Source organism: Pseudomonas sp. 43mfcvi1.1, from assembly GCF_900115935.1.
GTDB lineage: Bacteria > Pseudomonadota > Gammaproteobacteria > Pseudomonadales > Pseudomonadaceae > Aquipseudomonas > Aquipseudomonas bijieensis.
Map to the genome: position 1 here is coordinate 230,686 of NZ_UETT01000005.1, position 56,679 is coordinate 287,364.

The 56,679-nt window shown below is 60.8% G+C and carries 52 protein-coding genes, 1 pseudogene and 1 riboswitch (1 of these 54 only partly in view); of the genes and pseudogenes, 31 read left to right on the forward strand and 22 right to left on the reverse strand.

Annotated elements, in window-relative coordinates; genetic code table 11:
• Positions 1-49 precede the first annotated feature (49 nt).
• Genes lptB through DTP52_RS11960 form a run of 5 tightly spaced genes read right to left on the reverse strand, consistent with a single transcriptional unit; the run spans position 50 to position 3,383 of the window.
• The gene (gene lptB, locus DTP52_RS11940; protein WP_018614004.1) at positions 50-775 is read right to left on the reverse strand and encodes an LPS export ABC transporter ATP-binding protein; all 726 of its coding nucleotides are present in this window, start codon (positions 773-775) and stop codon (positions 50-52) included.
• Entirely contained in the window at positions 775-1,320 is a 546-nt protein-coding gene (lptA, locus tag DTP52_RS11945; protein ID WP_109753552.1) for a lipopolysaccharide transport periplasmic protein LptA, read from the reverse strand. Before lptA ends, lptB begins: the two co-directional genes overlap by 1 nt.
• On the reverse strand, positions 1,307-1,876 hold the full coding sequence (gene lptC / locus DTP52_RS11950; RefSeq protein ID WP_109753553.1) for an LPS export ABC transporter periplasmic protein LptC: 570 nt from the start codon (positions 1,874-1,876) through the stop codon (positions 1,307-1,309). Before lptC ends, lptA begins: the two co-directional genes overlap by 14 nt.
• A gap of 7 nt (positions 1,877-1,883) precedes the next feature.
• A complete protein-coding gene (locus tag DTP52_RS11955) occupies positions 1,884-2,408 on the reverse strand; it encodes an HAD family hydrolase (protein ID WP_109753554.1) in 525 nt (174 codons plus the stop codon).
• A complete protein-coding gene (locus tag DTP52_RS11960; protein ID WP_109753555.1) occupies positions 2,409-3,383 on the reverse strand; it encodes a KpsF/GutQ family sugar-phosphate isomerase in 975 nt (324 codons plus the stop codon).
• A gap of 273 nt (positions 3,384-3,656) precedes the next feature.
• On the opposite strand from DTP52_RS11960, the gene DTP52_RS11965 reads away from it, so the two are divergent.
• The 10 genes from DTP52_RS11965 to hisC all read left to right on the forward strand — a co-directional run bounded on the left by DTP52_RS11965 (position 3,657) and on the right by hisC (position 11,631).
• On the forward strand, positions 3,657-4,466 hold the full coding sequence (locus DTP52_RS11965) for an ATP-binding cassette domain-containing protein (RefSeq protein ID WP_024618943.1): 810 nt from the start codon (positions 3,657-3,659) through the stop codon (positions 4,464-4,466).
• Positions 4,466-5,263, forward strand: a complete 798-nt coding sequence (gene mlaE / locus DTP52_RS11970; protein WP_079302654.1) for a lipid asymmetry maintenance ABC transporter permease subunit MlaE — start codon at positions 4,466-4,468, stop codon at positions 5,261-5,263. The genes DTP52_RS11965 and mlaE overlap by 1 nt, the downstream gene beginning before the upstream one ends.
• Positions 5,263-5,730, forward strand: a complete 468-nt coding sequence (gene mlaD, locus DTP52_RS11975) for an outer membrane lipid asymmetry maintenance protein MlaD (protein ID WP_003178020.1) — start codon at positions 5,263-5,265, stop codon at positions 5,728-5,730. Before mlaE ends, mlaD begins: the two co-directional genes overlap by 1 nt.
• Before the next feature lie 11 nt (positions 5,731-5,741).
• The gene (locus DTP52_RS11980) at positions 5,742-6,395 is read left to right on the forward strand and encodes a phospholipid-binding protein MlaC (RefSeq protein ID WP_109753556.1); all 654 of its coding nucleotides are present in this window, start codon (positions 5,742-5,744) and stop codon (positions 6,393-6,395) included.
• A gap of 8 nt (positions 6,396-6,403) precedes the next feature.
• The gene (locus tag DTP52_RS11985; RefSeq protein ID WP_109753720.1) at positions 6,404-6,709 is read left to right on the forward strand and encodes a lipid asymmetry maintenance protein MlaB; all 306 of its coding nucleotides are present in this window, start codon (positions 6,404-6,406) and stop codon (positions 6,707-6,709) included.
• A 115-nt stretch (positions 6,710-6,824) separates the two neighbouring features.
• Positions 6,825-7,064 carry a BolA family protein gene (locus tag DTP52_RS11990; protein WP_007953556.1) on the forward strand — a complete coding sequence of 80 codons (240 nt, stop codon included), beginning with the start codon at positions 6,825-6,827 and terminating at the stop codon, positions 7,062-7,064.
• 22 nt (positions 7,065-7,086) lie between these two features.
• A complete protein-coding gene (gene murA / locus DTP52_RS11995; protein ID WP_041020860.1) occupies positions 7,087-8,352 on the forward strand; it encodes a UDP-N-acetylglucosamine 1-carboxyvinyltransferase in 1,266 nt (421 codons plus the stop codon).
• A gap of 128 nt (positions 8,353-8,480) precedes the next feature.
• A complete protein-coding gene (hisG, locus tag DTP52_RS12000; protein ID WP_047228656.1) occupies positions 8,481-9,116 on the forward strand; it encodes an ATP phosphoribosyltransferase in 636 nt (211 codons plus the stop codon).
• Positions 9,117-9,239: 123 nt separating this feature from the next.
• The gene (gene hisD, locus DTP52_RS12005; RefSeq protein ID WP_109753557.1) at positions 9,240-10,577 is read left to right on the forward strand and encodes a histidinol dehydrogenase; all 1,338 of its coding nucleotides are present in this window, start codon (positions 9,240-9,242) and stop codon (positions 10,575-10,577) included.
• Between the two features lies 1 nt (position 10,578).
• Positions 10,579-11,631, forward strand: coding sequence for a histidinol-phosphate transaminase (gene hisC / locus DTP52_RS12010; RefSeq protein WP_109753558.1), 1,053 nt, complete (start codon positions 10,579-10,581; stop codon positions 11,629-11,631).
• Between the two features lie 601 nt (positions 11,632-12,232).
• Here hisC and DTP52_RS31610 read toward each other — a convergent pair.
• Both DTP52_RS31610 and DTP52_RS31615 read right to left on the reverse strand, forming a co-directional pair.
• Positions 12,233-13,075: a methyl-accepting chemotaxis protein gene (locus DTP52_RS31610; RefSeq protein ID WP_371925589.1), complete on the reverse strand. Its 843-nt coding sequence runs from the start codon at positions 13,073-13,075 to the stop codon at positions 12,233-12,235.
• A 15-nt stretch (positions 13,076-13,090) separates the two neighbouring features.
• A pseudogene (locus DTP52_RS31615) lies at positions 13,091-14,371 on the reverse strand (HAMP domain-containing protein); the annotation flags it as partial.
• Between the two features lie 218 nt (positions 14,372-14,589).
• Here DTP52_RS31615 and DTP52_RS12020 point away from each other — a divergent pair.
• On the forward strand, positions 14,590-15,405 hold the full coding sequence (locus tag DTP52_RS12020; RefSeq protein WP_109753560.1) for a M48 family metallopeptidase: 816 nt from the start codon (positions 14,590-14,592) through the stop codon (positions 15,403-15,405).
• A 126-nt stretch (positions 15,406-15,531) separates the two neighbouring features.
• Here DTP52_RS12020 and DTP52_RS12025 read toward each other — a convergent pair whose 3' ends face one another.
• The 3 genes from DTP52_RS12025 to DTP52_RS12035 all read right to left on the reverse strand — a co-directional run bounded on the left by DTP52_RS12025 (position 15,532) and on the right by DTP52_RS12035 (position 18,375).
• On the reverse strand, positions 15,532-16,116 hold the full coding sequence (locus DTP52_RS12025; RefSeq protein WP_109753561.1) for a TMEM165/GDT1 family protein: 585 nt from the start codon (positions 16,114-16,116) through the stop codon (positions 15,532-15,534).
• A gap of 89 nt (positions 16,117-16,205) precedes the next feature.
• A riboswitch (yybP-ykoY riboswitch) is annotated at positions 16,206-16,326 on the reverse strand.
• A 51-nt stretch (positions 16,327-16,377) separates the two neighbouring features.
• Complete coding sequence (locus DTP52_RS12030) at positions 16,378-17,376, reverse strand: class I SAM-dependent methyltransferase (RefSeq protein WP_109753562.1); 999 nt, start codon at positions 17,374-17,376, stop codon at positions 16,378-16,380.
• A gap of 33 nt (positions 17,377-17,409) precedes the next feature.
• Positions 17,410-18,375, reverse strand: coding sequence for a 2-hydroxyacid dehydrogenase (locus DTP52_RS12035; RefSeq protein ID WP_109753563.1), 966 nt, complete (start codon positions 18,373-18,375; stop codon positions 17,410-17,412).
• Between the two features lie 193 nt (positions 18,376-18,568).
• Here DTP52_RS12035 and DTP52_RS12040 point away from each other — a divergent pair, with 193 nt between their 5' ends.
• Positions 18,569-19,198 (forward strand): LysE family translocator, encoded by a 630-nt coding sequence (locus tag DTP52_RS12040; protein ID WP_060739142.1) that lies wholly within the window; start codon positions 18,569-18,571, stop codon positions 19,196-19,198.
• Between the two features lie 45 nt (positions 19,199-19,243).
• On the opposite strand, the gene DTP52_RS12045 is transcribed toward DTP52_RS12040, so the two are convergent.
• Positions 19,244-19,861: a CatB-related O-acetyltransferase gene (locus DTP52_RS12045; RefSeq protein ID WP_109753564.1), complete on the reverse strand. Its 618-nt coding sequence runs from the start codon at positions 19,859-19,861 to the stop codon at positions 19,244-19,246.
• Complete coding sequence (locus DTP52_RS12050) at positions 19,858-20,772, reverse strand: glycosyltransferase family 2 protein (protein ID WP_109753565.1); 915 nt, start codon at positions 20,770-20,772, stop codon at positions 19,858-19,860. Before DTP52_RS12050 ends, DTP52_RS12045 begins: the two co-directional genes overlap by 4 nt.
• 270 nt (positions 20,773-21,042) lie before the next feature.
• Between DTP52_RS12050 and DTP52_RS12055 the strand changes: the two genes are divergently transcribed.
• From DTP52_RS12055 to DTP52_RS12080, 5 genes are all read left to right on the forward strand, one after another.
• Positions 21,043-22,725: a fatty acid--CoA ligase gene (locus DTP52_RS12055; RefSeq protein WP_109753566.1), complete on the forward strand. Its 1,683-nt coding sequence runs from the start codon at positions 21,043-21,045 to the stop codon at positions 22,723-22,725.
• A gap of 331 nt (positions 22,726-23,056) precedes the next feature.
• Positions 23,057-24,913, forward strand: a complete 1,857-nt coding sequence (locus DTP52_RS12065) for a DUF1302 domain-containing protein (RefSeq protein ID WP_109753568.1) — start codon at positions 23,057-23,059, stop codon at positions 24,911-24,913.
• Between the two features lie 25 nt (positions 24,914-24,938).
• A complete protein-coding gene (locus tag DTP52_RS12070; RefSeq protein WP_109753569.1) occupies positions 24,939-26,303 on the forward strand; it encodes a DUF1329 domain-containing protein in 1,365 nt (454 codons plus the stop codon).
• Positions 26,304-26,628: 325 nt separating this feature from the next.
• Positions 26,629-29,364, forward strand: coding sequence for a LuxR C-terminal-related transcriptional regulator (locus DTP52_RS12075; RefSeq protein ID WP_109753570.1), 2,736 nt, complete (start codon positions 26,629-26,631; stop codon positions 29,362-29,364).
• Positions 29,365-29,525: 161 nt separating this feature from the next.
• On the forward strand, positions 29,526-30,026 hold the full coding sequence (locus DTP52_RS12080) for a methylated-DNA--[protein]-cysteine S-methyltransferase (protein WP_109753571.1): 501 nt from the start codon (positions 29,526-29,528) through the stop codon (positions 30,024-30,026).
• Between the two features lie 130 nt (positions 30,027-30,156).
• On the opposite strand, the gene DTP52_RS12085 is transcribed toward DTP52_RS12080, so the two are convergent.
• The gene (locus DTP52_RS12085; protein ID WP_109753572.1) at positions 30,157-32,061 is read right to left on the reverse strand and encodes an alkaline phosphatase D family protein; all 1,905 of its coding nucleotides are present in this window, start codon (positions 32,059-32,061) and stop codon (positions 30,157-30,159) included.
• Between the two features lie 251 nt (positions 32,062-32,312).
• On the reverse strand, positions 32,313-33,308 hold the full coding sequence (locus DTP52_RS12095; protein WP_109753573.1) for a TRAP transporter substrate-binding protein: 996 nt from the start codon (positions 33,306-33,308) through the stop codon (positions 32,313-32,315).
• A 458-nt stretch (positions 33,309-33,766) separates the two neighbouring features.
• Here DTP52_RS12095 and DTP52_RS12100 point away from each other — a divergent pair, with 458 nt between their 5' ends.
• The 7 genes from DTP52_RS12100 to DTP52_RS12130 all read left to right on the forward strand — a co-directional run bounded on the left by DTP52_RS12100 (position 33,767) and on the right by DTP52_RS12130 (position 41,078).
• Positions 33,767-34,921 (forward strand): mandelate racemase family protein, encoded by a 1,155-nt coding sequence (locus DTP52_RS12100; RefSeq protein WP_109753574.1) that lies wholly within the window; start codon positions 33,767-33,769, stop codon positions 34,919-34,921.
• A gap of 72 nt (positions 34,922-34,993) precedes the next feature.
• Positions 34,994-36,616 (forward strand): ABC transporter substrate-binding protein, encoded by a 1,623-nt coding sequence (locus tag DTP52_RS12105; RefSeq protein WP_109753575.1) that lies wholly within the window; start codon positions 34,994-34,996, stop codon positions 36,614-36,616.
• Between the two features lie 34 nt (positions 36,617-36,650).
• Complete coding sequence (locus DTP52_RS12110; RefSeq protein ID WP_109753576.1) at positions 36,651-37,688, forward strand: ABC transporter permease; 1,038 nt, start codon at positions 36,651-36,653, stop codon at positions 37,686-37,688.
• Complete coding sequence (locus tag DTP52_RS12115; protein WP_109753577.1) at positions 37,688-38,596, forward strand: ABC transporter permease; 909 nt, start codon at positions 37,688-37,690, stop codon at positions 38,594-38,596. The genes DTP52_RS12110 and DTP52_RS12115 overlap by 1 nt, the downstream gene beginning before the upstream one ends.
• An 11-nt stretch (positions 38,597-38,607) precedes the next feature.
• Entirely contained in the window at positions 38,608-39,447 is an 840-nt protein-coding gene (locus tag DTP52_RS12120) for an ABC transporter ATP-binding protein (RefSeq protein WP_109753578.1), read from the forward strand.
• A gap of 10 nt (positions 39,448-39,457) precedes the next feature.
• Positions 39,458-40,225, forward strand: a complete 768-nt coding sequence (locus DTP52_RS12125) for an ABC transporter ATP-binding protein (RefSeq protein WP_109753579.1) — start codon at positions 39,458-39,460, stop codon at positions 40,223-40,225.
• Between the two features lie 130 nt (positions 40,226-40,355).
• On the forward strand, positions 40,356-41,078 hold the full coding sequence (locus DTP52_RS12130; protein WP_109753580.1) for an oligogalacturonate-specific porin KdgM family protein: 723 nt from the start codon (positions 40,356-40,358) through the stop codon (positions 41,076-41,078).
• 128 nt (positions 41,079-41,206) lie between these two features.
• Here DTP52_RS12130 and DTP52_RS12135 read toward each other — a convergent pair whose 3' ends face one another.
• On the reverse strand, positions 41,207-41,950 hold the full coding sequence (locus tag DTP52_RS12135; RefSeq protein WP_109753581.1) for a FadR/GntR family transcriptional regulator: 744 nt from the start codon (positions 41,948-41,950) through the stop codon (positions 41,207-41,209).
• A gap of 97 nt (positions 41,951-42,047) precedes the next feature.
• Between DTP52_RS12135 and DTP52_RS12140 the strand changes: the two genes are divergently transcribed.
• Entirely contained in the window at positions 42,048-42,761 is a 714-nt protein-coding gene (locus DTP52_RS12140; RefSeq protein ID WP_109753582.1) for a FadR/GntR family transcriptional regulator, read from the forward strand.
• A gap of 172 nt (positions 42,762-42,933) precedes the next feature.
• On the opposite strand, the gene DTP52_RS12145 is transcribed toward DTP52_RS12140, so the two are convergent.
• Together DTP52_RS12145 and DTP52_RS12150 are read right to left on the reverse strand one after the other, a co-directional pair.
• Entirely contained in the window at positions 42,934-43,350 is a 417-nt protein-coding gene (locus tag DTP52_RS12145; RefSeq protein ID WP_109753583.1) for a VOC family protein, read from the reverse strand.
• Between the two features lie 152 nt (positions 43,351-43,502).
• Complete coding sequence (locus DTP52_RS12150) at positions 43,503-44,552, reverse strand: hypothetical protein (RefSeq protein ID WP_109753584.1); 1,050 nt, start codon at positions 44,550-44,552, stop codon at positions 43,503-43,505.
• Between the two features lie 141 nt (positions 44,553-44,693).
• Here DTP52_RS12150 and DTP52_RS12155 point away from each other — a divergent pair, with 141 nt between their 5' ends.
• Positions 44,694-45,398: a hypothetical protein gene (locus tag DTP52_RS12155; protein ID WP_109753585.1), complete on the forward strand. Its 705-nt coding sequence runs from the start codon at positions 44,694-44,696 to the stop codon at positions 45,396-45,398.
• An 88-nt stretch (positions 45,399-45,486) separates the two neighbouring features.
• Here DTP52_RS12155 and DTP52_RS12160 read toward each other — a convergent pair whose 3' ends face one another.
• The 3 genes from DTP52_RS12160 to DTP52_RS12170 all read right to left on the reverse strand — a co-directional run bounded on the left by DTP52_RS12160 (position 45,487) and on the right by DTP52_RS12170 (position 48,611).
• The gene (locus DTP52_RS12160) at positions 45,487-46,248 is read right to left on the reverse strand and encodes a hypothetical protein (RefSeq protein ID WP_109753586.1); all 762 of its coding nucleotides are present in this window, start codon (positions 46,246-46,248) and stop codon (positions 45,487-45,489) included.
• Positions 46,242-47,384, reverse strand: coding sequence for a hypothetical protein (locus DTP52_RS12165; protein WP_109753587.1), 1,143 nt, complete (start codon positions 47,382-47,384; stop codon positions 46,242-46,244). Before DTP52_RS12165 ends, DTP52_RS12160 begins: the two co-directional genes overlap by 7 nt.
• A 261-nt stretch (positions 47,385-47,645) precedes the next feature.
• On the reverse strand, positions 47,646-48,611 hold the full coding sequence (locus DTP52_RS12170; protein WP_109753588.1) for a hypothetical protein: 966 nt from the start codon (positions 48,609-48,611) through the stop codon (positions 47,646-47,648).
• 448 nt (positions 48,612-49,059) lie between these two features.
• On the opposite strand from DTP52_RS12170, the gene DTP52_RS12175 reads away from it, so the two are divergent.
• The gene (locus tag DTP52_RS12175) at positions 49,060-49,605 is read left to right on the forward strand and encodes a DUF4256 domain-containing protein (RefSeq protein WP_109753589.1); all 546 of its coding nucleotides are present in this window, start codon (positions 49,060-49,062) and stop codon (positions 49,603-49,605) included.
• 337 nt (positions 49,606-49,942) lie between these two features.
• A complete protein-coding gene (locus DTP52_RS12180; RefSeq protein WP_109753590.1) occupies positions 49,943-50,542 on the forward strand; it encodes a hypothetical protein in 600 nt (199 codons plus the stop codon).
• A 62-nt stretch (positions 50,543-50,604) separates the two neighbouring features.
• Here the strand turns inward: DTP52_RS12180 and DTP52_RS12185 are convergent, their stop codons facing one another.
• Both DTP52_RS12185 and DTP52_RS12190 read right to left on the reverse strand, forming a co-directional pair.
• Positions 50,605-52,113, reverse strand: a complete 1,509-nt coding sequence (locus tag DTP52_RS12185) for a hypothetical protein (protein WP_109753591.1) — start codon at positions 52,111-52,113, stop codon at positions 50,605-50,607.
• A gap of 123 nt (positions 52,114-52,236) precedes the next feature.
• The gene (locus DTP52_RS12190) at positions 52,237-52,641 is read right to left on the reverse strand and encodes a DUF488 domain-containing protein (RefSeq protein ID WP_109753592.1); all 405 of its coding nucleotides are present in this window, start codon (positions 52,639-52,641) and stop codon (positions 52,237-52,239) included.
• A 199-nt stretch (positions 52,642-52,840) separates the two neighbouring features.
• Between DTP52_RS12190 and DTP52_RS12195 the strand changes: the two genes are divergently transcribed.
• The 3 genes in view from DTP52_RS12195 to DTP52_RS12205 are tightly spaced (at most 1 nt apart) and all read left to right on the forward strand, a layout consistent with a single transcriptional unit that may run on beyond the window.
• Positions 52,841-53,674: a helix-turn-helix domain-containing protein gene (locus DTP52_RS12195; protein WP_178082480.1), complete on the forward strand. Its 834-nt coding sequence runs from the start codon at positions 52,841-52,843 to the stop codon at positions 53,672-53,674.
• The gene (locus tag DTP52_RS12200) at positions 53,674-56,061 is read left to right on the forward strand and encodes a 7TM-DISM domain-containing protein (RefSeq protein ID WP_109753593.1); all 2,388 of its coding nucleotides are present in this window, start codon (positions 53,674-53,676) and stop codon (positions 56,059-56,061) included. Before DTP52_RS12195 ends, DTP52_RS12200 begins: the two co-directional genes overlap by 1 nt.
• A 1-nt stretch (position 56,062) precedes the next feature.
• Positions 56,063-56,679, forward strand: partial view of a TonB-dependent receptor gene (locus DTP52_RS12205; protein WP_109753594.1) — the beginning only. The gene runs 1,732 nt beyond the window's last position; only the first 617 of its 2,349 coding nucleotides appear in the window; its start codon is at positions 56,063-56,065; its stop codon lies off the right edge, out of view.

The window sequence follows — 56,679 nt, forward strand, 5'->3', positions numbered from 1 at the left end:
GCCATAATAAAATTAAACGACGCTCGAGCGATTCGCCAGACACTTGTGCTTACAGGCGGAACTCGTGGCCCAGATACACTTCCTTGACCAGGTCATTGGCCAGGATGGCTGCGGAATCGCCTTCGGCGATCAGCTGGCCGTCATTGACAATGTAGGCGGTTTCGCAGATATCCAACGTCTCGCGCACGTTGTGGTCGGTGATCAGCACGCCGATTCCCTTGGCCTTGAGGTGATGGATGATCTGCTTGATGTCGCCCACCGAGATCGGGTCCACGCCGGCGAACGGTTCGTCGAGCAGTATGAACTTCGGCGCGGTGGCCAGGGCGCGGGCGATTTCCACGCGACGCCGTTCGCCACCGGACAGGCTCATGCCCAGGTTGTCGCGAATGTGGCTGATGTGGAACTCCTGCAACAGGCTTTCCAGCTCTTGGCGACGGCCGGCCTTGTCGAGTTCCTTGCGGGTCTCGAGGATCGCCATGATGTTGTCGGCAACCGACAGTTTGCGGAAGATCGACGCTTCTTGCGGCAAATAGCCGATACCGGCCTTCGCCCGGCCGTGCATCGGCTGGTGGCTGACATCCAGGTCGTCGATCAGCACGCGGCCCTGATCGGCCTGGACCAGGCCGACGATCATGTAGAAGCAGGTGGTCTTGCCTGCGCCGTTGGGGCCGAGCAGGCCGACGATCTGGCCGCTGTCGATGGACAGGCTGACATCACGCACGACTTGGCGGCTCTTGTAGCTCTTGGCCAGGTGCTGAGCTTTCAGAGTTGCCATTACTGGGCCTTCTGTTCGGTTTTCTTTTTCGGCTGGATCACCATATCGATCCGCGGACGCGACTCGGTCACCTTGCTGCCGGTGGCGCGACCGGCGCTGGCGAGTTTCTTGTTGGTGTCGTAGACGATCTTCTCGCCTTGGGTCACGTTGTTGTCCTTGTCGACCACCTTGGCGCGGTCGATCAGCACGACGCGATCCTGGGAGGCGTGGTACTGGATGGTTACCCCGTAGCCCTGCACAGGCTTGGTGTCGCCCGCGGTTTGCAGCTGTTCGAAATAGGCCAGGTTGCCCACCGAGGTCACTACGTCGATATCGCCGGACTGGGTGCGGGTGATGGTCACGGTATTGCCGGTAACCTTCATCGAGCCCTGGGTGATGATCACGTCGCCTTTATAGGTGGCGACGCCATTCTTGTCGTCGAGCTGGGCATCGTCGGCCTGGATACGGATAGGTTGGTTGCGGTCGTCGGGAAGAGCCCAGGCGCTCGCGCTTCCCAGTGCTGCGCCCAGACTGAGCAAAATAGGGAGGGTTTTAGCGAGCTTCATACTGTCCTCTTACGTTCGATAGCAGGTGTATCCTGCTTTCCTTCAAATACGCTTTCATTCCCGTGCCGGTCGATACACCCCCGGCGCCGTCGATTCTAACGGGTTGCTCGGTCTGCGCATATTCTTGCTGTGGGAACACGGTCATGCGTGTGCTGGTGATGATGGTCGTACGGTTTTTCTCGTCGGTTCGGGCGACGCGTACCGAGTCGATCAGTTCCACTTCGGTGCCGCCGGAGTTGACTTCGGCGTGTTCGCTCTGCACATGCCACGGAAACTCGGTGCCGCGGAACATGTTCAGGTCCGGCTTGGTCACCAGGGTAATATCAGTGGCCTTCACGTGGTCGACCTTGTCCGAGGTCATCTCGTACTGCACCTTGCCGTCGGGCAGGTACTGCAGGGTGTGCGTGTTGGTCGCGTACCAGTCGATCTTTTCCTCGACCTGGGCCGCAGGCTGGTCGAGGAACTGTTCGGGGCTGATGTTCCAATAGCCCACCGCCGCAAAAATCGCCGCGATACAGCCGAACACCACAATGGTGCGAATCTTCTTGCTCAGCATAAATGGCTCACAGGTACGCGGCGTTGGCCGCTTCGAGGCGGCCCTGGGCGCGCAGGATCAGTTCACAGAATTCGCGGGCCGCACCTTCGCCGCCGCGCGCCGTGGTGACGCCGTGGGCATGCTCGCGTACGAAGCTGGCCGCGTTGGCGACCGCCATGCCCAGGCCGACCCGGCGAATCACCGGCAGGTCTGGCAGGTCGTCACCGAGGTAGGCCACCTGTTCATAGCTTAGGTTGAGTTGCCCCAGAAGCTCGTCCAGCACCACCAGTTTGTCTTCGCGCCCCTGGTAAAGATGCGGGATACCGAGGTTCTTCGCGCGTCGCTCGACCACCGGGGTCTTGCGGCCGCTGATGATAGCGGTCTGCACGCCAGCGGCCATCAACATCTTGATGCCTTGGCCGTCGAGGGTGTTGAACGTCTTGAACTCGCTGCCGTCTTCGAGGAAGTACAGGCGTCCGTCGGTCAGTACGCCGTCCACATCGAAAACCGCCAGCTTGATGGCTTTGCCGCGTTGCAACAGGTCTGTGTTCATTTACATGACTCCGGCACGCAGCAGATCGTGCATGTTCAGGGCGCCCACCGGACGGTCTTCGTCGTCGACGACCACCAGGGCGCTGATCTTGTGGTCTTCCATGATTTTCAGGGCCTCGGCGGCGAGCATCTCGGCGCGGGCGGTCTTGCCGTGGGGCGTCATGACTTGCTCGATGGTCGCGCTGTGGATGTCGATGGTGCGGTCCAGGGTGCGGCGCAGGTCGCCGTCGGTAAAGATCCCGGCGAGCTTGCCGTCGGCCTCCAGGATAACGGTCATGCCCAGTCCCTTGCGGGTCATCTCCATGAGCGCGTCCTTGAGCAGCGTGCCGCGCAGCACCTGCGGCAACTCCTCGCCGGCGTGCATCACGTTTTCGACTTTCAGCAGCAGGCGACGGCCAAGGGCGCCACCGGGATGGGAGAAAGCGAAGTCTTCGGCGGTGAAGCCCCGGGCTTCCAGCAGCGCCACGGCCAGGGCATCGCCCATGACCAGGGCGGCGGTAGTGGAGGAGGTCGGTGCCAGGTTCAACGGGCAGGCTTCGTGTTCGACATGGACATTGAGATTCACTTCGGCGGCCTTGGCCAGCGGCGAGTCCGGGTTGCCGGTGATGCTGATCAACTGGATGCCCAGGCGCTTGATCAGCGGCAGCAGGGTGATGATCTCATTGGTGGAGCCGGAGTTGGACAGGGCCAGGATGATGTCGTCCCGGGTGATCATGCCCATGTCCCCGTGGCTGGCTTCGGCCGGATGGACAAAAAAAGCCGTGGTGCCGGTACTGGCGAGCGTGGCGGCGATCTTGTTGCCGATGTGCCCGGACTTGCCCATGCCGACCACGACCACGCGGCCCTTGCTGGCCAGAATCATCTCGCAGGCGCGTACGAAATCAGCGTCGATATGGGGCAGCAAGCCTTGCACGGCTTCGAGCTCGAGGCGGATGGTACGTTGTGCCGATTGAATCAGGTCGCTGGATTGGCTCATGTCAGAAATCGTATAGCCCGATGAAAAGGCGGCGATTATAGCGGCAATGAACAATTCCCTCACGTAAGTTCGTCATGCTTTGTTCGAGGAGCCGCAATGTTCGACATAAAATGTAGCTTTTTACCTTAAGCCAGGCTTAACGGACGGGGAGGTGGCCTTGGGCGCTTGGCTGTTGCAGTGATATAGTTCGCCGCCGGTTCGCACGCCCGGCGGTACCGGCGCTTGTCGGCTGCCAGGGCATTCGAATGTGAGGCTGCATCGCAAGGAGTTTAGATGAGTGCCGACAACGCCTACGCGGTCGAGCTGAAGGGACTGTCCTTCAAGCGAGGGACGCGCAGCATTTTCAATGACATCGATATTCGCATTCCGCGCGGCAAGGTCACCGGCATCATGGGGCCTTCCGGGTGTGGCAAGACCACGCTGCTGAGGTTGATGGGCGCACAACTGCGGCCCAGCGCCGGCGAAGTCTGGGTCAATGGTCAGAATCTTCCCGAGTTGTCTCGCAGCGACCTGTTCGATGCGCGCAAGCACATGGGCGTGCTGTTCCAGAGTGGCGCGCTGTTTACCGATCTCGACGTATTCGAGAACGTGGCGTTCCCGCTGCGGGTCCATACCGACCTGCCGGAAGAGATGATCCGCGACATCGTGCTGCTCAAGTTGCAGGCAGTCGGGCTGCGGGGTGCCCTCGACCTGATGCCCGACGAGCTGTCCGGTGGCATGAAGCGTCGGGTCGCGCTGGCGCGGGCGATTGCCCTCGATCCGAAGATCCTCATGTACGACGAACCCTTTGTCGGCCAGGACCCGATCGCCATGGGTGTGCTCGTGCGCCTGATCCGCCTGCTCAACGATGCGCTGGGCATCACCAGTATCGTGGTCTCCCACGACCTGGCCGAAACCGCGAGCATCGCGGACTACATCTATGTGGTCGGCGATGGCCAGGTGCTGGGGCAGGGCACGCCGCAGGAACTGGCGGATTCGGACAACCCGCGTATTCGCCAATTCATGAAGGGTGATCCGGACGGGCCCGTGGCGTTCCATTTTCCGGCCACGGATTACCGTACCGATCTGTTGGGGAAGCGCTGATGCGCAAGAAATCGCTATTGGAAAGAATTCGCCTGTTCGGCCGCTCCGGCATCGACGTGGTGGCGGTACTGGGCCGTTCTTCGTTGTTCCTGATGCACGCCTTGCTCGGTCGCAACTCGACGGGCGGCGGCTTTGGCCTGCTGGTCAAGCAGTTGCACTCGGTGGGGGTGATGTCCCTGGTGATTATCGTGGTCTCCGGGATCTTCATCGGCATGGTGCTGGCGCTGCAGGGCTTCAGCATCTTGTCCAGCTACGGTTCGGAGCAAGCGGTCGGGCAGATGGTGGCGCTGACGCTGCTGCGTGAGCTCGGCCCCGTGGTGACCGCGCTGTTGTTCGCCGGGCGTGCCGGTTCGGCGCTGACGGCTGAAATCGGTAACATGAAGTCCACCGAGCAGTTGTCCAGCCTGGAAATGATCGGTGTCGACCCGCTCAAGTACATCATCGCCCCTCGCCTGTGGGCCGGCTTCATTTCCCTGCCGGTGCTGGCGATGATTTTCAGCGTCGTGGGGATCTGGGGCGGCTCGTGGGTGGCCGTCGACTGGCTGGGGGTCTATGAAGGATCCTACTGGGCCAACATGCAAAACAGCGTCGACTTTCTCGACGATGTCCTCAATGGCGTGATCAAAAGTGCCGTATTCGCTTTCGTCGTGACCTGGATCGCCGTGTTTCAAGGCTATGACTGTGAGCCCACGTCAGAGGGGATCAGCCGTGCCACAACCAAGACCGTGGTGTACGCCTCGCTGGCGGTCCTGGGCCTTGACTTTATTCTGACCGCCTTGATGTTTGGAGATTTCTGATGCAAAACCGCACCCTGGAAATCGGTGTCGGCCTTTTCTTGCTGGCTGGCATCCTGGCTTTGCTGTTGCTGGCCCTGCGGGTCAGTGGACTGGCGCCGACGGCAAGCACCGATACTTATAAACTTTACGCAAACTTTGACAATATCGCCGGTTTGACGGTCAGAGCCAAGGTGACCATGGCCGGTGTCACTATCGGCAAGGTCACGGCAATCGATCTGAATCGCGAGGATTTCACCGGGCGGGTAACGCTGCAGCTGGAAAAGCGCGTGGATAACCTGCCGACTGACTCCACTGCATCTATCCTCACGGCTGGGCTGCTGGGTGAAAAATACATTGGCATCAGCGTGGGTGGGGAAGACACCGTGCTCAAGGACGGTGGCGTCATCCACGACACGCAGTCGTCCCTGGTGCTCGAGGACCTGATCGGTAAATTCCTGCTCAATACCGTTAGCAAAGACGCCAAATGAGGAGCTTTTGAATGATCTCTATCTTGCGACGTGGCCTGTTGGTGTTGCTCGCGGCGCTGCCGTTGATGGCTAACGCCGTGGCGGCGCCTTCGGCCCATGACATCATCCAGGACACGACCACCCGGCTGTTGGCGGACCTTGCCGCCAACAAAGAGAAATACAAGCAGGACCCAAGCGCGTTCTATGACGCCCTCAACGGCATTGTCGGCCCGGTGGTCGACGCCGATGGCATCTCCAAGAGCATCATGACCGTCAAGTACTCGCGCAAGGCAACCCCGGCGCAGATGACCCGCTTCCAGGAGAACTTCAAGCGCAGCCTGATGCAGTTCTATGGCAATGCCTTGCTTGAATACAACAACCAGGGCATCACCGTTTCGCCGGCCAAGGACGAAAGCGGTACCCGCACCAGTGTCGACATGCAGGTCAAGGGCAACAACGGCGCGATCTATCCTGTGTCCTACACGCTCGAGAAAATCAACGACGAGTGGAAAGTGCGCAACGTGATCATCAATGGCATCAATATCGGCAAGCTGTTCCGTGATCAGTTCGCCGACGCGATGCAGCGCAATGGCAATGACCTGGACAAGACCATCAACGGTTGGGCCGGTGAGGTCGCCAAGGCCAAGGAAGTGGCTGAAGATGCCCAAGAGAAGCAGGCACAATGATCGAGTCGGTGAGTGAGTCGGCCGTTCGTCTGGGCGGGACTGGTGAGCTGTTGCTCAGTGGCGTGCTGGATTACCGCACCGGCCCGGCCCTGCGCAAGCAGGGCCAGGCGCTGATCAAGTCCGTCAGTGCCGCCGAGGTGGTCATTGACTGCTCGGCGGTGCAGAAGTCCAGCAGCGTCGGCTTGTCGCTGCTGCTGTGCTTCATGCGCGACGCCAAGGCTGCCGGAAAAACGTGGAGCATCCGTGGGATGCCCGAAGACATGCGCGAAATAGCCCAGGTCAGCGAATTGACCGAGTTGTTGGCGCACCCCTGACCCACATCGTTGGAAAAGTCCCCCCGTCAGAGTCCTGCTTCGCGGGGTTCGCAGGCGCGGGGCTTTTTTGTATGATGTGCGACCCGCGCGCACAGGGCGCCGATTGAGGTTGAGCATGCAGGCTGTAGAAGTGAAGAGCTTCCTTGAAGGAAAGCTGCCTGGTACGCAGGTGGAAGTTGAAGGCGAAGGCTGCAACTTCCAGTTGAACGTGATCAGCGATGAACTGGCGGCATTGAGCCCAGTGAAGCGTCAGCAGAGCATCTATGCCCATTTGAACCCATGGATCGCCGATGGCAGCATCCACGCGGTCACGATGAAATTTTTCAGCAGCGCGGCCTGGGCCGAGCGCACCTGAGCCCAAGGGCCTCGAGATTCTTATGGATAAACTGATTATTACCGGCGGCGTTCGTCTTGATGGCGAAATCCGTATTTCCGGGGCAAAGAACTCCGCCCTGCCGATCCTCGCCGCAACCTTGCTGTGCGATGGCCCGGTGACCGTGGCCAACCTGCCGCACCTGCACGACATCACCACGATGATCGAGCTGTTCGGCCGCATGGGCATCGAGCCGGTGATCGACGAGAAGCTCAGCGTCGAGATCGACCCGCGCACCATCAAGACCCTGGTCGCCCCGTACGAACTGGTGAAAACCATGCGTGCGTCGATCCTGGTATTGGGCCCGATGGTCGCCCGTTTCGGTGAAGCCGAAGTCGCCTTGCCTGGCGGTTGCGCCATTGGCTCGCGTCCGGTGGACCTGCACATTCGCGGCCTTGAAGCCATGGGCGCGGTGATTGACGTCGAAGGCGGCTACATCAAGGCCAAGGCGCCGGAAGGCGGCTTGCGCGGCGCGCACTTCTTCTTCGATACCGTCAGCGTGACCGGTACCGAGAACATCATGATGGCCGCCGCACTGGCCAAGGGCCGCAGCGTACTTCAAAACGCCGCCCGCGAGCCTGAAGTGGTCGACCTGGCGAACTTCCTGATCGCCATGGGCGCCAAGATCAGCGGTGCCGGCACCGACACCATCACCATCGATGGCGTCGAGCGCCTGCATTCGGCCACCTACAAAGTGATGCCCGACCGGATCGAAACCGGTACCTACCTGGTAGCCGCCGCCGTCACCGGTGGCCGCGTCAAGGTCAAGGACACCGATCCGACCATCCTCGAAGCCGTCCTGGAAAAACTCAAGGAAGCCGGTGCCGAAGTCACCTGCGGTGAAGACTGGATCGAAGTGAACATGCACGGCAAGCGGCCAAAAGCCGTCAACGTGCGGACCGCTCCGTACCCGGCGTTCCCGACCGACATGCAGGCGCAGTTCATCTCCCTCAACGCCATTGCCGAAGGCACGGGCGCAGTGATCGAGACGATCTTCGAAAACCGCTTCATGCACGTCTACGAACTGCATCGCATGGGTGCCAAGATCCAGGTCGAAGGCAACACTGCCATCGTTACCGGTACCGAGAAGCTCAAGGGCGCGCCCGTCATGGCCACCGACCTTCGGGCCTCGGCCAGCCTGGTCATCTCGGCCCTGATTGCCGAAGGCGATACCCTGATCGACCGCATCTACCACATCGACCGTGGTTACGAGTGCATCGAAGAAAAACTGCAGATGCTCGGCGCCAAGATCCGCCGCGTACCGGGCTAGTCCCGGCTGCATGGGCACAAGGATGTGCCTGTTGAATAGTTTCAAATCGAGGGTGTTTGCACCCTCGATGTGTGTCCGGCGCCGCTTGCGACCGGGCATGAGTACCTTGATAAGGACTGACGTTTCCCATGTTGACCATCGCACTGTCCAAGGGCCGCATCCTTGACGACACCCTGCCGCTTCTGGCTGAAGCGGGCATCGTGCCGACCGAGAATCCGGACAAGAGCCGCAAGCTGATCATCCCCACGACCCAGGCCGATGTGCGCTTGCTGATCGTGCGTGCCACCGATGTGCCGACCTACGTGGAACATGGCGCCGCCGACCTGGGCGTTGCCGGCAAGGACGTGTTGATGGAATACGGCGGCCAGGGCCTGTACGAGCCCCTGGATCTGCGGATCGCCCGTTGCAAGCTGATGACCGCCGGTAAAGTCGGCGCGCCGGAGCCCAAGGGGCGTTTGCGCGTGGCGACCAAGTTCGTCAACATTGCCAAGCGTTACTACGCCGAGCAGGGCCGCCAGGTCGATATCATCAAGTTGTACGGTTCGATGGAGCTGGCGCCGCTGATCGGCCTGGCGGACAAGATCATCGACGTGGTCGACACCGGTAACACCCTGCGGGCCAACGGTCTGGAACCCCAGGATTTCATCGCTGACATCACCTCCCGGCTGATCGTCAACAAGGCTTCGATGAAAATGCAGCATGCCCGTATCCAGGCTCTGATCGATACCCTGCGCAAGGCAGTGGAATCGCGACACCGCGGCTGATTCACCTGCGCGACCTTGAGTCGCGCCCGTCTATCCGTGTCATAGCCAATTTTCTCAGGTGCCCACGCGAATGGACTGGTAGCTTAGGGCGCCTGAGCATTTGCCATTAATGAGGCCCTCGCTATGACCGCTCCCACTTCGATTCGCCGACTCAACGCTGCCGACCCGGATTTCGCACATCATCTGGATCATCTGCTGAGCTGGGAAAGTGTGTCTGACGACTCGGTCAATCAGCGGGTGCTGGACATCATCAAGGCCGTGCGCGAGCGTGGCGATGCCGCTTTGGTGGAATTCACCCAGAAATTCGATGGCCTGCAAGTGGCGTCCATGGCCGACCTGATCCTGCCGCGCGAGCGCCTGGAACTGGCCCTGACCCGGATCACCGTGCCCCAGCGCGAAGCCCTGGAAAAAGCCGCATCGCGGGTGCGCGACTACCACGAGAGGCAGAAACAGGACTCCTGGAGCTACACCGAAGCCGACGGCACGGTGCTGGGCCAGAAGGTCACGCCGCTGGACCGCGCCGGCCTGTACGTGCCGGGTGGCAAGGCGTCCTACCCGTCCTCGGTGTTGATGAACGCCATCCCGGCCAAGGTTGCCGGCGTGACCGAAGTGGTCATGGTCGTCCCGACCCCGCGCGGTGAAATCAACGAGCTGGTGCTGGCCGCCGCTTGCATCGCTGGCGTGGACCGGGTGTTCACCATCGGCGGCGCCCAGGCCGTGGCTGCGCTGGCCTATGGCACCGAAAGCGTGCCACGGGTCGACAAGGTGGTCGGGCCGGGCAATATCTATGTCGCCACCGCCAAGCGTCACGTGTTTGGCCAGGTCGGCATCGACATGATCGCCGGGCCTTCGGAAATTCTCGTCGTATGCGACGGCCAGACCGACCCGGACTGGATCGCCATGGACCTGTTTTCCCAGGCCGAGCACGACGAAGACGCCCAGGCGATCCTGGTCAGCCCGGACGCCGAGTTCCTCGACAAGGTGGCTGCCAGTATCGATAAGTTGCTGCCGACCATGGACCGTGCCGAAATCATCAACACCTCGATCAATGGCCGTGGTGCGCTGATCAAGGTCGATGACATGGCGCAGGCCATCGAGGTCGCCAACCGCATCGCGCCGGAACACCTGGAGCTGTCGGTCGCCGACCCGCAGGCCTGGCTGCCGCAGATCCGCCACGCCGGTGCGATCTTCATGGGCCGCCACACGAGCGAAGCCCTGGGCGACTACTGCGCAGGTCCCAACCACGTATTGCCGACGTCCGGCACCGCGCGCTTCTCGTCGCCGCTGGGGGTGTATGACTTCCAGAAGCGTTCGTCGATCATCTTCTGTTCCGAACAGGGCGCGTCCGAACTGGGCAAGACCGCTTCGGTGCTAGCCCGTGGCGAATCGCTGAGTGCCCACGCCCGCAGCGCCGAGTACCGCATTCTTGATGAGAACACCATTGACGGGCAGGGGAACTGAAATGAGTAAATTCTGGAGCCCGTTCGTCAAGAACCTGGTGCCTTACGTACCGGGTGAACAGCCGAAGCTGACTCGCCTGGTCAAGCTCAACACCAACGAGAACCCCTACGGCCCATCGCCCAAGGCCTTGGCGGCGATGCAGACCGAGCTGAACGACAACCTGCGCCTGTATCCGGATCCCAACAGCGACCTGCTGAAAAACGCCGTGGCCCGGTATTACGGGGTGCAGAGCAACCAGGTGTTCCTGGGCAACGGCTCGGATGAAGTGCTGGCGCACATCTTTCACGGCCTGTTACAGCACGACCAGCCGCTGTTGTTCCCGGACATCAGCTACAGCTTCTATCCGGTGTATTGCGGGCTGTACGGCATCAAGTTCGATGCGGTGCCGCTGGATGAGCAATTCCAGATCGACCCGGCCGACTACGCCAAGCCCAACGGCGGGATCATCTTCCCCAACCCGAACGCGCCGACCGGCTGCCTGCTGGCGCTGGAAGCGGTCGAGCAAATCCTCAAGGCCAGCCCGGATTCGGTGGTGGTGGTCGACGAGGCCTATATCGACTTCGGCGGCGAAACGGCCATCAGCCTGGTGGACCGTTATCCGAACCTGCTGGTGACCCAGACCTTGTCCAAGTCCCGCTCCCTGGCGGGGCTGCGAGTGGGCCTGGCGGTGGGGCATCCGGACCTGATCGAAGCGCTGGAGCGGATCAAGAACAGCTTCAACTCCTACCCGCTGGATCGCCTGGCGAATGTCGGCGGCGCGGCGGCGTTCGATGATCGTGAGTATTTCGAGCGGACCTGCCAGTTGGTCATCGAGCACCGTGAATGGGTCGTGGCGCAACTGCAAGCCAAGGGTTTTGAAGTGCTGCCCTCGGCGGCCAACTTCATCTTCGCCCGCCACCCTGGGCACGATGCGGCAGGGTTGGCGGCGAAACTGCGGGAGCAGGGCGTGATCGTGCGGCACTTCAAGCAGGAGCGGATTGCCCAGTTCCTGCGGATCAGCATCGGCACACCGGAGCAGAACCAGGCCCTGATCGAAGCCCTCGGCGAACTCTAGAGTCCTGCATTGAACCTGTGGGAGTCTGTGGGAGCAAAGCTTGCTCGCGATAGTGTGTCAGTCACCTCAATGTTGGCTGATCTGACGCTATCGCGAGCAAGCTTTGCTCCCACAGTTTTTTGGGTGTTAGCAAGGTCGGAATTCCACCGCAAATCCTCTGTGGGAGCGGGCTTGCTCGCGAAGGCGGTTTATCAGTCAGTCTCTATGTGGCTGACCTGACGCTATCGCGAGCGGGCTCGCTCCCACAGTTGTTTTGGGGTGTTCACAAGATCGGCATTCCACCGCCAATCCCCCTGTGGGAGCGGGCTTGCTCGCGAAGGCGGTGTGTCAGTCACCTCAATGTCGGCTGACCTGACGCTATCGCGAGCAAGCTTTGCTCCCACAGTTGTTTTGGGGTGTTCGCAAGGTCGACATTCCACCGCAAATCCCCTGTGGGAGCGGGCTTGCTCGCGAAGGCGGTGTGTCAGTCACCTCAATGTCGGCTGACCTGACGCTATCGCGAGCAAGCTTTGCTCCCACAGTTTTTTGGGGGGGTAGCAAGGTTGGAATTCCACCGCAAATCCCCTGTGGGAGCGAGCCTGCTCGCGATGAGGCCTTTGGATCAGACCCTGAACTGATTGATCAACCGCCGCTGCTGCTCTGCCAGTTTGGTCAGCCCGGCGCTGGCCGCGCTGGACTCGTCGGCACCGCTGGCCACTTCGTTCGCCACTTGCCCGATGTTGATCACGTTGCGGTTGATATCATCGGCGACGGCGCTTTGTTCTTCGGCGGCGCTGGCGATCTGGGTGTTCATGTCGTTGATCACCGACACGGCCTGGGTGATCGTTTCCAGGGCCTGGGCCGCTTTCGCCGCATGCTGCACGCTTTCATCGGTACGGTGCTGGCTATCTTCCATCACGCGCACCACGTCCCGGGTGCCTTGTTGCAACTGTTGGATCATCGCCTGGATTTCTTCGGTCGCCTGCTGCGTCTTCTGTGCCAGGTTGCGCACTTCATCGGCGACCACCGCGAAGCCACGGCCCTGTTCACCGGCCCGTGCGGCTTCGATGGCGGCGTTGAGGGCCAGCAGGTTGGTCTGCTCGGCGATCCCACGGATGGCGGTGAGGATCGCGTTGATGTTCTCGCTGTCCTTGGCCAGGGTCTGCACCACACCCACTGCCTTACCGATTTCCACGGCCAGGGCACCGATGGAAGTGGAGGTGTCCCGCACGATCTGCATGCCCTGGCTGGCGGCCTGGTCTGCATGACTGGCGGCCTGGGCGGCTTGGGTCGCGTTGCGGGCCACGTCCTGGGCGGTAGTGGTCATTTCGTGCACGGCAGTGGCGACCTGATCGATCTCAGACATCTGCTTGTGCACGCCCTGGTTGGTGCGGATCGCGATATCGGCCGTGTGCTCCGATGAGTCGCTGACGCTCTGCACCGAAGTCACCACCTGGGTGATCATGCCCTGCAATTTGCTCAGGAACGTGTTGAAGCCCCTGGCGATCGCTCCCAGTTCATCGGCGCGGTCGCTGACCAGGCGCCGGGTCAGGTCGCCTTCGCCCTGGGCGATGTCATCGAGCATCGCCACCATTTGCTTGAGTGGCCGGGCAATGCCGTGGCCCACCAGCCAGATCACCAGCAGACCGATGCCGGCAATCACCAGGCCCACCATCGCCATGCCGAAGATATCGGCCTGGCGCTGATGGTCGAGGTCTTTTTGCAGGGCTTGCAGGTCGGCCATGACCGCATTCAGCGGCAGTTGCAGCATCAACGTCCAGCGGGCGTTGGTCTCGCCGATGCCGAACGGCATGTACACCTCGATATGCCCGTGTTCTTCGTCGATGTCATAGCGCACCTCGCCAATGCCAAGCTTGGCGAGGTTATCCAGTTCACTGGCATCCAGCAGGTCGCTGGCCTTTTCCCCGAGTTTGCTCGGGTCCTTGGTGAAGGCCACCAGCCGGTTGTTGCTCGAGAGCAAGGCCATTTCCCCGGCGCCGTCGTACAGCTTGCCGTCGGCGGCCACGAGCATGTCCTGGATGAAGTTCACCGACAGGTCGGCACCGACGATGCCCTGGAACTTGCCATCGATCATGATCGGTTCGATGAACGAGGCGAGCATGGTCATCGTGTTGCCAACGCGATAGGGCGCCGGGTCGATCACGCAGGCTTTCTTGCTGTCCTGGGAGCACAGGTAGTACTCACTGGCGCGGATGCCGGTGGAGAGCAGTTTCTGGTCGGTCACGTCGGCGAGTTTTTCCAGGCCCAGGGAGCCGTCCTGGTTACGAAACCACCACGGCAGGAAACGCCCGTTGGTTTCCATGCCCAACACCTGACTGTTCACATAATTGGCGTCATCGTGGTCGATGGCATTCGGCTCCCAGGCGATGTAGGCGCCGAGGATCTTCGGGTTACGTACCACGGTTTCGCGCAACAGGCTGATCATTTGCTCGCGGGGCACCTTCAATTGCGGGTTGCCGTCCGCGCCGTTCATGCCCATCAAGGCGTTGCTGGTGGCCAGGCCACGGGCGAGCAACAGCGGCGCTTCCAGTTCCCGCTGGATCAGGCTGGCCTGGGTGCGCGCCAAGGCACTGAGGCGTTGTTCGATGAGTTGTTCGAACTGCGCCGTGGTTCGCTGTTGCACCATCTCTTGGGTGCGGGCGCCGGCAAACAGTGCGTACAGCACAAGGGCGCCGACCACGCTGAGCACGATGGCACCGGCCAGGGCGGCCACGGAAAACTGGATCGATCTGAATTTCATAAAGGCTCCGGACGCGGAAATGACGTCTGGAGTCTTTATCGGCGTTTCTGTGGCGCGGCATGAGGCGCTGTTCGTCGGTTGACTGTTTTAGCTGCGTGGGTGTCGCAAATGAACTGGGTAGGCCCTGTCCGAAAAATCTGTAATCGCTCGTTGTGTATCTGGCGCCGATACAAATCAAGGCCTAGGATACGCCCACGTTTCCAGGGAGCTTCTTTTACATGAACAAGACATTGATGGTGAGTGCTCTGAGCGCGGCTCTGCTGCTCGCCGGTTGCCAGTCGGTCAATACCACCAGCGGCGGAGCCGTGGGCGTGGAGCGCAAGCAGTATATGTTCAGCATGCTGTCGACCGAGCAGGTCAACCAGATGTACGCCCAGTCCTACCAAAAGACGATGGGTGAGGCGAGCGCCCAGGGCGCGCTGGACAAGACCAGCAACGATGCCAAGCGCATCCAGGTCATTGCCGACCGCTTGATTGCCCAGGCACCGGTGTTCCGCCCGGATTCGGCGCAGTGGAATTGGGAAGTGAACCTGATCAAGAGCGATGAACTCAACGCCAATTGCGGCCCTGGCGGCAAGATCATGTTCTACACCGGCCTGATCGACCAGTTGAAGCTGACCGACGCTGAGATTGCCGCGATCATGGGCCACGAAATCGCCCACGCCCTGCGCGAGCACGGGCGCGAAGCGATGTCCAAGGCCTATGGCATCGAGATGGCCAAGCAGGGCGCTGGCGCCTTGTTCGGCCTGGGCCAGGACAGCCTGGCGTTGGCCGACACCGTCGCCAACTACGGTATGACCTTGCCCAACAGCCGTGGCAACGAGAACGAAGCCGACCTGATCGGCCTCGAACTGGCTGCCCGCGCCGGCTACGACCCGAACGCCGCGATCACCTTGTGGAACAAGATGGCCAAGGCCTCGGAAGGCGCGCCGCCGGAGTTCATGAGTACCCACCCTTCGTCGAGCAGCCGTATCGCTTCGTTGCAGGCGGCGATTCCGAAGGTGATGCCGCTGTATCAGCAGGCCAAGAAGTAAGCATTGTTGTGGGAGCAAAGCTTGCTCGCGACAGGGGTGACGCAGACGTCAATCAGACCGCGTCATCGTTTATCGCGAGCAAGCTATGCTCCCACAGTTATCCTCAGCCCAAGGTGTGACACAGGGTCAAACCCACCCACTACTCTGCATCGCCTTGTACACCGCCACGATCGCCAGGACGAAGAATGCCGAGGCGGCCAGGCGGCGGATCAAGGTAAGGGGTAGTTTCTCGGCGGCGAAGTTGCCGGCCAGGACCACCGGCACGTTGGCGATCAACATGCCCACCGTGGTACCGATGATCACCAGCCACAACTCCGGGTATTGCGCAGCGAGCATCACCGTGGCGATCTGCGTCTTGTCGCCGATTTCCGCCAGGAAGAACGCAATCAGCGTGGTCAGGAACGGTCCGAACTTACGGGCCGTGTTCGTTTCTTCATCGTCCAGCTTGTCGGGGACCAGGGTCCACAGTGCCGTGGCCGTGAAGCTTGCTGCCAGTATCCAGTGCAAGACCGCGTCGGAGAAAAAACCGCTGACCCAGGCGCCGACCGCGCCGGCTGCCGCATGGTTGGCGAGTGTCGCGGCAACGATGCCGGCGATGATTGGCCAGGGTTTGCGAAAGCGAGCCGCCAGGATGAGCGCGAGCAATTGCGTCTTGTCGCCGATTTCGGCCAACGCAACGATAGCGGTAGGTACGAGGAGTGAGTCCAGCATCAGGAGTTCCTAAAGGGGCGGGTCGACACGGCTATGACACGTACAGCCTTCCCGCCCCGGGTAAGGTGTGCGTGTCATAGGTCTTGTCAAACCCAGCGACCATCTGCGTGGACGCTTGGGCCGCATACGCCATGGTCTGCTGACCAAGTATGTTGACGTATGCCGGGCGAGCATGGCGCTCGCGGGAGACTACTCCCCTAGGACGGAGCGGATTCTGCCTAGGCAAATCCGATTGGGCAAGTGCTGTTTCTTAAAAATGCTTCAGCCGCGCTTGGCCCGGTAGATGCGAAAGCCTTGGCCTTCGGCCTTGATCGCACACACGCCCAGATGCTCTTCGATCAACGGCTGGTACTTGAGGAAATTGTTCGCCACCAACCGAAGTTCGCCGCCATTTTTCAGATGTTTGGCTGCTTTTCGTAGCAGGTTTTCCGTGGCGTGGTAATCGGTGTGCACGCCGACATGGAACGGTGGATTGCTCAGGATCGCGCTCAAGCCCATGGGAGCGGCGTCGATGCCGTCACCGGTCAGCACCTCGGCTTCCAGGCCATTGGCGGCCAGGGTCAGGCGACTGCTGGCGGCGGCGAACGCGTCCACGTCCAATAGGGTGACGGTGTTGTGTGGATAGCGACGCTTGACCGCCGCCCCCAGTACCCCGGCACCGCAACCGAAGTCGAGCAAATGCCCGCTGGGCAGTTTATCCAGATGTTCCAGCAGCAGCGCACTGCCGCGATCCAGGCGACCGTGGCTGAACACCCCCGGCAGGCTGATGACCTTCAACGGGCCTTCGGCCAGGGGCAGCTCGTAGGTCTGGGCCAGGCTTTCCAGAGGCTTGGCCTCGGGCGCGTTGGCGACCGTGACTTGCCACAGTTGGCAGTGCCGGGCGCTGTCGAGCTTGCGTGGCTTGCCGAACGGGTTGAGCTGCTTGGACGCACCTTCGATGCCGCTGCGCTTTTCCCCCACCAGGTACACCTCGCGCCCGGCCAGGCGCGCGGCCACGGCATTGAGGAGGTAGTCGGTGAGGTCCTTGGCCTTGGGCAGGAACACCACGGCGGTGTCGAACCCCAGCTCGGGGACGTTCACGCCAAAGTGGCTGCGCCCGGGGAAACGAGTGTCCAGCGCTGCCTGATCGCCGGCATGCCAGCACCAGCCATGGGCCTCTGGCAAACGGCCGAGCAGGTCGTCGGCGGGCAGGCCGGCCAACAACACCGAGCCCTGGAATAACTCGGCCTGACGAAGCAGTACTTCACTGCGCGGATCCATGGTCTGCTCCTTGAAAAAAAGTGCGGCAGTTTATCAACTGACGACACGCCGCGCTGTACCGCTGAAAAAGCCCTGGGCGTTTTCGCTCATTTGGCCGACGATCCTTTGCCGCGCCTCGCGGCTGCCCCAGGCGTTGTGCGGTGTGACGATCAACCGAGGAATATCGCTGGCCAGCAGCGGGTTGCCTTGGACCGGTGGCTCCACGCTGAGCACGTCGGTGGCGGCGCCGCCCAAGTGACCGCTGCGCAGCGCCTCGGCCAAGGCCTGTTCGTCGATCAGACCACCGCGGGCGGTATTGACCACGAACGCACCCGGCTTGAGCTGCGCCAGCTCGCGGGCGCCGATGAAGTTCCGGGTGTGTTCGTTGAGCGGGCAGTGCAGGGTCAGGGCATCGATTTGCGGCAACAACTGCTCCAGCGGCAAGCGGTCGGGGCGAGGCGGGCGCCCGGGGATCTGCCCCAGCAACACGCGCATGCCAAAGGCTTCGGCCAGCCGCCCGACGGCGCTGCCCAGTTCGCCATGGCCCAGCAGACCCAGGGTCTTGCCTTCCAGTTCGACAATCGGATAGTCCAGCAGGCAGAACTGCGAAGCCTGCTGCCAGCGACCTTCGCCCACCGCTTTTTGATAATCGGCCAGGCGCGTCGCCAGGTTCAGCAACAGCATGATCGTATGCTGGGCCACCGACGGTGTGCCGTAGCCCTGGCAATTGCACACCGTGATGCCGTGGCGGCGGGCGGCTTCCAAGTCGACGTTATTGGTGCCAGTGGCACTGATCAGGATCAGCTTCAGTTCGGGGCTGGCCGCCATGGCCTGGGCATCGATCACGATCTTGTTGGTGATCGCCACCGTGGCGCCCTTGAGCCGCTCGATGACCTGATCCGGCGTGGTCCGGGCGAACAGTTGCAGGTCGCTGAAGCAACTGCGCAGCGGGCCCAGGTCCAGGTCGCCGAGGTCCAGGGAAGGGTGGTCGAGGAAAACGGCGCGGGCGGTGTTCGTCATCAGCTGTACCTTTTATCTCAAGAATCGAAGGCGTAATGTGGCGAGCCTATCAGATGCGTTACAGCCATGGCTTGGCCCGAATGTTGGGGCCTATGAAGAACTTTGTGGCGAGGGGATAAATCCCCTCGCCACAGATTCATTTGCTACACAATGATGTTTGTTTTGAGATTCGAGCTAGCCAAGGAGCGCCACCATGTACCTCACCGAATTCCTCACCGTCGCCCTGATCCACCTGCTCGCCGTTGCCAGCCCCGGGCCGGATTTTGCCGTGGTGGTACGTGAAAGCGTGACCCATGGCCGGCGCGCCGGCACCTGGACGGCGCTGGGCGTCGGCACGGCGATTTTCCTGCATGTGGGCTATTCGTTGCTGGGCATCGGCCTGATCGTGTCGCAATCGATCGTGCTGTTCAACGCGCTGAAGTGGGCCGCCGCCGCGTACCTGCTGTACATCGGCTTCAAGGCACTGCGGGCGCAACCGGCCAAGCCGGCCGAGGAAAACCTGCACAAGGAAGTCGGTGAACGGACCGCCCGTGGCGCGTTCATTTCGGGCTTCGTCACCAATGGCCTGAATCCCAAGGCGACGCTGTTTTTCCTGTCGCTGTTCACTGTGGTGATCAACCCCCATACGCCATTGGCGATCCAGGCCGGTTACGGCGTGTACCTGGCGGTCGCCACGGCCGTCTGGTTCTGCCTGGTGGCGCTGCTGTTCAGCCAGCAACGGGTGCGCGCCGGTTTCGCGCGCATGGGTCACTGGTTCGACCGGACCATGGGCGCGGTGCTCGTCGCCATTGGAGTGAAGCTGGCGTTTACCGAGGCGCACTGACCGTTTCGGTCTTTCCTTTGATCGCACCACGCGAATGTGGGGTGATCAATGCCGTTGGCGGACGTAATCCAGGAAGGCGTCGATGTTGTCATTGCACAGCAGTGGCGACACCGCCTTGACCTCTTCCATCGGCCATTCCCACCAGGCCGACTCAAGCAGGGCCTGACGCACCGGCTCCTCGAAACGCCAGCGAATGAATCGGCACGGATTGCCACCCACCATGGCGTAAGGCTCGACATCGCGTATCACCACCGCGCCGGCCGCGACCACGGCGCCATGGCCGATGGTCACGCCCGACAGGATCATCGCTTCAGCGCAGATCCAGCAGTCGCTGCCAATCACCACGTCGCCTTTGGTCGAGTAGCTACCAGGAATATCCCGGGCTTCGTCGATCATCCGCGGGAATGGAAACGTGCTGACCCAGTCGGTGCGATGCCCACCGCCCAACAGGATCTTCACCCCTTCGGCGATCGACGTATAAGAGCCGACCTTGAGGACCGTGTCGTCGCCGAACTCCATCACCTCGGGAATGCCATACGTACCCACCCCAACCTGGTATTTCGGATAGCGCAGGCGGATTTTTTCCGGCGCTCGTTCGAGTTTTTCCAGGCGCTTGAGGTGCTTTCGTACTTTGCGCTCCTTGAATTTCTGCAAGAACTTCATGATTTGGTCCTTGTCATCGGCAATCGCAAGACCAGCCGCCTGAGGCGCTTGAAGCTGGTTTTGTTCCAGTGGCGCCAGGGGATGCTGCGCAACAGTTGCCAGGCTTCTTTACGGTCTTCGACCACGGCGTACTTCAGTGCTTTGTGCACCAGTACCGTGCGGGCCGACTCGTAGCCTGGGTGGTCCCGATAGGGCTCGATGGCCTGCAGGTCCGTCTTGAGCATCAAGCGGTATTTTCTCGACAGGTTATTGGGGTGGCGCCGATAGCGCGTGACGCAGATCGGTAGTTCATGGATTTCATAACCCTGGTGGGCGATCCGCAGGGTGATCTGGAAATCCTGGACCCTTAGCTGCGGATCATAAAAACCGGCGTCCCGCAGGGCACTCATACGGTACAGGGCCGTGGGCGCGCCGATGACGGCGGCGTTGCGCAGCAGGTCATCGAAGGTATGTACCTGGAGGTGATCGTGCTGTTGCTCCTTGATGGTCCGGCCTTCGCTGTCCATGTAGACGATCAGCGCGCCGACGCAGCCCACCTGCGGATGTTCGTCCAGGTAGTGGGCGCGGACCCGGATCGAATGGGGCAACATCACGTCGTCAAGGTCCGGGGTCGCTACGTACGTGCCCTTGGCATACTTCAGCCCGTGGTTGAGCGCCGCGCTCACGCCCTGGTTCTCCTGGGCGTAGAGCTGGAAATCGTAGGTTTGCTGCAACTGCCGGAGCATGGCGAGGCTGTCGTCGGTGGAGCCGTCGTCGACCACGATGACCTCAATGTTCGGGTAATCCTGGGCAAAGAGGCTGTGGATCGCTTCTTCCAGGTATTTTCCGGCGTTGTAGCAGGGGGCCACGATCGACACAAGCGGCGCGCCCTGAGGCACGGTGGCCTGGGAAGAGGTCGGTTCGGTGTTCATTATTTTCTGTCAAAAAGTGGTGGCATGCTGGGCACCTGCCAGGGCATTTCCCCCACAGGCTTTTGTAACAAGCGTGACACCTATGCTCGCTGTTGGATCCCGTTCTGACAAGGTTTGGTTACGCAATGCTTGCGAAACCCGGGGGGAAGATGGCTCAAGGCTAGTATTTGCGCGCGAATCAAATCATTCCTTTGGCTGATTTGATCCGTGTATAAGCGCTCTAGAGTGCTTGCTTCCAGCCAAGACCGTGCAGTCAGAAAAGGGACTCTTATGTTGCAGACTCGCGTTATTCCTCCAGCCGAAGGCGCCTATCAATACCCGCTGCTGATCAAGCGGCTGCTGATGTCCGGCACGCGTTACGAGAAAACCCGCGAGATCATCTACCGTGACCAGTTGCGCTACAGCTATCCGACGTTGATAGAGCGGGTCGCGCGGTTGGCCAATGTGCTGACCGAAGCCGGGGTCAAGGCCGGTGATACCGTGGCGGTGATGGACTGGGACAGCCATCGCTACCTGGAGTGCATGTTCGCGATCCCGATGATCGGCGCGGTGATCCACACCATCAATGTGCGCCTGTCACCGGAGCAGATCGTCTACACCATGAACCACGCCGAGGACCGCTTCGTGCTGGTCAACAGCGAGTTCGTCGGCTTGTACCAGGCGATTGCCGGGCACCTGACCACGGTGGACAAGACCCTGCTGCTGACCGACCTGCCGGAAAAAACCGCTGACCTGCCGAACCTGGTGGGTGAATACGAGCAACTGCTGGCCGCCGCCGCCCCCACCTACGACTTCCAGGATTTCGACGAAAACTCCGTCGCCACCACGTTCTACACCACCGGCACCACGGGCAACCCCAAGGGCGTGTATTTCACCCATCGGCAACTGGTGCTGCACACCATGGGCGTGGCGACCATCATGGGCTCCATCGACAGCGTGCGGCTGCTGGGCACCAACGACGTGTACATGCCCATTACGCCGATGTTCCATGTCCACGCCTGGGGCTTGCCGTACGTGGCGACCATGCTCGGGCTCAAGCAGGTCTACCCGGGTCGCTACGACCCCGAATTCCTGGTCCAACTGTGGCGCAAGGAAAAGGTCACCTTTTCCCATTGCGTGCCGACCATCCTGCAGATGGTCCTCAATGCCAAGGGCGCCCAGGACACCGATTTCGGCGGCTGGAAAATCGTCATCGGTGGCAGCGCGCTGAACCGCAGCCTGTACGAAGCGGCCAAGGCCCGGGGCATCCAGCTCACCGCCGCCTATGGCATGTCGGAAACCGGCCCGCTGGTGTCCTGCGCCCACCTCAACGACGAGTTGATGGCCGGCAGCGAGGACGAACGCACCACCTACCGGATCAAGGCCGGCGTGCCGGGGCCATTGGTGGAAGCGGCGATCGTCGACAGCGAGGGCCGCTTCCTGCCGGCCGACGGCGAGACCCAGGGCGAACTGGTGCTGCGCGCGCCGTGGCTCACCGAGGGTTACTTCAACGAGCCGCAGAAGGGCGCCGAGCTCTGGGCCGGCGGCTGGCTGCACACCGGTGACGTCGCCACGCTGGACAACATGGGCTTCATCGACATCCGTGACCGCATCAAGGACGTGATCAAGACCGGTGGCGAATGGATCTCCTCCCTGGACCTTGAGGACCTCATCAGCCGTCACGCGGCGGTACGCGAAGTAGCAGTGGTCGGCATTCCCGATCCGCAGTGGGGTGAGCGGCCGTTTGCCTTGCTGGTGATTCGCGAAGGGCATCAGATCGGGGCTCGTGAGCTCAAGGAACATCTCAAGCCGTTCGTCGAGCTGGGGCATTTGAGCAAGTGGGCGATCCCGAGCCAGATCGCCCTTGTTACTGAAATTCCCAAGACCAGCGTCGGCAAGCTCGACAAGAAGCGTATCCGCGTCGACATCACCGAATGGCAGAGCAACAACAGCACCTTCCTGTCCACGCTTTAGGCCTTTTTGCCGTGCCCGAAAGGGCACGGCAGCCCCACCAAGCAAGCGCTTGCCTTGTCAAACCGCAAATTTCAGCCATCCTTGCCGTGCCGGCATCTGTCGGCCTGGCGAAAGGACTGTTCCAGAGTGGTCGAGGGCTGCAAATCACACTTTAGAGGGATCAAGCCGTACTACCTGCTGGCTATAGTCCGCTCACGGATTCTCAAGAACGGGGCGCACGCACGAAAGGGCGATGCGACCTTGATGGATGTCGGGACGCTGCCGCTCCCAGCCATCGAGGTGTTCTTGAAATGTCCACTGCCATAACAATAATGCACATGGAGTAGCGTCGATGACCTCAGCAACCACGTTCTGGCGCCGGGCAAAACTGCCTCTGGCGGTCAGTCTCGCCTCTTCGCTCGCCGGGCCTGCATTCGGCGTCAGTTTCAACATCGGTGAAATCGAAGGCCAGTTCGATTCGTCGCTGTCGGTCGGCGCGAGCTGGTCCACGGCCAAGGCCAACAAAGACCTGATCGGTGTCAACAACGGTGGCAAGGGCCTGTCGCAGACCTCCGACGACGGTCACTTGAACTTCAAGCGAGGGGAAACCTTCTCGAAGATCTTCAAGGGCATCCATGACCTGGAGCTGAAATACGGCGATACCGGCGTGTTCGTGCGCGGCAAGTACTGGTACGACTTCGAACTCAAGGACGAACACCGCCTGTACAAGGACATCAGCGACAGCAACCGCAAGGAAGGCGCCAAGTCCTCCGGCGGGCAGATCCTCGACGCATTCGTCTACCATAACTACGCCATCGCCGATCAGCCGGGCTCGGTCCGCCTGGGCAAGCAAGTGGTCAGCTGGGGTGAAAGTACCTTCATCCAGGGCGGCATCAACTCCATCAACCCGGTCGACGTGTCCGCGTTCCGTCGCCCTGGTGCCGAGATCAAGGAAGGCCTGATCCCGGTCAACATGTTCTACGTCTCCCAGAGCCTGACCGACAACCTGTCGGCCGAGGCGTTTTACCAGATTGAATGGGACCAGACCGTGGTGGATAACTGCGGTACGTTCTTCTCCCAGCCGGATGTGATTGCCGATGGGTGTACCGATAACCTGCGGGTGCTGAACAAGCGTTCAACCATTCCCCTGCCGGGCGTCATTCTTCCGATACTGGAAGGCCAAGGTGTCGATATCAACGAGGAAGGCGTGCTGGTACGTCGTGGCCCGGACCGCGATGCCCGCGACAGCGGCCAGTGGGGCGCATCGTTGAAGTACATGTTCGAACCGCTGGACACCGAGTTCGGTGCCTACTTCATGAACTACCACAGCCGTGCACCGATTTTCAGTGCCCAGGGGGCCGCGCAGCAGTTCTATACCGCAGGGCCAATCGCGGCACTGCGTCCTCTGATCGTGGCAGGTAACTCCAACTACTTCGTCGAGTACCCGGAAGATATCCGTCTCTATGGCCTGAGTTTCTCTACGACACTGCCTACCGGCACGGCGTGGAGCGGTGAGATCAGCTATCGCCCGAATGCGCCGGTGCAACTGAGCACCACCGACATTCTCTTCGCCGGTGTGACGCCGCTTCCCGGATTTGGCGACGCATCGGTGCTCCAGGGCACGCCGGGCCAAGACCTGCATGGCTATCGTCGTAAAGAGATCACTCAGTTCCAGACCACATTCACTCACTTCCTGGACCAGGTCATGGGTGCCAGCCGCCTGACCCTCGTGGGTGAAATCGGGGTGACCCATGTCGGTGGCCTGGAAAGCAAATCCGACGCCCGCTACGGTCGCGATCCAGTGTTCGGGCCGGGCGCACTGCCCAACGATTTCTGTACCTCGCTCAATACCTCTACTGCGTCGGGTGGCGGCCAGACCATCAACGGCGTGAACAGCAACTGCAACAACGACGGCTTCACCACCTCCACGTCCTGGGGCTACCGTGCGCGCGCCATCTGGGAATACCCGGACGTCTTCGCCGGTGTGAACCTCAAGCCCAACGTGGCCTGGTCCCATGACGTCAAAGGCTACTCGCCGGGCCCTGGCGGCAACTTCGAAGAAGGCCGCAAAGCCGTCAGCCTCGGGCTGGATGCCGAGTACCAGAACACCTACAACGCCAGCCTGGCCTACACCAACTTCTTTGGTGGCGATTTCAGCACCGTGGACGATCGTGACTTCCTGGCGCTCAGCGTCGGCGTGACCTTCTAAGCACCGTATTTCAGGACGACACACTATGAAAATAACAAAGAATCTGTTGCAGGTCGGTGTTCTGGGGCTATCCCTGCTGGCCGCCAGCGTCATGGCGGCAGTACCTGCGGCCGAGGCCGACAAACTGGGCAAGAGCCTGACGCCGATGGGCGCCGAGATGGCCGGCAATGCCGACGGTTCGATCTCGGCCTGGAAACCCATGGCCAAGAATGCCGGTGCCGTGGACAGCAAGGGTTTCCTTGCCGACCCATTCCCGACTGAAAAACCGCTGTTCACCATCACCGCGCAGAACGTCGAGCAGTACAAGGCCAAACTCGCCCCGGGCCAGTACGCGATGTTCAAGCGCTACCCGGAAACCTTCAAGATGCCGGTCTACCCGACCCATCGTGGCGCCACCGTGCCGGACGAGGTGTTCGCCTCCATCAAGAAAAACGCGGTCAACACCAAGCTGGTGTCCGGCGGCAACGGCCTGGAAAACTTCGAGACGGCCGTGCCGTTCCCGATTCCCCAGAGTGGCGTGGAAGTCATCTGGAACCACATCACCCGCTATCGTGGCGGCAGCGTGACACGCCTGGTCACCCAGGCCACCCCGCAGCCCAACGGTTCGTACAGCCTGGTGTACTTCCGCGACCAATTCGTGTTCCGCGACAAGATGAAGGATTTCGATCCGGCCAACCCTGGCAACATCCTGTTCTACTTCAAGCAACAAGTGACCGCGCCGGCACGCCTGGCCGGTGGTGTGTTGCTGGTGCACGAAACCCTCGACCAAGTGAAGGAGCCGCGTTCGGCGTGGGTCTACAACGCTGGCCAGCGCCGTGTGCGCCGTGCCCCGCAAGTGTCCTATGACGGCCCGGGTACGGCGGCCGACGGCCTGCGTACCTCCGACAACCTGGACATGTACAACGGTGCGCCAGACCGCTACGACTGGAAGCTGGAAGGCAAGAAAGAGCTGTACATCGCTGCCAACAGCTACAGGATCGATTCGCCACAACTCAAGTACGCCGACATCATCAAGGCCGGCCACATCAACCAGGACCTGACCCGCTACGAGCTGCGTCGTGTCTGGCATGTGACCGCGACCCTGAAGGAAGGCCAGCGCCACATCTACGCCAAGCGTGACTTCTACATCGACGAAGACACCTGGCAAGCCGCGGTGATCGACCACTACGACGGCCGTGGCCAACTGTGGCGCGTGGCCGAGGCCCATGCCGAGAACTACTACGACAAGCAAGTGCCGTGGTACGCCCTGGAAACCCTCTACGACCTGCAGTCCGGCCGCTACCTGGCACTGGGCATGAAGAACGAAGAGAAATCGGCCTACGACTTCGGCTTCACCGCTACCACTGCCGACTTCACTCCGAACGCATTGCGCCAGGACGGCATCCGCTAAACCGCTGCACCCGAGGCCGCATCCTCGAAACAACGCCCCGACTGGTTCGGGGCGTTTTTTTGCTCGATCAGTCAACACAAAACCTGTGGCGAGGGAGCTTGCTCCCGCTTGAGTGCGAAGCGCTCATCGCTTTTTTGTGGCGGCTTCGCCACCCAGCGGGAGCAAGCTCCCTCGCCACAAGAGCGGTGGCTGCCTGAATTTTTCAAGTCAATCGGCTTGTAGTCTTTTTGTAGCCATTTGTAGCACTCCCTTCAATACGTCCTCGTTTACCGCTAGTCTGCGGACATCTGCAACGCCGCCACCCGCATTTCAACAAGAGCCGGCCATGACTGATTTGTCTTCACTTCCGGATTCTGCCCGCGCAGCCATCGCGGTACAGGACGGGCGCTTCTACCGCCCGCCCTTGCCCGACGGTCACGTTGTGCGGCCGCGGTTGTGCGAGCGTTTGAGCGCAGGGCTCGGCGGGCGGTTACTGTTGGTCAGTGCCCCGGCGGGGTTCGGTAAAAGCTCCCTGGCGGTGGAGTTCTGCCAGGGCCTGCCGGCCCATTGGCAGAGCCTCTGGCTGGGGCTCAGCGCCCGGGACAACGACCCCGGGCGGTTCCTGGAACGGCTACTCGAAGGGCTCCAGGCGTTTTTCCCGCAACTGGGCGGTCGGGCACTGGGGCTGCTGAAAATGCGCCAGCGCCATCAACCGTTCGCCTTCGAAGAATGGCTCGACGGTCTGCTGGACGAACTGTCCACGCATTTATCGCCCCGCGAACCCTTGCTGTTGGTCCTCGACGACTACCACCTGGCGCAAAGCCAGGTGCTGGATCGCTGCCTACAGTTTTTCCTCAATCACCTGCCCGACGGTCTGCTGGTGCTCGTCACCAGCCGTCAGCGCCCGGACTGGCATTTGGCGCGCCTGCGCCTGTCCCGGCAACTGCTCGAACTCAATGAGCAAGACCTGCGCCTGACTCATGACGAAGCCCTGACCCTGCTCCAGCATCACAGCAGTTCGTTGCGCGGTGAGGCGCTGGAAAACCTCATCCAGCGTAGCGAAGGTTGGGTGGCCGGGCTGCGTTTCTGGCTGCTCGCCGCTTCCGAAGCCGGGACCGAAGGTTTGCTGCCCCAGGCCCTGCACGGTGGTGAAGGGCTGATTCGCGATTACCTGCTCGAAGAGGTTATCGACTGCCTGCCCACCGAGGTCCAGGCGTTTCTCTACGACACGGCCCCCCAGGAACGCTTTTGCAGCGAACTGTGCGACGCGGTGCGCGAGGCCCATGACAGCGCCGAAATCCTGCGTTACCTGGCGGCCCACCAGGTGTTCCTGGTGCCGCTGGACGAGCACGGTCATTGGTACCGTTACCACCACCTGTTTTCCGACCTTCTGCGCAGTCGTCCCAGTGCGCCGGCCATGGTGCCGGCCGCGACCCTGCATCTGCGGGCCTGTCGCTGGTTCAACGCCCAGGGCCTGATCGACGAAGCCGTGGAACAGGCCCTGCGGGCCGGGCACCTGGACGTGGCGGCGAACCTGGTGCAGAACCTCTCGGAGGAGCAACTGCTGGCCGAACAGAACGTCGGCATGTTGCTGCGCTGGAAAATGGACTTGCCCGACAGCCTGCTCATCAGCACCCCGCGGCTGATCGTGCTCTATAGCTGGGCGTTGGGCCTGGCCTGCCAACTGGACGCGGCCGAAGAGCTGGCGGCGCACTTGAGTCGTTTCCTGCCGGCCCCTTCGGCCACCGCGCAAAAATCCATGCTCGCCCAATGGCTGGCCCTGAGTGGGATCGTCGCCCGTGGCCGCGGGGACCGCGAGGCCACCGTGCGTTATTGCAGCGAAGCCCTGGAGAGCCTGCCCCATAAACGCTACGGCCAGCGCCTGATGTGCCTGTCCACGCTGTCGAACCTGGCGATTGCCGACGGCGACCTGTGGCGTGCGCGGAACCTGAACCGTGACTCCCTGGAGCTGGCGCAGCGGGTCGGCAACCCACTGTTCGAGGCCCTGGCCCATTACGATCGTGCCCGGGTCTTGCAAGCGCGGGGAGAGATCCTGCGGGCGCTGGATGAAGTGCACCAGGGCCTGCAACGTTTGCACGCGCTGTCGCCCCAGCGGCTCTATGCGGTGCGGGCGCGGTTGATTATGTACGAAGGTTTCCTGCTGACCTTGCGCATGCAACCCCAGGCCGGCCTTGCGCGGTTGCAGGCGGGCCTCACCGAAGCCCGCGCCTGCCGCGACATCAGCGTGCTGATCGGTCATTGCGTGATTGCGCGCATCGAGGGCTACCGTGGCGAGTTCGCCCGTGCCTTCGCCGAACTGGCTGAGGCCGAGCGCCTGATGCACATCTGGGACGTTCCGCCGATCTACTATCTGGCGATGATCACCCTGGTCAAATGCGAACTCTGGCTGGCCCAGGGGCGCACCGACCTGGCGGACGCCTGGCTGGCCCGTCTGGGCCAGACCTACACGGGCGAGCGGGCTGCCGCGCCACCGGAATTCCACCCGCAACTGCCCTTGCATGTGGAACTGCAGCAGGCGGTGCTGGAGTCCATCCGGGGTCAACCGATGCTCGCCCAAGGACGGCTCGATGCCTTGCTTGAACACGGTCAACAAACCGGCCGGCAGATGCTCAGCGTGATGGCCCTCAACCAGAAAGTCGCCTTGCTGCTGAGTATCGGGCGCGAACCCGAAGCCCGACGGACCCTGGCCCAGGCTTTCGAAGCCGCCAGCGGCGGCGTGTTGCAACCTTTCGAATGGTTGTTCGGCGAGCACCGTGAATGGTTGCGCGAACAACTGCTGCACGCACCACCCAGTTCCTTGCGCGATCATCTGCTCGAACGCCTTCCCTCGACGGCGACCCAGCCTGCCGACCCGACGGCGCCCGTGGAAAACCTCAGCAGTCGCGAGCGGGCGGTGTTGCAACTGATTGCCCAAGGCTGTTCGAACCAGGAGATCAGCGAGCAATTGTTCATCTCGCTGCACACGGTCAAGACCCACGCCAGCCACATCAACAGCAAGCTCGGCGTGGAGCGCCGCACCCAAGCGGTGGCGCGGGCGAAGGCGTTGGGGTTGTTGAGCTGACGGGGCCGGTGAGAACCCTGTGGCGAGGGAGCTTGCTCCCGCTGGGCTGCGAAGCAGCCCCAACTGATAATCTGACACACCGCGGTGCCAAGTTTAGGGTCGCTTCGCAACCCAGCGGGAGCAAGCTCCCTCGCCACAAAGGCTTTGATAAGGATCCCCCGATGTTGCCTCTGTACAAAACCATCCCATCCCCCGTCGGCCAACTGATCCTCGTCGCCCGGGAGACAAGACTGGCGGCCATCCTGTGGGAAAACGAGCGGCTCAATCGGGTGCGCCTCGGGCCGTTGGAGGAGGACATTCAGCATCCGGTCCTCAAGGAAACCGAGCGTCAGTTGCTCGAATACTTCGCCGGCCAGCGCCGTCGTTTCGAGCTGGAGCTGGACTTCGCGGGCACTGATTTCCAGATCCGGGTCTGGCAGGCCCTGTTGTCCATCCCCTTCGGAGAAACCCGCAGCTACCGCGACATAGCCATCCAGATCGGCCAACCGACGGCGGTTCGGGCCGTCGGCGCCGCCAATGGCCGCAACCCCATCTCGATCATCGCCCCTTGCCACCGGGTCATCGGCAGCTCCGGCAGCCTCACCGGCTTTGCTGGCGGCCTGGCGGCCAAACAGTTCCTCCTGAGCCTGGAAGGCCAGCAGTCCCTGCAATTGGCGTTCTGAGTTTTGGACACTCCCCCAATCCCCTGTGGGAGCGAGCCTGCTCGCGATGGCGGTGGGTCAGTTACTGATGATGTCGACTGTGCCGCCGTCATCGCGAGCAGGCTCGCTCCCACAGTTGTCCGAGTGTTCTTCAGGGTTGCGGTGGTTTCGGTGGCAACATTCGCGTCGGTGGCTGGCCGTTGGCATTGTGCTGGTAGATTTGCGCGGGCTGGCCCTGGTCATTGAAAAACACTTGGCCAATACCGGCGCTGTTCCACAACCGTTCGCCCGCTTCGGCGTGTTCCGGGGTGTGGGGGACGATGCGCATGCTCCGGCGCTTGGTGAACCAGTTCAGGGGCGAACGCGGCGAGTAGAGCCAGCGGTTCAGGCAATCGAACCATTCCAGCAGCACGGGCGGGAATTCATTCTTGATGCCGCTGCTGGTGATCTGCCAGATGCGCGGGCCGCCCTTGCGGTGTGGGATCAGCACTTCGTAGACGAAGGAATAATGCACGTCCCCTGACAGCACCACGTAATTACCGGGTGTGCGCGAGTGGCGGAAAATGTTCAGGATCACCTGGGCCGCGCCACGATGGGCCATCCAGTTTTCCGCGTCCACCAGCAGCGGATAACCGCACCAACTGAACACCCGCTGCACGGTCTCGATCAGCTTCACGCCGAAGATCGGTGCCGGTGAGACGATGATCGCTGACGGATGGTCCAACAACTCCTGCTGCAACTCGCTCAAGGCCTCCCAATCCAACAGGCCGGAAGGCTGCTTGAGGTTGTTCTCGCTGCGCCAGCGGCGGGTACGAGTGTCGAGCACCACCAGGGCCGGGGTGCTTGGCAACACGTAATGCCAGCGCTGGAACCCCAGCAGGGTGTCGATCAGTTTGTCCTGGGGTTCGCTGTCGAGGTAGCGGTCCCGGGCGGTGTTGCTCAGGGCCAGGGTTTGCGCGAGCACGTCAGCAAAGGCGTCCGGGTTGTTACCCCAGCCCTGGCAGAGCATGTAGGCGATCAAGGCGTTGCCGATGATGCGTTTGGAGAATGGATGACCGTAGGCCGTTTCCTCCCACTGTGCGGACAGGTTCCAGTCATCGGTAATGTCATGGTCATCGAAAATCATCAGGCACGACAAGTGCGCAAACACCCGCGCCACGCCGCCCAGCCCGGTCTTGAACGCATCGATGCGTCGCTGTTCCAGGTCGTAGCGCTGGCGCCGTTCGACGGTCAGTTCGGGCGGCTGCACGGCGATCAGTGTCCAGGGCACCGGCGACCACACCAGCAGGTACATTGCCATGACTTCGGCGAAGGTCACCAGGTGATTGTCGGCGCTGCTGCTGGTGAAAATCGGCTTGCGTGCCCCACCGAAAAATCGCTCGCGCAGGGTTTCGTTGCTTTCCAGTGCCGGTAACAGATCGGCGCGATGGTAATAACTGGCCGGGTGTCGATAGAGCTTGGCGCTGTCTTGCACCACGGCACCCTCAAGGCATTCCTCGAACAGCCCCAAGCGCTCGATCAGCCCATGGATCGCCCGCAGCATGGGTCCGGCGACGTCGTCGGCATAGACTTGGTCGCCGCTCATCATCAGCAGGGCCGGGCGTTGTGCCGGGGCTTGCGCCAACAGCCGGTCGACGCAAAGCAGGCCGTCGTTGGCCGGGTAGTGGGGTTTGCGGCAGGAGCCGTGGACCAATTGCTCGATGCGCGAGTGCAACATGAAGTTCGGGCATTGTGTGCCGTCATACAACAGATGTGGTGCCCACTCGGCGATGGGGGCGCCGTCCACCAGCAGGTCGTAGTCAATCGCCACGTCCTGGGGCAGGGGAGTGTCGAGCATCACATCGATCAAGTGCACAAACGCCCGCTGCCCCACCGGCACCACGGTGCAGCGCGACGCATCCAGTGCCAGGTCGCCGACACCGTCAATGCGTAGCGTCAACGCCAACGCTTGCGTCCCCACCAGCCACATCACCAGGCGCGCAGGCTCCAGCCGCCGTAACAGCGGGCCGACCAGGACGGGGGGCAGGGGGATGGTGTCGGGAGTGGACGGCAGCATTCGCGGGAAAAAGCTCTGTTCAGGGCGAGGCGGGGATCATAGCGCAATGTGCCGGGTTGCTGGGGACGGTAGGTTCAACGTGCGATGATCCCGCTTCTGTGGCGAGGGGATTTATCCCCGCTGGGCTGCGAAGCAGCCCCCCGGCAATTATGCAGGTACATCGCAGTGTCAGATTTTAGGGGCGCTGCGCACCCCAACGGGGATAAATCCCCTCGCCACAGGGGGCATCAAGTATCCCCGGCCTTGGTACATCACTGGGCCTTGTTGGAAGCCTCGGCCGCCTTGATCAAATCCGGCCCGATCTGATTTTCGAACTTGGCCCACACCGGTTTCATCTTGGCGCGCCATGCGTTGCGCTCTTGCGGCGTGAGGGTAATGATCTCGGTGGTCTTGGCGTCCAGCACATGCTCTTTGTCCTGCTGGTTGAATCGTTCCGCTTCCTTGTTGGCATGGGCGGTGGATTCGACCACGATCTTGTCCAGTTCGCTGCGGATATCCGGCGGCAGGCCGTTCCAGAAGTCCGACGTGGTGATCAGCATGTAATCGAGGACGCCGTGGTTGGACTCGGTGACGTATTTCTGCACTTCATTGAGCTTCTGGTTGTAGAAGTTCGAATAGGTGTTTTCCGTGCCGTTGACCAAACCGGTGCGCAAACCCTGGTACACCACCGAGAAAATCATCGGTTTGGCGTTGGCTTCCACCGCTTTGAACTGCTCCTCCAGCACCGCGGAGGTCTGTATCCGGAACGTCAGGCCGCGGGCATCCTCGGGCTGGCGCAGGGGCTTGTTGGCCGATAGCTGCTTCATGCCGTTATGCCAATAGGCCAGGCCGGTAATGTTCTTGCTTTCCATGGACTTGAGCAACTTCTGGCCTTCGGGGCTCTGTTGAAAACGGTCCACTGCGTTGATGTCGTCAAACAGGAACGGCAAGTCGAACAATTGCACGGTCTTGGTGTACTGATCGAACTTGGCCAGCGACCGCGCAATGATCTGCACCTCTCCAAGGAGCAAGGCTTCCAACTCCTTGTCATCGCCATACAGCGTGGAGTTGGGATACACCTCGACCTTCACCTTGCCCGGCAGTCGTTCGTCCACCAGCTTCTTGAACATCAACGCGCCCTGGCCCTTGGGCGTTTGTTCGGCCACCACGTGGGAGAATTTGATGACGATCGGCTCAGCGGCCATGAGCGTGCCCCACGCCCCGAAAGCCAGAGTGCAGGCGAGTGCTTTCCACACAGGTTTGAGCATTGCGAAATTCCCTTTGCATTTGTATTTATCGTACGGGCCTCTTCGAAGCCCGGCGTACAGCAAACAGCAACAAGTCTAGGGGAAAAATCACCCGACGAACGATTCACAGATCCAGTGCCCGCTGCCACCCCCTGTGGGAGCGAGCTTGCTCGCGATGACGGCTGCACATCCAACATCACCGACCCAGACAGACCGCTATCGCGAGCCGGCTCGCTCCCACAGGTTTCCCGTCTTCCAGTCGTCGCGGCCCTCCCGCGAAGAGTCGTATCATTTTTGCTTTGTGGTATGACGACATTCTAGATTCACTTCAAGAAAAATAACCTCATTTGCGTGAGGAATCGCTGTTGTCCGTAATTTTTATTGAGTTTGTGTGTTGACAGTCTACGTGAAACGTCAGAATAATCCGTCACGTTGTATGACGACATACAAATAAACAATAACAACAGGGTGCTCCCTCTATGAGAATCACAGGCGTTCACGTCGAAGTCTTTTCCACCCCTTCGCGCCGCGCCCAGGACAGCGCCGGTCACGCCCATCCGGGCGATGAGGTCATGATCAAGATGGCCTTGCTGCGAATCGGTTGTGACGATGGCTCCGAGGGTTATGCCTTTGGTCCGCCGGAGTTGATTCGTCCGCACATCATCGAATCCTTCGTGCGCAAAGTGCTGGTCGGTCGCGACCCGATGGACCGCGAAAGCATCTGGCAAGACCTGGCGCACTGGCAGCGCGGCAGTGCCGGGCAGTTCACCGACCGGGCGCTGGCGCTGGTGGAGCAGGCGTTGTGGGACTTGGCCGGGCGTAAGCTCAAGTTGCCGGTGCACAAGTTGATTGGCGGCTATCGCGACAAGGTCCCGGCATACGGCTCGACGATGTGCGGCGACGATTTGCCGGGTGGGTTGTCGACGCCGGACGAGTACGGCCAGTTCGCCGAGAAACTGGTCCAGCGCGGCTACAAGGCCATCAAGTTGCACACCTGGATGCCGCCGATTTCCTTCGCGCCGAATCCACAAATGGACATCCAGGCCTGCGCCGCCGTGCGTGAGGCGGTCGGTCCCAGCATCGCGTTGATGCTCGACGGCTACCACTGGTACAGCCGCATGGATGCGCTGACCATCGGCAAGGCGCTACAGGAACTGAATTTCGCCTGGTTTGAAGAACCGATGATGGAGGACTCGGCAGAGTCCTATGCGTGGTTGGCGGCCAACCTGGACATCCCGGTGCTGGGCCCGGAAAGTATCGCCGGCAAGTTCCACAGCCGCGCCAGTTGGGTGACCCAGAAGTCCTGTGACATCCTGCGCGCCGGCGTGGCCGGGGTCGGGGGGATCGGGCCGTGCCTGAAGGTGGCGCACTTGGCCGAGTCGTTCGGCATGGATTGCGAAGTCCACGGCAATGGCGCGGCGAACCTGGCGGTAGTTGGCGCCATCAGCAACTGTCGTTGGTACGAGCGTGGCCTGCTGCACCCGTTCCTCGACTACGAAGAAGTCCCGGCGCACCTCAACAGCATCGTCGACCCCATGGACGCCGACGGTTTTGTGCACCTGTCCGATCGGCCCGGGTTGGGCGAGGACATCAACTTCGCGTATATCGAAGCCAACACCCTGTCGCGACATTGATCCTGTTCCACGCCTGAGGCTGATGGCTGCCCGGGCAACAAAGTCTTTATAAATATAAGAAAGGACTGAACCATGAAACTCTGGCCCAAGCGCCTGACCAGGCTGCTGTGTGTCACCGTGGCCCTGTGCGCCGTGCAGGTGCCCGTCAGCCTGGCCCAAGGCGAAACGCCCCCCGACCAATTGGTGGTGGGCATGAGCATGATCAACCTGCTGTCCCTGGACCCTGCCGCGGCGACGGGGCTGGAGGTCGCCGAAGTCAACGCCAATGTCTATGACATGCTCCTGGAGCAGGACGCGGCGCAGCCGGACACGCTGATCCCCGCCCTGGCGAAAACCTGGGAAGTCAGCCCCGACCGCATGCGCCTGACCTTCCAATTGCGCGATGGCGTGCGGTTCCACTCCGGCGCACCGCTCACCGCCCATGACGTCGCCTGGTCATTGCAGCGCGTAGTCACCCTCAACCGCGCCCTGGCTTCCACCTGGAAAGCCTACGGTTTCACCGCCGACAACGTCGTCAAACTGATGCGCGCCGAAGGGCCGCACACCTTTGTCATGGAGTTGCCGCGCAGCACCGACCCGATGCTGGTACTCAACACCCTGGCGACCTCGCCCAGTGCCTTCATCATCGATCGCAGTGTCGCCTTGCAGCATCAGGTCGGCGACGACCAAGGCGCGGCGTGGCTGGCGACCCACACGGCCGGGTCCGGCGCGTTCAAGCTCGACATCTGGCGCGCCAACGATGTGATCCTGATGAGTCGCAATGAGGACTATTGGCGTGGTCCTGCGAAATTGCGTCGGGTGATCATGCGCAACATGACCGAGTCCCAGGCCCTGCGCCTGATGGTCGAGCGCGGTGACCTGGACGTCGCCCGGGGCATGGCCGCCACCGACATCAAGGCGTTGGGCAAGGTCGATGAAGTGCGCATCCAGAGCATCGCCCGCGGCACGCTGTACTACGTGGCGATGAGCATGCAGCAGCCGGTGTTCCAGGACATCCGCGTGCGCCAGGCCATCCGCCTGCTGATCGATTACCAAGGCATCAATGACGTGGTGATGCCGCACTACGGCGTGATCAATCAGCGACCGTTGCAACTGGGGTTGCCGGCGCGTCTGGACGATCCGGGTTATCGCCTGGACGTGGCCGAGGCCAAGCGCCTGCTGGCAGCGGCGGGGCATGCCGAAGGCTTCAAGGTGAGCATTCGCTCGCTGACCGATCCGCCGTTTATCAACATCGCCACCAGCCTGCAAGCGACACTGGCCCAGGCCGGTATCCAGGCGACGATCATCACCGGCACCGGCAACCAGATCTATGGGGCGATGCGCGATCGCCAGTTCGACATCCTCGTCGGTCGTGGCGGTGGCGGGGCGGAGCGTCATCCGCATTCGAGCCTGCGTGCCCTGGTCTACAACCCGGACAACCGCACCGAAGCCAAGCTGAGCAACTTCCAGGGCTGGCGCACCTCGTTCTTCAATCCGCAGCTCAATCAACTGATCGAGCAGGCCGAGCGCGAGCGTGACCCCGAGCGCCAACGTGAAATCTACGCGCAGATCCAGACCCTCTACGACCAACAGGCCGGGGCAATCATGCCGGTCTCACAGATGGTGGACGAAGTGGTGATCCATGCGGATGTGCGCAACTACATTGGCCACACCGCCGCCACCACACGTCTTCGGGACGTTTACAAGCAGCGCTGAAATCGACGGCCACAGGGCCAAGGCAGGAATGAACATGTCGACTGCATCCTTTTCAATCTGGAGCACCCGGGCCGCTTCGGCGACCCGGCGCGGCGGCTCGGTGGCGGTGACGCTGCTGGGGTTGCTGCTGCTGACCTTTTTCATCGGGCGAGTGATGCCGCTGGACCCGGTGCTGGCCATCGTCGGCCCGGACGCCGACGCCTCGGCCTATGCCCAGGTGTACCAGGAACTGGGCCTGGATAAACCGTTGTGGACCCAGTTCGCGATCTATTTAGGCGACCTGCTGCACGGTGACTTCGGCATGGCCTTGCTGACCGGCAACCCGGTCATCACCGACATTGCCCGAGTCTTCCCGGCCACCTTGGAACTGGCCACCCTGGCGATTCTGTTCGGTGTGCTGGCGGGCCTGCCGCTGGGTGTCTACGCCGCGACCCACCAAGGCCGCGCCGGGGACCATATCGCGCGACTGATCACGCTGTTCGGTTATTCCACGCCGATTTTCTGGATCGGCATGATGGCTTTCCTGGTGTTCTACGCCTGGCTGGGTTGGGCCGGTGGCGTCGGGCGGATCGGCCTGGCTTATGACGGGCTGATCCCGAAACACACCGGGCTGTTGTTGATCGACACGGCCTGGTCCGGCGACTGGGAGGCCTTTCGCAGTGCGTTACGGCACATCCTGCTGCCGGCGGTGATCCTCAGTTTCAACTCGGTCGCGTACATCAGCCGCATGACCCGCAGCTTCATGCTCGAGCAACTGTCCCAGGAGTACATCATCACCGCCCGGGTCAAGGGTTTGTCCCAGCGGCGCATTGTCTGGGGCCACGCCTTCGGCAACATCCGCGTGCAGCTGTTGACCATCGTCGCGCTGGCCTACGGCGGTCTGCTGGAGGGCGCGGTGTTGATCGAAACCGTGTTTGCCTGGCCGGGCTTCGGCCAGTACCTGACCAGCAGTTTGCTGCTCGGTGACATGAACGCGGTGATGGCTTGCGTGCTGCTGATCGGCCTCATCTTCGTGACGCTGAACCTGATCAGCGACGCGCTGTACAAGATCTTCGACCCGAGGACTCGCTAATGAACCTGCCCCTGGCTTCCAGCGCACCCGGCGCCGCCGCGCTGCCCGCTTCCAGTACCGCAGCGATGGCCGCCAGCACCCTGCGCCTGCTGCGTTTTTTGCTGCGCAACCCGATGACGTTCGCTGGCCTGGTCGTGGTCTCGACCCTGATGCTGGTCGCGGCTTTCGCGCCCTGGATCGCCGGCCACGATCCGCTGTTGCAGAACCTTGCCGGCGCGTTGCAGGCACCGAGCAGCGCGCACTGGTTCGGCACTGACGAATACGGTCGCGATGTTTTCGCCCGGCTGGTGTATGGCTCGCGCATCACGCTGTACATCGTCTTGCTGGTGACGGTGATTGTCGGCCCCATCGGCCTGTTGGTCGGCACGGTGTCCGGCTACTTCGGCGGTTGGGTCGACAGCCTGTTCATGCGCATCACCGACATCTTCATCTCGTTCCCCAGCCTGGTCCTGGCGTTGGCCTTCATCGCCGCCCTCGGCCCAGGCCTGGAGCATGCGGTGATCGCCATCGCGCTGACGGCCTGGCCGCCGATTGCCCGGCTCGCCCGCGCCGAAACCCTGCCGCTGCGCAACGCTGACTTCGTCGTCGCGGTACAGCTACAGGGCGCATCGAGTACCCGGGTCATCCTGCGTCACATCATCCCGATGTGCCTGTCGTCGGTGATCATCCGCCTGACCATGAACATGGCGAGCATCATCCTCACCGCCGCCGCCCTGGGTTTTCTCGGCCTCGGCGCCCAGGCACCGTTGCCGGAGTGGGGCGCGATGATTTCCACCGGGCGGCGCTACATGCTCGAAAGCTGGTGGCTGGTGGCGGCGCCCGGTGCGGCGATCATGCTGGTCAGCCTGGCCTTCAACCTGTTGGGCGACGGCTTGCGTGACGTCCTCGACCCCCGCAGCCAATCCTGAGGAGCAGCCCCATGACTGAGATAAAACTTGCGGTACAGGATTTGTGCGTGGAATTCCGCAACGCCGGCAAAACCTCCCTGGCCGTGCGTGACGTGTCGTTCACCCTGGGCCGGGAGAAACTCGCCATCGTCGGCGAATCCGGCTCGGGCAAATCCACCGTCGGCCGCAGCCTTTTGCGTCTGCATCCACCGACGGCGCGGGTCACCGCCAAGACGTTGCGCTTCGCCGATATCGACCTGTTGGCCGCCAGCGAAAAGCAGATCCAGGCGATTCGCGGTGCGCGCATGTCAATGATCATGCAAGACCCCAAGTACTCGCTGAACCCGGTGGTGCGGGTCGGCGAACAAATCGCCGAGGCCTATCTGGCCCATCACAAAGTGCCCCATCGCGAGGCCCGCGAACGCGCCCTGGACATGCTCGCCAAGGTGCACATTCGCGACCCCCGGCGGGTCTATGACCTGTACCCCCATGAAGTCTCGGGCGGCATGGGCCAGCGGATCATGATCGCCATGATGGTGATCACCGATCCCCAGGTGATCATCGCCGACGAACCCACCTCGGCCCTGGACGTGTCGGTGCGCCGGCAGGTGCTCAACGTGCTGGAAGAGTTGGTCAGCGAGCGGGACCTGGGGCTGATTTTCATCAGTCACGATTTGAATCTGGTGCGGCATTTCTGTGACCGCGTGCTGGTGATGTACGCCGGTCGCGTGGTCGAGTCCATTGCCGCCGCCAACCTGGACCAAGCCGTCCATCCCTACACCCAAGGCCTGTTGGCCGCATTGCCGAGCCTGGACCATCCGCGCGCCACGCTGCCGGTGCTGCAGCGCGACCCACTCTGGTTGAACGTTTGAGGAGCCTGTCATGAGCATGATTGAAATCACCGGCCTGAACCTCAGTTTTGGCACGGGCGCGGCACTGAACGCGGTATTGCACGACGTTGATTTGAGCGTGGCTGAAGGCGAGGCATTTGGTCTGGTGGGGGAGTCCGGTTCGGGCAAGACCACCGTGCTGCGTTGCCTGGCCGGGCAGTACCAGCACTGGAACGGGCAACTGCGGGTCGCCGGCCAAGCGGTGACTCGCAACTTGCCACTGAACCACTACCGCACCGTGCAGATGGTGTTCCAGGACCCGTATGCCTCGTTGCACCCGCGCTACACCGTCGATGCCGCGCTGCAAGAACCGCTGCGCATCCATGGCATCGATGGGCGTGCACAGAAAGTCAGCGAGATTCTGCGCAAGGTCGGTTTGAACGACAGTTTCCGCTTCCGCTACCCGCACCAGTTGTCCGGTGGCCAGCGCCAACGGGTGGCGATAGCCCGGGCGCTGATCCTGCGTCCCCGGGTGCTGTTGCTGGACGAACCGACTTCGGCGCTGGACGTCTCGGTGCAGGCGGAAATCCTCAACCTGCTGGCCGACTTGCGCCGCCAGGAAGGGCTGACCTACCTCATGGTCACCCATGACCTGGCAGTGGTGGCGCATTTGTGTGATCGGCTGGCGGTGATGCAGCAGGGCAGGGTGGTGGAGACGCTCGACAGTCAGCTCCTGGCGAGCGATGGCGCCGCCCATGCGTACACCCGTTTGCTGGTGCAAGCCAGTCGCGACATACAGCGAATACCTATCGCTGTCTGAAGTAAGGCGTTCGTTGCACTTGTTTTAACCCGCAGAAGACGTTGAACCGCAGGTTTCACTGCTGCGCACGCGCTCGCCTGTGATTTGGCGTTCAACCCAACTAATCATTCAACTAACAAGAATAAAAAACATGAAAAAGACACTCGTCGTGCTGTCCCTCGTTTCCTTGTTCACTTCAGTGGTTGCCGTGGCCGATACCGGTTACATCAACGTACGCCACCAGTATGCGGAACAAACCCGCATGCACGCCGACCGCGCCAAGTTCGGCATGCGGCTGGACAACGGCGTGGGGCTCGAAGGTGAACTCAAGTACAAGACCGCCGGTGATCGTGAAGACGTCGCCTTTGACAATACCGTCGGCAGCGGCCATGAATTCACCGTCAATTACCAGCACAAGCTCAATGATCGTTGGACGCTGACGCCCTCGTTCGCCATGGAAAGCGACGAGGAATCCACCACCTACAAGATGGGCATGCGCCTGGGCTACAAGATCACCAAGGAGCTGAGCATTGCCGGACGCTACCGTTACGATTCATCCAAGCTCGACCGCGACAAGGTTGACCATGACGTACCGGACAACGGCCAGGACGACCAGAAGATCCATCGCTACGACGTGTACATCAACTATGCCAACCAGGGGCCGTGGGCGTATGAATATCAACTGACGTACTTCGATGCCAACTACATCCGTTATAACGGCGGCACTGACGACTATGAACAGAATGCCGTGGTCAAGTACAAGTGGGATAAGCGCTGGGCGCCGTTTTTCGAAGTGGGCGATATCAAGGTCAACTCGGTCGACAGTGATCGGCAGTTGCGGCTGCGAGTCGGCATTCAATACAACTTCTTCTAAGTTGTTGAAGCACTGAGATCAACTTGTGGGAGCGAGCCTGCTCGCGATAGCGTCGGATCAGCTGGCATCCATGTTGACTGACCCACTGCCATCGCGAGCAGGCTCGCTCCCACAGGATCAGTGAGCATTTATTCGTTGTAGAAAGCCTGGCGTTGCTGGGTTTCACACAGGCGCATGCGGCTATTGCTCAAGTGCAGGTACATGGCCGCCCGCGCCGCATCGACATTGCCACTGGCGATGGCGTCGAAGATCTGCTGGTGTTCGGCGTTGATCCCTTGCAGGTAAGCGCTGCGATCACTTTGCCCGGAGTAGGCGGAGTTCATGCGCGTACGCGGGATCAGCTTCGTACCCAGGTGCTTCATGATGTCGATCAGGTAGTAATTGCCGGCGGCCTTGGCGATTTTCAGATGGAATTGGAAATCGGCATTGATGGTGGTGCCGGATTTTTCCGGCCCTTGCAGCAACGCCTCCAGCGCCTGGGCCAGTTCGGCCAGGGCTTCAGGCGTCGCGCGCTCGGCGGCCATGCCAGCGGCCTGCACTTCCAGGCTCAGGCGAAACTCCAGCAGGTTGAGCACATCCGACAACGTGGCAATGGTCGCCGGCCCCAGGGTGAAACCCTCCGGTGCCGGCATGTCCAGGACAAAGGTGCCGACGCCATGCCGCGTCTCCACCAGCCCCGCTGCCTGCAAGCGCGACAGTGCTTCGCGGACCACCGAACGACTGACGCCTTCGGCCTCCATGATGTGCACTTCGGTGGGGAGCTTTTCGCCGCGCTTGAGAACACCTTCACGCATGCGCTGGGCAAAGCGGTCGACCAGTGTTTCGGCGAGGCGGCGCGGCTTGTTCAGTGGAGATAACGCTTGATCCGTCATCGGCGTGCTCTAGTGTGATCAGCGGGCATTATAGTGAGTTTTAGCGCAAGGTCGCGGCTATAATGCCGCGATCGTCTGGCTTTAATGGATAGGTGCAATGGACCGTGTCACACCCGATCGACGCTTGAGCATGACTCAGCAATTGGTGGTCGACCTGACGCAGCAGATACTGGCCGGCGAGCTGCCCGCGGGCAGCAAGCTGCCGACCGAGCAGGTGATCATCAAGGAGCGCGGCGTCAGTCGGACAGTGGTGCGCGAAGCCATGTCGCGGCTGCAGGCCGAAGGCTTGGTCGAAACCCGTCACGGCATCGGCACCTTCGTGGTCGACACCGCCCGCCCCGGGGACTTCCAGGGCAGCAAACACGTCAAGGGCGGCGCCTACGACGCACTGGCCGTGATCGAACTGCGCCTGAGTCTGGAAGTGGAAGCGGCGGGCATTGCCGCACAACGTTCCACGCCGGAACAGCTGCAGGCGATGCGCGAAGCGCTGGATGCGGCGAATGCTCTTGAGGCGGCGGATGACGAAAGCACCCGGGTGGATTTCGAATTTCACTTGCAGATCGCCCAGTGCACCGGCAACAGCTTCTTCATCGACGCCATGGCCCATGTGGGCAATGCATTGATCGCGGTCGTGCAACAGGCCGGGCCTGCCGTCACGGTTGAGCATCGGGCGTTGGTGGTTCGCGAGCGAGAGCAGATTTATGCCGCACTGGCGCGCCATGATGCCGAGGCGGCGAGGGCGTCGATGCGGTTGCATTTGATCAATATGCTGCAGCGGATTCGGGGTGCGGTTGAGTTGACGGCGCAATAACCCCCCATGGCTTTTCCCGATCCCCTGTGGGAGCGAGCCTGCTCGCGATGACGGCGGCACATCCAACCAATCTGCTGACTGATTCACCGCCATCGCGAGCAAGCTCGCTCCCACAGTTTTTGATCGCCGGGTTCACAGATTTTGCGCCCTGCGGTTCCTGCCAAGTTGAAGCTCAAGGCTCCAGCGCCGGTCCCTTCAGCTCAATCTGATTACCATCCGGATCGAAGCAGTAGATCGACCAGCCCTTACCCTCCGCGCCATAGCGCATCTGCGCTTTCTCAACATTCAGGCCAACTGAGGCCAAATGAGCGAGGAGGGCTTGTTCATCGAACGGCTCGATGCGCAGGCAGATGTGGTCGACATTTCTCCCTTGCTTGCCAGCCGCTGGCCCACCCTCGCGACCAAGCGGCCCATCGACAGCCACCAGATCAATCATCGAAACACCGGTGCCAAGGTGGACCATGCCAAGATCGTCCCGGCGCTTCTTGAGCTCGCAACCGAGCACCGAGGTATAGAAAGCCAGGCTGCGCTCGATGTCTTTTACGCGCAGGACGATATGGTCGATGCGCTGGATCGTGAAGTTCCTCATACAGGCCTCATGTTCAGTGATGCCGCCAATGGGTTACTTCACCATAGCTGCCCATGCCGGAATGTCACCGCAGAACTTCGTCTCGTGCAAAGCAACCGCCGAACAGGCGATCGTGACCACGGGACATTCGGCATTCGGGGGCAGCGGTCTTGCTAGTTGCGCTTCCAGCACTCGGCAAACCGCGCGCATACCCCGTAACGCTCATCCATCTGCGCCATCCGCTCCAGGTGATGACTTACCGCTTCGCCCGTCACCCCATTCCCGATCCGGAAGTACTCCACCATCATCGCGACGTCCAGATCGATCTCGGCCTTTTCCGGCTTGGCATTGGTGCTTTTCGGCAATGCCCACTGTTCCAGTTGCTCGTCCTTCACCTGCCGCAGGCGCGTCTGGTATTCGTCCTTGAAGCGTTCCAGCGAGCGCGCCTTGTTCTGCGCCATGTCATCGCCAAACGTCTTCAGGTTTTCCCGGTACAGCGTCCAGTAGTCAGGCGGCAGGTCGAAGCCGAGCTTGGCCTTGCGTTCGCTGATCAGCGTGTCCAGTTTCTCTGGCGAATAGCTCTCGACTTTCTCCTTGGCCGGATCCGTCTTCACGGTGACGACCAGGCTTTTATCGATGACCCGGTTCATCAGCTCCAGGCGATGAGGCGTGTCCGGGTAAGTCTGGGGAAACAGCGCATTGCGGCCGGCGCAGGCGGGGAAGTCTTTTTTCAGGATCGGGATCGGTGTGCGCACGTCCTTGCCGTCGACTCGTTGCAAGCGTTGCAACTGAGTCAGGCAGAAATTTTTCTCGGACTTGAACGTTACCTCGTATTCGGCATTGGCCTCGGGGGTAAAGTTGAAGCCCTTGCCGCACACGGCATAACCGCTGTTCATGTTGGTGCGCAGGTAAATCTGCTCACCGGGCTTGAGCTTGACCTCCAGGTAGCCCTTGGCATCCTTGGGCGCCGGAACGCTCATCCCCACCCGCCGCGCGGTATCGCTAAGCAGCAGATTGTTGAGAATACCCGTGGTTTGCCCGTCGCAATGGGCGGCATCGAAATAATCCAGCGTGGCGTTGCTGGTATTGGCAACGAACCGCAACTTGGCGGCGTCCGGTTCGATGGCATCGGGATAACTGCCATTGACGCTGCAACCGCCGAGCAATACAAACAACGCGGACAATGCTAGCAACGGGGCAGGATAGCGAGGCAGGGCGAGCATGGGGCATCCTTGAAGGATCGATAAAGTGGGCGAATGCTACTGAAGTGCCACTATCGCGTCCACCGCCGACCTCCTGTGGGAGCGAGCCTGCTCACGATGTCTCCACTTTTAGCCGCCACCAACGCCTGGACACGCCACCTCATGATGAAATGGTTCAAAACCCTCACTCGGACAGATGCCATTGCAACACTGGCCCTGATCGTCTCCATCGCCTCTGCCTACTTCAGCTACCAGCAATACCAGGACAGCGTCGCCAGCCGCAGAACGCCGATCATCATCCGGGTTGGCGCCGAACACAGCAAAGTGTCGTTCTACAAACCCTTCGCCGATTTCCCATTCGTACTCTTCAAGCAGCGCTACAAAATCATCCTCACCAACAACAGTTTCAACCCGGAAAGTGTCATCGACTGGCGAATATGGGAGCGTAGGGAAGATGGCGGTGGCGAGTATGCCGGTATGAAATCCAAGCTCCTCGACTCGACCGGAACACCCATTGCCTTGCCCTTCCTGATCGCCGCGAAAGAAAGCAAAGTGGTCTTCCTGGACGTCGGCCAGAAAGTCACGCCAGAGGCGTGGGCGGCGGTGGGCTCAAGTGTGAAGTTCGATAACGAGATGGACTGGTTCGAGGCCGACCGGATTTTTGCCGATGCAGGCTTCCCGCTGTTCGGGCAACTCACGCCCGGGGAGAGCTCCAGGTACCAGGACCTGCAAGTCAACCGCTGGTTGGCCGGGCCGGCCTATCAGGAGTTCCAGTTGAACTTCAGCAAGGCCGATGGCTACGAAGTGGCAGCGCAGTTGTCGTTGAATGTCAGTGATGCTTATCCACAGGGGGAGGCACAGCGGTAGTTCTTGTGTCGAGCTGAGGCTCTAGACAGCCATTTAACAACATATCCGCACGCTATCAATGTGGCTGATAGCGTGCGAAAAACATGATTCAGGCAAGACTGAAGGCCTCCTGAATGGTCTTGATCAAACGGTCGCCGTCCACACCTTTGTAAGCTTGAGGATTTGACGCGAGCTCAGCAGGTACTTGACTCAGAAACGCCTTCAAATCGAGGGCCAATCGCTCAGGTAGCTGGGCCATTCCCTCAGTAAGGCCGACAGCCAGTACGATCACATCCCTGAAGTGCTTTTTGATATCGCGGCTGTCCACGGCCATACCCTGTTCAAGTTGCGCCTTCTTGTTGAGCCACGCATGGGCTTTGAGCGGAACGAGCCGATCAGCACCGATGTGGCTGATCTCCCGGGTGTGATCGACGCCGGTCAGGAGAAAAGCGTAGTACTCATCATCCAGGATAATCGCAGACAGGCTGGCGGCTTGCTCTTGCACAGGAATCCTGGTCATTCGGGCTGCCTCTTCGTGTTCCAGGCCATCCGGGACACGGGAAAACAGCTCTACCTGAACGGGAAAGGATTTGTCCTCAGGGTTCTGGAAACGGTAGAAAACCGGGGAGGCCCCATCGCCTTCTCCATTCTGGCGAATGGCATAGCCTCCGTCCTTGATGAATTTCCAGAACTGCCCGACGAACGCACGATCAAGTGCCTCGACGACCAGGACGATATCCAGGTCCTTGGTCAGTCGAAATGCTTCACCCAGTTCCTCCATGGCAATCGAAGCGGCCACCCCGCCGATCAACACGTAACTGCCTTGGAAGTCCTTGAAGTATTCTCGAAACCGGTCGACACCCACTACCATTTCACGTTCTCCATCATTTCATCGAGGCACATTTGCACGCGTTCGTCATGGTCATCCTTGAGGCTCAGATAGAGAGAGAAGGGGTCTACCGTCTCCGTGGAAATGTTGCTGCGCGGTGGTTCATAACTCCAGAACTGGATGCAGCACGCCGCGTGATTTTGTGGCACTTCAAGATAGGGCGCCGTGCTCTCGAGTTTCGACTTGGCCGCTTTTGAAGTTGAACCCCAAGCGCCGAACGTGTCCCCGTAAGCCGCATTTTTTTCAGACTGCGCGCGCGCTCGAATCTGATCGAACTGCGCTGCCGTCAGTGCAAAGCAAGGAGCTTTCGGGCTGGCGAGAAGGCTCATCTCGGCCAGGGCAGTTTCTCCCGCCAGCAACATTGGCGTGTCGAAAGGCTCCGGAATGGCATTGAGCCAAAGTGTTTTTTTGACCGGCGTACGCATGGCCTCTTTCGCTCTCTCCCAGGTTTCCTTGGACGATAAAGGAAAGATGATTGCGGCTTCGCCCAGTTCCTTTCCAGGCTTAACAATGTCCAGGTCGGTCAGTTCCTTGATCGCCCGGGTGACGGTCATTTTGGCGTAGGAGAAGGACTGCTCGAAGGCCGCGCGAGTGACCAGCAGCGGGTGATGCCATCCCTTGATCAGGTATTGAATCAGCATGACCTGGGTGGCGGGGCTCAGGACCTGAGGTTTGTCCAGGCGCTGGCGGTAATACTCACGTAAATCCATGCCAAAGGCCGGAAGAAAAAGTTGATTGCCTGGCACGATGAACTGAACGCCTTTCTCCACCAGCCGCTTGCGGTCATAACTGGGGAGCGTGTCGGTGACGAAAATCATCAGGTCGCCGGTCTCGGGCAACTTGCTGTAGGCCTGGAGGTTGTGGATGGCCTGGATATGCTTGGCGACATCCGCAACGCTGGCTTCGCGCTGTGGACGTTCCTTCAGGATCAGGCATTGGGCGTTGAAGATATTCGTGATGAAAAATTCGTATCGGTCACGCAGCGCATACGGAAGGATCTTGACGTTTTCCCAAGGCTTCAGGCGCAGCTTCAGGCCAAGCACGCTTTCTACATAGACTTTGAGCTCTATCAGGTCAGGTCTTTCCGGGAAGTCATGGTCTTGGCGGGTAGCTGTCATGGTGTTTTTTTCGTATCAGGATTTCAGCACGATATCAGAGGTTGTGATAGCGTGCAAAATTCGTGATATCGGCCGTGGATATTGATGTGCCCAGCTCGTCGCTTTACCTGACAAACAGCTGAGCCGACCGCCAACGATCGCTGCTTCACGGACTGGCCCTTGTGAGCGAGCTTTACGTTCAGCTATTTGTTGGCTGAAACACCGTTATCGCGAGCAAGCTCGCACCACCGTTTTGATCTCGAACGTTCGCAAACTCCGTATCTATTGCTCATTCTCTGTGGAAGCAACGGTCCCGGATGGTTTCTGAGGTTGTCCGCTTGAAAAAATCTTGTCCGCCCTTTCTGTCCAACTCAGAAAAACCTCTTCGATACGATGGCATTCCGGCTCGTCCAGATACATGTGAAAAATCCCATGGGCCAGATATTCCGTTAGGCCAATGAGTTTTTCGGTTTCTGTGTAGGTGGCGTTTTTTTCGCCGGGCGGATATTTGATTGTCGATCCGCCGAGGGGGGCCGGTTGCTTGCTGGTGATATTCCAACCCGTTTTCAGATCGGCCAGGAACACTTTAACCGAGGCACAGAACTCGGAGGTCAGCAGGGCCAGAACCGCATCCTTGTGCTCAAAGGGAGAGATTTTTTCCAACTGCTCTACAAAGGCCTCAAGTTGTCGAAGTTGTACGCGAATGTCGGAAGCCTTGAAACCCAGCGTGCGCCACTGTTTGCCGGCTTTGATTTTCATGTCCGGGTCCCCGTTGCGCGGGCCAATGTCCTTGCCGACCAGGCTTCGGTCATAAGCGTTTTCGCGCACGTAGCTAAAGCTCATGAATGCGCGAAGCACCATTTGATAGATGGCCCTGGTCGTTTCTATCTTTTCTTCGGTGACCCGTTGTGCTTCACGTCTGTGATCTTCTGCGCGTTCTCGCCGGCTTCTTTCCTGGGCGTTTCTCCCTTCGTGCCGGGAGACCAGTATCGCCACGATGATTGCGTAAATACTGCCAATACCCTGAAGCCAGGCGGGAAGATCCTTACGACCCCAAATCAATACGGCCGAAATAATAATGACGAAGGAGATGAAAATGCCGCCGTAAACGAATAGCTGAGAGTCCGGACTGGTTTTTTTATTCACCTTGCTCAAGGCCTTGGCGATGATCAGGAGGAAAAGGCAGGATAAAACGATGATGAAAAACGTCGATAGCTGCCCGATGGCACCCGCGTCAGGAGAACTCATGGGCCTACCTGCGTTTTAACGAAAGGCGCGTCCTGCGAGGTCGGGCGCTTTGTTTCTTTAAGCCGGGAGGGAGAAGGCGCTGTTAAAGCTTCCGTGAGTGGCATGGGGGAGATGGGCAATCCAGACACGTTCGGACTTCCTTGTGAGTGATGGCTCAATGCTATCCGTCCGACCTGTATCTGGACAAGCCACCAACCCGATACGGCGTCGTCTATCTCGCGTACTTGGCCGACTACTTGCCCGGCCATTTCTGCCAATCCGCCCACAAGAATTGTCATGAGTCGCTCGACTCAAAAGCACAGCGTTGAAAAATGGCAGCCGGGTTGGCGCTCGTCTATTTTGATGAGCACTATTATTGCCCTCTCGGAACAACCCCCATGTTTACCGTCCAAGTACACTCGATGATTCAATGGAAAGGGCAGAGCGATCTGTTCGGCGGGCCAACGCCATGAAAAAAACAGAACTGGAACACCTTATCCAAACCCTGAAAACCCGCTTCGAACAAAACCCGAACCGTCACCCGGACATCCAGTGGGACGACGTCCAGACCCGGCTCGACAACCACCCCAATGCCCTGAAGTCCCTCCAGGCCATGGAAGCCACTGGCGGCGAGCCGGACGTGATTGGTCTCGACCCGAAGACCGGCGCCGTTACCTTCTGCGATTGCGCCAAGGAGAGCCCGACCGGTCGCCGCAGCCTGTGCTACGACCGCGCTGCCCTGGATGCGCGCAAGGAGAACAAACCCAAAGGCAGTGCCATCGAAATGGCCGAAGAGATGGGCATCGCCCTGCTGACGGAAGACCAATATCGAGCCCTGCAGAAGCTTGGCGAATTTGATGCGAAGACGTCCAGTTGGCTGGCAACCCCTCCAGAGCTTCGCGCGCTCGATGGAGCGATTTTTGGCGATTACCGCTATGGTCGGGTGTTCATCTACCACAATGGCGTGCAGTCGTATTATGCGGCGCGCGGGTTTCGTGGCGTGCTGCGTATTTGAGCCAATGAATTGTGGCGAAGGGATTTATTCCCGTTGATCTGCGAAGCAGCCCCAAACCCATCAGCACGGACGCGCCAGGAAAAACAGTTGGCAGGTTTTACGACTGCTGCGCAGCCGAGCGAGAGCAAGCTCTGGCCACAATGGTTCGGCGTTAGCGAGTGATTCATCAGGTGGTTTACGTCATAGGTGGCTCTGTGTTTTTATACGTGCAGGCACAAGTAGCCTCCCTGCTGCGATGGGAAATACGAAAAATCTAAGTGAACTTACCCACTTATTTAGCCACTGCAAGCAGCATGCTAGTCGAAGCACGTCTTTGATTTGGCTAAAGGAGTGAGCTATGTCCCGTTCAAGTGCTGCTGAGTGTGTCGACGACCTTAAAGGATTGGCTCGAGTCTCGGTCATTGGCGAATACACGTATTGCCAGCGATTGACCCACATCTGCAAAGAGTTCGGTTTCAATAATTTCCATCACTTTCGCAAAGTCTTAGAACATCTTCCCGAAGACCTGATAGGCAATATCAGCACCACGCTGATGCGCCGGTATTGCGAGGTGGCTCAACCCAAGCCAGACGTCGCTTACTATGAATTCCTCTCGATCAACAACGACACTCGGCTAAGGTTTTATAGCCAATGGGCGGGCTGGGACAAATTTGGACAGGAAGTCAGGGTGCCCAGGTCGTTGCATGGCGAGTCGGCCCCCCGTCTACGCAAGTCGCTTAATAAAACCGTCTTTATCGTAGAAACCGATCGCCAGTTAATCGCATGGCGCCATCGCTGGCACGGACTGTGTTACATCTCTGCTGAGCTCTGCAAGGAGCACATGAAAGAAGCTTTTGAGCGAAAAAAAGCAGTCGTGGCAGGTGCCCGCAATGAGGAGTTTCCTCTGCTGGACGACTTTAGCGATAACTATGCGACGTGGTATCCGGTCATAGAGTAACGTCAGCTGGAAAGGGCTCTCAGGAGCCCTTTCTTGTTTTTTTCGCACGCAGCAAAAATGCGTCACTCAAAAACCAGGATCTCACACCCCTTGGCTTCAACCATCTCGTCAAACACCGGCAACCGCGCCACAAACCCGGTTTCAAACGCCAGGTACCGATCCTGTGCCGCCACATAACGAACATCCGGCTTGATCCGCGGCATGTCCTTTGAGGTCAGTTTCACCACTTCATTGCTGTTTTGATTCCAAAACCACGCCAGCGTCTGTGTGCCAAAGGTATTGGCGCGATAACTCCACACCCACCAATCCCCATGCCCCCGGGCCACATGCAGCTGCCCATGAAACGTGCGCAAGGTGATGACCTGCTTGGGCTGGGTGACGAGCAGGCGTGTGTCCTGGCGCAGTTCACTGCCGAAACCGTCCAGCGCCGCCTTGGTCTTGGCGCCGGTGATGAAGTTGAAGCGCCACGCCAACAGCACCGTCTCCTGATAACCCGAATGCTCGACGTTCTGCCGTGCGCCTTCGCTGAACAGCAGAATCTCGTCACCCCCCAGGTACGCGGTTGATGCCCGCAGCTTGTAGGCGTCGGCGGGCATTGGTTGGGCGGCGATGGTTTGGTGCGGCGGGTCTTGATGCCAAATCCAGCACTTGGGGCCGTTGTGCTGCATGAACAGCAAGCGGCGAGGGCCGATGGGCAGGATGGTCAGGTCATCGGTGTCCTCGAAAATCACCTCGCTGCTGTCCGCCGTGATCCGCCAGATCCGCGTCAGATGCTCGGGTTCGTAAATGCGCTGACGCTCGAATACCTCGGCACCCACCACCACGCAGGGCTCTTCAAAGCCTGGCCATTGCACGTCGGCAGGTCCGAACACCGTAATGTCATCGCCCTGACGGATCTCGTATTGGTACCGGTCATCTGCGCTGTAATCACCGCGCTTGACCTGGCGGCGCCACAGCGTCCGCTGGGCATTGGCATCGATGAGCGTCAGGTCAGCGCCATCAACGCCATCGGTTCGATGCTCAAGCATGTCCTGCTCGGCGGGCGGCCATGGGTTGTAATCGATCAGAAAGCACAGCCACTGGTCTTCGTCCTGCTCGGTAATCGCGGCCCAACCGTTGCGGTAGTTGTATTCATGCACATAGGTGGCGCCGGGATAGTCATGGACTTCCTGCAGCCACTTCACCTTGCTGCGCTTGGGTTTGGCCGGTTTGCGTGCGACAGGGGCGGGTTTCTGCGGCTCGATCAAACTCGCGGTGAACCTCGGCTCGCCGCGCTGGCCCTGCCAGCGCTGGGCGAACGCCTCGCGCTGACCGACCGGGACAATCACCGGCCGGTAATCATCGCCACCGGCATCCAGGTTCCACAAGTCATAACCCTGACCCGCCAACACGGGTGCCAACGCCTCGAAACAGACCTCGGGCATCTCGTTGGACAGCTCATCCAACAACGCTTCGAACCCTGGGCCGGTAAACACATCGATGTCGGGATAGTAATGCTGCAACAACCCGAGCAACTCGCCGCCCGGTGTTTTCCAATCGATATGAACCAGCGGGTCAAATGGCGATTGCATCACGGCTGTCTTCCTATTGGTTTCTCTGCGCGCCATCTTAGCTGTGCACCATACCCAAAGGACAACCATCACCCTGTGGCTGGCCGGGCACAGACCATTTTGGGAGCGAGCTAGTCCAGTGACTCAAAGCTCCGGAAACTCGGACAAGTAGCAAACCGGCGAACTCCCTTGTGCCCGCTTCTCCACCTCATCCTCCAACCATTGCGCCAACACCACGGCATTATTCTCAACCGTCGACTTGGCCGCATACACCAGCGTAAGCGTCCCACCCCGCGCAACATCCACCAGCTTCCACCAATGCTCCGGCCGCCCCGCCAACTCCTTGCGATAAGCCACCTTGAACTGCTCGAACGAAACCGTCCCCGCCTTGAACGCCTTGCGCAGCTCATGAGAAGGACCAACCTCCGGTAGCCACTCGGCAATAGCCAGCGCATCCTTGCGACAATTGCGCGGCCACAAACGGTCCACCAGGACGCGTACGCCATCTTCGGCGCTCGCTGTTTCATAGGCGCGTTTGCACTGAATCATCAAAAACCTGCCTGTCGAAGGGGAAGCGTTTCAGCATAGGCCGCCAGCGGTGGGGCGGTCAGGGGCATCCAGCGTCTTCAAGTCTTTGCCGGACCTGCCGCTATCGGTATAACGATTTTCACCGATCCATCGATTGGTTTTGCAAAACCTTTGCTTTGCGGCAATTAATTGGCAAACGCACGACAAGAGAGCGTAGCGCATGGACGACGGACGATACGAAAGGCAGTCGGCTACGGCTGAAGGCGCGGCGTCGGCCGAGCCGCCGCATATTCTGCTGATCGACGACGTCCCGGAGGATATCCGTGCGACGCTCGTCCTGCTCAAGGTGCAACCATGGCGCATTTCCCTGGCCAGCGATGCCCACCAGGGCTATCAGCGGGCACTGGCATTGCGTCCGGACCTGATCGTGCTGGACGTGCACATGCCGCAAATGAACGGTTTCAGCCTGTGCCGGCTTCTGCGTGAGGCACCGTCGACCCGCCAGATTCCGATCCTGTTTCTGTCGTCGGCCAACAGCTCAATCGAGCGCCTGGAAGGGCTGACCGTCGGCGGGGTCGATTACATCCCCAAATCCTGCGCCCCCGAGGAAGTGCTGGCGCGTATCAAGATCCACCTGCAATTGACCTGGCGCGCGCCGCCACCCAGCCAACACAACCCGGCAGACCCGGAGCCGCAGGGCGACGAGATCGTGCTGCGGGTCGTGATGCGCTTGATTGACGAACACCTCGACGACATGCCTTCGCTGGTGCAACTGGCGCAAAAAGTCGGCACCCATGAGAAACGTCTCTCGCGGATATTTCGCGAACACCTGGGGCTGACCGTGTTCGCCTACATTCGCGACGCGCGATTGCGGCGCGGCCAGGCGTTGCTGTCCGAAAGCGCCCTGAGCGTGCAGGACGTTGCCGATCTGGTGGGCTTTCGCAATGCCTGCAACTTCACCACCGCCTTTCGCCAGCGCATCGGCATGACCCCCAGCCAGTTTCGCCAGCAAACCCTGGGCGTTGCCGATGCAGAGTCGGCCGGGCACGCCTGATGCGGCTTCTACAGGTGCTATTGCTGGCGATGGCGATGTTGTCCGCAGGCCTGTTACGCGCGGCGCCCGTGGATGTCTGCCAGGCTGACCACCTGGACCTGATGCCCGCCATAAACATTTTCGAAGACACCCAGGCCAGCTTGAGCCTGGAGCAAGTCGCTCAACTGCCCGATACGCAATTCAACGCTGCAACCGCGAGCTGGCCGACGCAAGGCTATAGCCGCTCGGCCTTCTGGTTGAAAGTGCAGCTCACCAACTCAAGCCCCGTGGCGTGTTCGCGCTTGCTGGTGGTCGGGGCGCCGCGCCTGGAGGATATCCGCGTCTACCAACCGGGGCGTGATGCTCATGCCGGAGTTGCCCATCCCTTGGCCGAATGGCCCCAGCCGACGGTACGTCAGCCGGCGTTTCCAGTCACGCTGGCGGCAGGGCGGAACGTCACGTTGTACGTCCGGGTGGCAAGCAATTTCCAGATGCTGCTGGAGCCGCAATTGTGGGCCGAACCGGCGCTGCTGCGCAGTCAGCAACGGACTTACCTGAGCGATGGGCTCACCTTGGGCATCGTCCTGCTGGTCGTCCCGTTCGGCCTCATTGTCGGCTGGATTCTCCGCTCCCGACTGCTTTCCGTGAATGCGGGGGCGGTACTGAGCTACATCCTGCTGACCTGCATCTTGAACGGCTACCTGATCTACTGGCCGGCGGCGCTCAGCTGGACACGCGAGCTGCTGGTCTGCACCAGCGCGATCGCGTTCGTTCTTTTCCTGGCCTACATGCGTGTGCTGCTACAGGTTTCCCGATTGCCCAAAGTCGTTGGCTGGAGCTATTGGATACCTTTGCTGGGCTGTGTCTTCGGCCGACTCTGGTGGCTGAAGGTCGATCCGGTCCAGGGCGCGCAGATAGTCCAGATATCCATGTTGAGTTTCTACGGTGCGCTGTTTGCCACGCTGTTCATGGCCTGGCGCGGGCGGCTCAGCTACAACTGGATGGCCTGGCTGGTACCCGGGCTGCTGCTTGCGCAATTGTCGATGCGGTATTTCTTCCCCCAGGAACAGTTGCTCTGGCAGTCGCCGCAAAGCAAATACAGCTTATCGTCCACGTTGCCGGGCGTGGCGTTGCTGGTGTGCACATTGATCATGGAAGTCAGCCGCAGCCGCAACCGGGAAAAACACGCCCTGTCCAGCCTCGAACAACAACGCCAGGCCGAGCACGAACGCCTGGAAAGCACCGTGGCGCTGCGCACGGCGCAGTTGCGCGAATCCCTGGCGGCCCGCAGTGCGTTGATGGCCCGCATCAGCCATGACCTGCGCTCGCCGCTGGTGCGCATCATCGACTACGCGCGCCTGTTGCACGCCGGGCCCAACCGTGACTATCAGGCCACGATCGAGCGCAACGCCCGCCAGCAACTGGAGCTGATCGACGAAATGCTCGAGTTCTCCCGTGGCGAGTTGGAGCAGATGCAACTGACCCTCGCCGCAGGCTATTTGTACGGTTTCCTGAAAGAGATCGCAGACGAGGCGGGCTTTCTTGCCGCGCGCCAGGGCAACACGTTCGAAGCGGTGCTGGCGGATGACCTGCCACCGCTCGTGGAGGCCGATTTCAAACGCCTTCGACAGGTCCTCATGAACCTCCTGGCGAACGCGGCAAAATTCACCCGCAACGGCCAGATCCGTTTCGAAGTGAGCGCCTGCCCCGGGGCGGCTCCTGACACCGTGGAACTTCGCTTCAGTGTGATCGACACCGGAATCGGCATCGACCCGCAGGAGTTCGAACAACTGCTGCAACCGTTCCGTCGCGGTCGCAATGCGCAACGCTATGAAGGCAGCGGGCTGGGTTTGTCCATCGTCACCCAACTGCTGGAGCGCATGGACAGCCGCCTCGAACCCCAGGCCACCGGGCAGGGCAGCCACTTCAGTTTTCGCCTGCAACTCAAATGCGCCGAGGAACACGACCTCGAAAACGGCATCGTCGACAACAACGTCACGCCGCTCGATGGCCAGGGCAAGCATGTCCTGCTGGTGGACGACGTCGAGCAGAACAGCGAATGGCTCTACGACCTGCTGGCCGGTTACGGTTTTGACGTGAGCATGGCGGCGAATGGCGACGACGCCTTGGCCTGCCTGGCGCAGCAGCCGGTGGACCTGTTGATCAGCGACCAGATGATGCCCGGCATGGACGGTTGGGAGCTGCTGCGCCAGGTGCGCGACCGTTGGCCCGATCTGCCGGCGATGCTTTATTCGGCCGTCCCGCCACGCAGGCCGCAGGGTTACCCAAACGATCTGGCCTTCGATGCGGTCGTGCTCAAGCCCGCCGACAGTCGCGAATTGCTGGCGTGCGTGAAGGCACTGGCCTGCCCGGACACGGTACCTCGCGCATTGGCTCAGGAGCACTAGCATGCCGGGTTTGGGTTACCGGCTGCTCCTGCTTGGCGGCGTTTTGATGTTGCCTTGGCTGTCGGTCCATGCCGAACAAGAGGCACCCAGCGCCCTCACGCTCGACGCGACCACGGTCACCGCTCGCCGCCGTGAAGAAGATCCGCAGCACGTGCCGATCCCGATCAACGTCCTCTACGGCGAGCAACTGGACGAGGCCGGCCTGCATCGGCTGCAAGACATCCAACAGCGCGTCCCCGGCCTGGTGGTGTCCGGGCACGACTCTCGCTATGCCGGCTTCGGCCTGCGCGGGTTCGGCGCGACCGCCTACAACGATGGCCTGGAAGGCAGCGTCGGCACCTACGTCGATGGTGTCTACCAGGCGCGCCAGGGCATGGCCTTCACCGAGTTGATGGACATCGAGCGCATCGAAGTATTGCGCGGGCCGCAAGGCACCTTGTTCGGCAAGAACACCACCGCGGGCGCGTTGAACATCGTCACCCGGCAACCGACGTTCCAGCCCGAAGCCAACCTCGAAGCCAGCTACGGTGAACACGGTTTGCGTGAGTTTCGTGGGACGATTTCCGGGCCGTTGCAGGACGATGTGCTGGCTGGGCGACTGAACATTTTCGACAGCTC

Bases quoted from the DNA above. Each gene is read 5' to 3' on its own strand.
- DTP52_RS12065 (WP_109753568.1), top strand. From the start codon at position 23,057: ATGACCTCAGCAACCACGTTCTGGCGCCGGGCAAAACTGCCTCTGGCG.
- DTP52_RS12055 (WP_109753566.1), top strand. From the start codon at position 21,043: ATGTTGCAGACTCGCGTTATTCCTCCAGCCGAAGGCGCCTATCAATAC.
- hisG (WP_047228656.1), top strand. From the start codon at position 8,481: ATGTTGACCATCGCACTGTCCAAGGGCCGCATCCTTGACGACACCCTG.
- DTP52_RS12070 (WP_109753569.1), top strand. From the start codon at position 24,939: ATGAAAATAACAAAGAATCTGTTGCAGGTCGGTGTTCTGGGGCTATCC.
- DTP52_RS12195 (WP_178082480.1), top strand. From the start codon at position 52,841: ATGGACGACGGACGATACGAAAGGCAGTCGGCTACGGCTGAAGGCGCG.
- DTP52_RS12045 (WP_109753564.1), bottom strand. From the start codon at position 19,861: ATGAAGTTCTTGCAGAAATTCAAGGAGCGCAAAGTACGAAAGCACCTC.
- DTP52_RS12080 (WP_109753571.1), top strand. From the start codon at position 29,526: ATGTTGCCTCTGTACAAAACCATCCCATCCCCCGTCGGCCAACTGATC.
- hisD (WP_109753557.1), top strand. From the start codon at position 9,240: ATGACCGCTCCCACTTCGATTCGCCGACTCAACGCTGCCGACCCGGAT.
- DTP52_RS12170 (WP_109753588.1), bottom strand. From the start codon at position 48,611: ATGAGTTCTCCTGACGCGGGTGCCATCGGGCAGCTATCGACGTTTTTC.
- mlaD (WP_003178020.1), top strand. From the start codon at position 5,263: ATGCAAAACCGCACCCTGGAAATCGGTGTCGGCCTTTTCTTGCTGGCT.
- DTP52_RS12100 (WP_109753574.1), top strand. From the start codon at position 33,767: ATGAGAATCACAGGCGTTCACGTCGAAGTCTTTTCCACCCCTTCGCGC.
- DTP52_RS12160 (WP_109753586.1), bottom strand. From the start codon at position 46,248: ATGGTAGTGGGTGTCGACCGGTTTCGAGAATACTTCAAGGACTTCCAA.
- DTP52_RS12040 (WP_060739142.1), top strand. From the start codon at position 18,569: ATGTACCTCACCGAATTCCTCACCGTCGCCCTGATCCACCTGCTCGCC.
- DTP52_RS12095 (WP_109753573.1), bottom strand. From the start codon at position 33,308: ATGCTCAAACCTGTGTGGAAAGCACTCGCCTGCACTCTGGCTTTCGGG.
- DTP52_RS11980 (WP_109753556.1), top strand. From the start codon at position 5,742: ATGATCTCTATCTTGCGACGTGGCCTGTTGGTGTTGCTCGCGGCGCTG.
- murA (WP_041020860.1), top strand. From the start codon at position 7,087: ATGGATAAACTGATTATTACCGGCGGCGTTCGTCTTGATGGCGAAATC.
- DTP52_RS12020 (WP_109753560.1), top strand. From the start codon at position 14,590: ATGAACAAGACATTGATGGTGAGTGCTCTGAGCGCGGCTCTGCTGCTC.
- DTP52_RS12025 (WP_109753561.1), bottom strand. From the start codon at position 16,116: ATGCTGGACTCACTCCTCGTACCTACCGCTATCGTTGCGTTGGCCGAA.
- mlaE (WP_079302654.1), top strand. From the start codon at position 4,466: ATGCGCAAGAAATCGCTATTGGAAAGAATTCGCCTGTTCGGCCGCTCC.
- DTP52_RS12125 (WP_109753579.1), top strand. From the start codon at position 39,458: ATGAGCATGATTGAAATCACCGGCCTGAACCTCAGTTTTGGCACGGGC.
- DTP52_RS11955 (WP_109753554.1), bottom strand. From the start codon at position 2,408: ATGAACACAGACCTGTTGCAACGCGGCAAAGCCATCAAGCTGGCGGTT.
- DTP52_RS12075 (WP_109753570.1), top strand. From the start codon at position 26,629: ATGACTGATTTGTCTTCACTTCCGGATTCTGCCCGCGCAGCCATCGCG.
- DTP52_RS12185 (WP_109753591.1), bottom strand. From the start codon at position 52,113: ATGCAATCGCCATTTGACCCGCTGGTTCATATCGATTGGAAAACACCG.
- DTP52_RS12140 (WP_109753582.1), top strand. From the start codon at position 42,048: ATGGACCGTGTCACACCCGATCGACGCTTGAGCATGACTCAGCAATTG.
- DTP52_RS12190 (WP_109753592.1), bottom strand. From the start codon at position 52,641: ATGATTCAGTGCAAACGCGCCTATGAAACAGCGAGCGCCGAAGATGGC.
- DTP52_RS12050 (WP_109753565.1), bottom strand. From the start codon at position 20,772: ATGAACACCGAACCGACCTCTTCCCAGGCCACCGTGCCTCAGGGCGCG.
- DTP52_RS12035 (WP_109753563.1), bottom strand. From the start codon at position 18,375: ATGACGAACACCGCCCGCGCCGTTTTCCTCGACCACCCTTCCCTGGAC.
- DTP52_RS12150 (WP_109753584.1), bottom strand. From the start codon at position 44,552: ATGCTCGCCCTGCCTCGCTATCCTGCCCCGTTGCTAGCATTGTCCGCG.
- lptB (WP_018614004.1), bottom strand. From the start codon at position 775: ATGGCAACTCTGAAAGCTCAGCACCTGGCCAAGAGCTACAAGAGCCGC.
- DTP52_RS12155 (WP_109753585.1), top strand. From the start codon at position 44,694: ATGATGAAATGGTTCAAAACCCTCACTCGGACAGATGCCATTGCAACA.
- DTP52_RS12200 (WP_109753593.1), top strand. From the start codon at position 53,674: ATGCGGCTTCTACAGGTGCTATTGCTGGCGATGGCGATGTTGTCCGCA.
- DTP52_RS12145 (WP_109753583.1), bottom strand. From the start codon at position 43,350: ATGAGGAACTTCACGATCCAGCGCATCGACCATATCGTCCTGCGCGTA.
- DTP52_RS11990 (WP_007953556.1), top strand. From the start codon at position 6,825: ATGCAGGCTGTAGAAGTGAAGAGCTTCCTTGAAGGAAAGCTGCCTGGT.
- DTP52_RS11960 (WP_109753555.1), bottom strand. From the start codon at position 3,383: ATGAGCCAATCCAGCGACCTGATTCAATCGGCACAACGTACCATCCGC.
- DTP52_RS12165 (WP_109753587.1), bottom strand. From the start codon at position 47,384: ATGACAGCTACCCGCCAAGACCATGACTTCCCGGAAAGACCTGACCTG.
- DTP52_RS12105 (WP_109753575.1), top strand. From the start codon at position 34,994: ATGAAACTCTGGCCCAAGCGCCTGACCAGGCTGCTGTGTGTCACCGTG.
- DTP52_RS12130 (WP_109753580.1), top strand. From the start codon at position 40,356: ATGAAAAAGACACTCGTCGTGCTGTCCCTCGTTTCCTTGTTCACTTCA.
- hisC (WP_109753558.1), top strand. From the start codon at position 10,579: ATGAGTAAATTCTGGAGCCCGTTCGTCAAGAACCTGGTGCCTTACGTA.
- DTP52_RS12085 (WP_109753572.1), bottom strand. From the start codon at position 32,061: ATGCTGCCGTCCACTCCCGACACCATCCCCCTGCCCCCCGTCCTGGTC.
- DTP52_RS12120 (WP_109753578.1), top strand. From the start codon at position 38,608: ATGACTGAGATAAAACTTGCGGTACAGGATTTGTGCGTGGAATTCCGC.
- DTP52_RS12115 (WP_109753577.1), top strand. From the start codon at position 37,688: ATGAACCTGCCCCTGGCTTCCAGCGCACCCGGCGCCGCCGCGCTGCCC.
- DTP52_RS31610 (WP_371925589.1), bottom strand. From the start codon at position 13,075: ATGATCACCCAGGTGGTGACTTCGGTGCAGAGCGTCAGCGACTCATCG.
- lptA (WP_109753552.1), bottom strand. From the start codon at position 1,320: ATGAAGCTCGCTAAAACCCTCCCTATTTTGCTCAGTCTGGGCGCAGCA.
- DTP52_RS12180 (WP_109753590.1), top strand. From the start codon at position 49,943: ATGTCCCGTTCAAGTGCTGCTGAGTGTGTCGACGACCTTAAAGGATTG.
- DTP52_RS12135 (WP_109753581.1), bottom strand. From the start codon at position 41,950: ATGACGGATCAAGCGTTATCTCCACTGAACAAGCCGCGCCGCCTCGCC.
- DTP52_RS11965 (WP_024618943.1), top strand. From the start codon at position 3,657: ATGAGTGCCGACAACGCCTACGCGGTCGAGCTGAAGGGACTGTCCTTC.
- lptC (WP_109753553.1), bottom strand. From the start codon at position 1,876: ATGCTGAGCAAGAAGATTCGCACCATTGTGGTGTTCGGCTGTATCGCG.
- DTP52_RS12175 (WP_109753589.1), top strand. From the start codon at position 49,060: ATGAAAAAAACAGAACTGGAACACCTTATCCAAACCCTGAAAACCCGC.
- DTP52_RS12110 (WP_109753576.1), top strand. From the start codon at position 36,651: ATGTCGACTGCATCCTTTTCAATCTGGAGCACCCGGGCCGCTTCGGCG.
- DTP52_RS12030 (WP_109753562.1), bottom strand. From the start codon at position 17,376: ATGGATCCGCGCAGTGAAGTACTGCTTCGTCAGGCCGAGTTATTCCAG.